We start from the raw sequence: 57003 nt of genomic DNA, 5'->3' as shown, positions 1-57003 counted from the left end.
TTCTACGGTGCCCGCACCAATCAGGACCTGTACGACATCGACACGATGCTCAGGCTCCAGCAGTCCCACCCGTGGCTGGAGGTCCGCCCCGTGGTGGACCAGCACGGACTGCTCCAGCTTCCGCACGCCATACGGGAGTTCGGGCCCTGGATCGAGTACGACGTCTATGTCTCCGGACCGCCCGGCATGATCCGCAGCGGGGTGGACGCGCTGAGGGACATCGGCATCCCGACCGATCGCATACGCCATGACTCGGTGGAGGAACTCGCCCCCACCGGGAGCTGACGAGCTCTTGCCGCAGCCGCAGCCGCAGCCGCAGCCGCAGCCGCAGCCGCAGCCGCAGCCGCAGCCGCAGCCGCAGCCGCAGCCGACCGGCGGTATCAGCCCAGGTCGGGGGCGTGCATGGCGCGGACGCCCTCGATGTTCCCGTCCAGGTAGTGCCGTAGCGACAGCGGGACGAGATGGACAGAGGCGATCCCGACCCGGGTGAACGGCACCCGCACGATCTCGTACTCGCCGATGGGCTCGTCCACCTCGGGTCCGTGCCGCAAGGACGGGTCCATCGACTCCAGTCTGCAGACGAAGAAGTGCTGTACCTTCACCCCGGTCGCCCCACCGTCCTCGCCGATGTGCTCGACGGTGTCGACGAAGCAGGGCACCACATCGATGATCTTGGCACCGAGCTCCTCGTACACCTCACGGTGCAGGGCGTCGACGACAGTCGTGTCCGTCGGCTCGACCCCGCCACCGGGTGTGAGCCAGTAGGGATCCATGCCGGGCTTGGTGCGCTTGATCAGGACCAGGTCGTCGCCGTCCAGCAGAACGGCGCGGGCGGTGCGCTTGACCACGGGTCGGACGGTCATGGGAGAAATGTGGCCCGGCTGGTTCCACGTGAAACATCGCGAAGCGTCACCGGTCGAGCCCATGGCGTGACGGCCACGAAATCCCTGCTCAAGCCCAGTGGGAGGCGGGACTCAAGTCAGCTGGAAATCGCAGCTCAAGCCCAGTCCGAAGCCGCCCGCAACAGCCACTCGTGGGCACGCGCGATGTGCGACATCGCCAGCGTGCCGGTGCGGACCACCAGGAAGTACGTCCGCAGGGGCGGCACCGGCGGTTCGTGCAGGGCGATGACATGGCCGCGCTCCAGGGCGGTCGAGCACAGATAGCGGGGCAACACCGCGAGCCCGGCCCCCGCGGTCGTACAGGCGAGGACCGCGCGCAGGTCGGGGACGATCACAGTGCCTGGAGCGGCGGGACGGGAGTCGTAGACCGAAGCCCAGTAACGGGAGACGAAGGGCAGGGACTCGTGCACCTCCACCACCGGGATGTCCTCCAGTGCGTGCGCGCCCTTGCTGTGCAGCACGCCCGCGCCGATCCCGTCGGCCCAACGGGGAGCGGCGATCAGGACGTGTTCCTCGTCGCAGAGCGGAGTCGCGGTGAGCAGAGCGCCGCGTGGACGGGCCGTACTGATGGCCAGATCATGATGCCCGGCGGCGAGTCCTTCGAGTATCTCCTCGGCGTTGCCGAAGGATGCGCGCAACGCGAAGCCCTGGCCGTCCTCGCTGGTCAGCGCGGTGAGCGCGGGCAGCGCCCGCTCGGCGGTGAACTCAGGTGGGCCGGCGAGGTGCAGGGACCGTAAGGAGGACTCGTCGTCGAGGCCGGTCTCGGCGATCTCCACCAGGGCGTCAAGGTGCGGGGCTGCCTTGTGGGCGAGCTCGTCGCCGATGGTCGTCGGTGTCACCCCGCGGGCCTGCCGCAGAAACAGCGGGCGGCCCAACTGCCGTTCCAGGGTGCGGATCTGTGACGTCACGGCCGGTTGTGACAGGCCGAGCAGCGCGGCGGCGCGGGTGAAGGAGCCGGCCCGGTGCACGGTCACAAAGGTGCGCAACAAGGCCAGATCCATGCGACGCCCTCCCTGTCCCCGCCCTTCTCCCCGCCCTCAGGGAAGGGCCCAACTATAAATAAGTCGATAGGTCGCTGTCGCTACTGTGATTGGACACTGACAGAGAGTCAACTAGCCTTGTTCGCGCGGTTCTTCGCGCGCAGAACCGAGGGCGGTCCGAGCCACGAGGGGGGAGGCTCGGACCGTCCGTTCTACGTAGCCGGACAGCGGCGGACGCGGGGGCACCCCGGGTCAGTGCCCCGATTCGTCCAGTGCATGCAGCACATCCGCCACCAGGTCCTCGGGATCCTCCGCGCCGACCGACATTCGGACGAAGCCGTCCGGTACGGCGTCGCCGCCCCAGCGTCCGCGCCGCTCGGCCGTGGACCGCACCCCGCCGAAGCTGGTCGCGTCGTCGACGAGCTTCAGGGCGTTCAGGAAACGCTCGGCACGCGCGCGCGTGGGCAGCGTGAAGGAGACCACGCAGCCGTAGCGCCGCATCTGCTGCGAGGCGATCGGGTGCGAGGCATCGCCGGGCAGCCCCGGATAGCGCACCCCGAGCTCCTCCGGCCAGTCCCGCAGCGCCTCGGCGACCGCCAGGGCATTGGCGTTCTGCCGCTCCACACGCAGATGGAGGGTGGCGAGGGAACGGTGCGCGAGCCAGGCCTCCATGGGCCCCGGAATCGCCCCGACGATCTTGCGCCAGCGCCGTACGGCGGTCATGGCGTCGGCGTCGCGTCCGGTGACGTATCCCAGCAGCAGGTCGCCGTGTCCGGTCAGCTGCTTGGTGCCGCTGGCCACCGAGAAGTCGGCACCGAGCTCCAGCGGACGCTGCCCGAGCGGCGTCGCAAGCGTGTTGTCGACGGCGACGAGGGCGCCACGCGCGTGTGCCTCCGAGACCAGGTGTCGGATGTCGCACACGTCGAGACCGGGGTTGGACGGCGTCTCGATCCACAGCAGCTTCGCGCCGTCCAGGACGCCGAGCTGGGCGTTCCCGCCGGTCGGCGCCGTGCGCACCTCGATGCCGTACGCCTCCAACTGCCCGCGCACCAGGGGCAGCGCCTGATAGCCGTCGCTGGGCAGGACGACCGCGTCCCCGGCGCGCAGCTGGGAGAAGAGCACCGACGAGATGGCGGCCATGCCCGACGCGAAGACCAGCGTCTCGACGCCGTCCTCCCCCGACGCCTCCAACTCGCCGATGGCGCGCTCCAGATGGGTCCAGGTCGGGTTGTCGTCGCGGCCGTAGGTGTACGGTCCCGTGGGCTCGCCAGGCAGGTGGTAGTGGGCGGCGAACACCGGGCCCGGCAGAGTGGGCTCGTACTTGGCCGGCTCCGGTAGCCCGGCCCGCACCGCGCGCGTGCCGTCTCCGTCGCCGTAGGGCGGCCCCTGCGCCCGTGTGCCGCTCATGCCGCCCGTCCCTCCACCTGCTCGCGAACCGCCGCGAGCAGGTCCGTGCTTGCCGCCTCCACCATCTCCAGGCACTCCTCGAAGCCGTCCCGGCCGCCGTAGTACGGGTCCGGCACGTCCAGGTCGTCGCCGGCCGCGGGGTCGTAGGAACGCAGCAGGCGCACCTTCGCCGCGTCCTCCGGGGAGGGCGCGAGGCGGCGCAGGGCCTTGAGGTGGCCGGCGTCGAGCGCGATGACGAGGTCGAGGCGGGCGAACCAGGACTGCTGGAACTGCCGGGCCGCGTGGCCGCTGTCGTAGCCGTGCTCTTCGAGGACGGAGGCGGTACGCGGGTCGGCCGGGTCGCCCTCGTGCCAGCCGCCTGTGCCGGCGCTGTCGACCTCGACGAGTCCGCCGAGCCCGGCCTCTTCGACACGGGCGCGGAAGACGGACTCGGCCATCGGGGAGCGGCAGATGTTGCCGGTGCAGACGAAGCAGACGCGGTAGGTCATCGGATGCTCAGTCCCCGTCGGGCAGGGCGAGGTTGAGCGCCCAGGAGACGATCGAGATGATCAGGCCGCCGACCACGGCCGTCCAGAAGCCCTCGACATGGAAGCTCAGGTCGAGCTTGTCGGCGAACCACGAGGTCAGCAGCAGCATCAGCGCGTTGACGATCAGGGTGAACAGGCCGAGCGTCAGGATGAGCAGTGGCAGGCTCAGGAGCTTGACTATTGGCTTCACCAGGAAGTTCACCACGCCGAAGATCAGCGCGACGAGGACCAGGGTGCCGACCTTCTTGCCCGTGCTGTCACCGGTGAGGGTGATCTTGTCGAGCAGCCAGACGGCGACCGCCAGGGCGCCCGCGTTGGCGATCGTCTTGACTACGAAATTCTTCATGTGTCTGATCGTGGCAGACGAAATCGGCCATGAGCACGGGGATGAGGGCGGACGACTGCGATGAAGGCATTCCGGCTGGATGAACTGGAGGCGGAGCGCGCCGCCAACGAGGGCGCCTACCTGCAGTTTCTGCGGGAGCGGAACATGTCGGTCGGTCTGTACGCGCTCAACGCCGGCGAGCACGATCCACAGAAGCCGCACAATCAGGACGAGGTCTACTTCGTTGTGAGCGGCCGCGCGCAGATCACCGTCGGCATGGAGACCACGCAGGTGGCGCGGGGCAGCGTGGTGTACGTGCCGGCCGGGGTCGCCCACAAGTTCCACCACATCAGCGAGGATCTGAGGGTGCTCGTGGTGTTCTCTCCGCCTGAGAGCTGACCCTCGGTCTCGGGGTTCCCTAGGGGATCGATCAGGGGAGGACAAGGGCTGCGAGGCCCCCGCCGGGGCACCTGCCCGCCCTAGCATCGAGTGCAGGGAATCAGCAGATTCGCAGAATCAGGACCCGGCTCAGGACGGGCGGAGAGGTAAGGACGAGGGCGATGCGTGAGATCTTCGCAGGACTGCCGTGGTGGGTGAAGTGGATCGCGGTGCCGGTCATCGCTCTGGTTGTGTTCGGCGGGCTGATAGCCAGCGTCGTCGGGTTCGTCATCGGACTGCTTTTCAAGGTGCTGGTGTTCGTGGCCCTGGTCGGTGGACTGATCTACGTCGTACGGAAGTTCACGTCGAGCTCCTCGTCGCGCAGCGACTGGTGAGGGCTGTGAGGGCCGTGGGAACCGGGAGGCGGTAACAGGAATCACCGGTTCCCTCGGGCGAGGGAAGTTTCCCGAGCAGGGCGTCAGCGCGCGGTGACGGACGAATAGAGTCCGGAAATCGACGCGGGGGACGACCCCGCGAGCGGCGTGCACCCCTCCCGTGTTTCCCAGCACGGGTTCCCCCCTCGCGCTTCGGGAGTAACCCTTGGCCACGGTTGACACCGCACTCTCAGGACCCCACGCACCCCTACGACGACCGCCGTCCTCAGTACCCCAGGTACCGCGGCAGGCGTCCCCGACACCCCCACCGACACCCCCCGAGCAGCCGCACTCCGCGACGCTCATCGGGTCCGTCCAGCGCGCGATGCGCCTGCTGGAATGCGTCGCCGGGCACGAGTACGGCGCTCCCGCCAAGCAACTCGCCCGCGAGACGGGCCTGGCGCTGCCCACCGCGTACCACCTGTTGCGCACCCTGGTGCACGAGGGCTATCTGCGCCGCGACAAAGGGCTGTTCTTCCTCGGCGAAGCCGCTGTGCGGCTGAGCAGCAGCGGAGCCCAGCAGAAACGTCGCAGCACGGTCGCCGACGCGCTCGCCCAGTGCCGTGACGCCATCGGCGTCCCCGTGTACTACGCCCTCTACCGCGACGGCGAGATCGAGGTCATGTGCGTCTCCGACAGCCCGAGCACTCCGGCGGTCGAGGAGTGGGCCGACTTCCGTGAGACGGGCCATGCGCACGCCATCGGCCAGTGTCTGCTGTCCCAGCTGGACGAGGACGCCCGCCGGGACCACCTCGCCCGCCATCCTGTGCAGGCCATCACGCCGTACACGGTGCGCGACAGCCGCACCCTGCTGCGACGCCTGGAACGGATCCGGCGAATGGAGACGGTGACCGAGCGCCAGGAGTACGCGCTGGGCACGGTGTGCGCAGCGATCCCGATCACCGTGGGCACCACGGCCGCGACGATGGCCATTTCCCTGCCGGCCCATCAGGGCGACCGACTGCTGTCGGCGGCGCGGCAGCTGCAGGACGAGGTCGGGCGGCTCCTGGGGTCACTCTCGATCTCTATCAGTATGTGAAAACTCACTCCTTGTGATCTCTCGTGTACGTTCAGCAAGATTCCACCAGTGTCGGGTTCCGTTCCCGGCCAGTCGAAGGCAAACGACGGGGTAGGCGATGCGCGAGTCCGTACAGGCAGAGGTCATGATGAGCTTTCTCGTCTCGGAGGAGCTTTCCTTCCGCATCCCGGTGGAGCTGCGCTACGAGACCTGCGATCCCTATGCCGTACGTCTGACCTTCCATCTGCCCGGCGATGCCCCGGTGACCTGGGCATTCGGCCGCGAGCTGCTGGTCGACGGGGTGGGTCGGCCGTGCGGGGAGGGCGATGTACGGGTCTCCCCGGCGGGTTCCGAGACGCTGGGTGACGTTCTGATCCGCCTTCAGGTCGGTGCCGACCAGGCGCTGTTCCGCTCCTCGGTGGCCCCGCTCGTGGCCTTCCTGGACCGCACGGACAAGCTGGTGCCGCTCGGGCAGGAGGGTACGCTCGCCGACTTCGACGCCCACCTCGACGAGGCCCTGGACCGCATCCTGGCGGAGGAGCAGAGCGCCGGCTGAAGCGGCGCACCGGAGAGGGTGGTGGCGTAACGCTTCAGCGGCGCACAAGGGGCGCGTGGGAGCGCTTCCTCAACGCCGGGTGTGCTTCGCGCTCCGCCGGACGGGCGGCACCGACTGACCCGGCTCGGAGGCCGTATGCGCCACCGCTCCGCTGTCGTCACCGTCGTCACCGCTTCGTCGCGCCGCCGCCGTCATCGCCTGGCCGCTGCGACTGGCGTCTCGTCACCGCTTCCGCCGGCGCCCACGCCCCCCGCCGCGTCCCGAGGCCGCCTGCGCACCCGCCGAGGCCGGCTGGGAGCCCGTCGGCGCCGTCGCCTTCTCCGGCCGGTCGGCCGAGACCACGAGGGCCGCGAGGGCCGTGGTGACCGGCACCGAGGCGACCAGGCCGATGGAGCCGACCAGCGTGCGCACGATCTCCTCGGCCACCAGCTCACTGTTGGCGACCGTGCCGACGCCGCTCTGCGCGATCGAGAAGAGCAGCAGCAACGGCAGCGCGGCGCCCGCGTAGGCGAGGACGAGCGTGTTGACCACGGACGCGATGTGGTCGCGGCCGATCCGGATGGCTGAGCGGTATAGCCCACGCCAGCCCATCGTCGGGTTGGCCTCGTGCAACTCCCAGACCGCGGAGGTCTGGGTGACCGTCACATCGTCGAGGACACCGAGGGAACCGATGATGACGCCGGCCAGCAGCAGACCGCTCATGTCGATCGACGGGTACAGCCCGTGGATCAGCCCGGTGTTGTCGTCCGTGTTGCCGGTGAGTGCGGCCCAGTCGATGAACCCCGAGCCCAGGAGGCCGATCAGGAGCAGCGAGAGCAGCGTGCCGAGCACCGCCACGGACGTACGGGCGGACAGGCCGTGGCACATGTAGAGGGCGATCAGCATGATCGCACTCGCCCCGACCACCGCCACCACCAGCGGGTTCGAGCCCTGGAGGATCGCCGGCAGGATGAAGAAGGTCAGCACCATGAAGCTGATGGCCAGCGCGACCAGCGCCATGACACCGCGCATCCGGCCCACCACCACGACGGCGAGCGCGAAGATGCCGGCGAGCAGCATCATCGGGAACCCACGGTTCACATCGGTGACCGAGTACTGCAGGTCCTTGGGCGCGGAGGGCTCGTACGCGACCACGACCTCCTGGCCCTCGTGCAACTGCCGTGACTGGTCGGGCTGCACGATCTCGGTGAACGTACGGCCCTTGTCCTTGCCCGTGTCGACGCGGATCGTCGCCTTCTTGCAGGTGCCCTTCTCCTGCTGCACGGCGGAGGAACCCTCGGCGGTGGAGGTGTCACCGGTCGGCGGCACTCCAGAGGCCCCCACGTCCTTGCAGCTCAGCTCGACCACCTTGGTGACCGTGGCCTGCTGGGTCTGCCGGTCGAAGCCGACCCCCGTGCGCTCGTGCGGCGGGGCACCACCCGGCCACAGCACCGCGAGCCCCACCACCACCGCCGCGGCGAACGGGATCAGGATCGCCGCGATGACCTTGCGCAGATGCCGGGAGACGGGCGCCGCAGGACCGTGGGCGTGACTGTGCCCATGCCCATGCCCGTTACCTTGACCGTGATCGTCCCCGCCACCGTCACCGCCGCCGCGCGGGCCGCCGTGTCCGACACCGTGCCCTTGACCAGCACCGACACCGTGATTGTGCTCGTCACCCGGGCCGAACCCGCGCCCTGGTGAGCCGCTGGATCCCGGACCGTGCTCATGTTGGCCACCGGCCCTGGGGCCGTGCTCGTGCCAGCCGCCGGCCCCAGTCATGTGATTGCCAGTCGTCTGATCGCCGGCCGACTGGCCTTCGTGACCGCCGCCCACAGGGCCCCGGCCGTATCCACCGTCGTATCTCCCTCCGGTGACCCCTGAACCCCGGCCGTCTGTACGGTCGTTGCCCCGCACGGGGCCGTTTCCGGCGCCGGATCCACGGGGCCGCTCGGGCGGTGGGTACGGAGGTTCATGCGTCGAGGTCACCGCCCGATCATCGCAAGAACGACTGGGGCCCTCTGTTCACCGCGCCCGAATTGACGCTAGCGTGGTGCCACCTTTGTACACGCGGGAGCTCGGAGCACCGGGCTGAGAGGGCGCTGACCTCCGTCCCAGCGATGTTTCACATGAAACATCACTCACCACGAGTGATGTTTCACACGAAACGTCGGCAGACGGATACCGCTGCGTCGACCGCCGAACCTGTTACCGGGTAATGCCGGCGTAGGGAGTAGGTCTCATGACCATCAAGGACGCGCGCACGCCTGCCTCCAGCCAGGACGAACAGCCCATTCAGGGTGAAACGTCCCCGGAGGCCGGGAAGTCCATCGGCTGGCACAAGGCGTATGTCGAGGGTTCACGCCCTGACCTGCGGGTGCCGGTCCGCCAGGTGCACCTCACCAACGGGCAGTCGGTCACGCTGTACGACACGTCGGGCCCGTACACCGATCCACTGACCGATACCGACGTCCGCAGGGGGCTGCCCCCGCTACGGGAGAACTGGATCATCGCCCGGGGCGACACCGAGGAGTACGCGGGGCGCCCCGTTCGTCCCGAGGACGACGGGATCAAGCACACCTCGCCGCGCGGTGGCCTGCGCAACCTCGACGCCGTCTTCCCCGGACGGCCGCGCCAGCCTCGTCGCGGCCGCGACGGCACGGCGGTCACCCAGCTCGCCTACGCGCGACGCGGCGAGATCACGCCCGAGATGGAGTACGTGGCCATCCGGGAGAACGTCTCCCCCGAAGTGGTCCGCGACGAGATCGCCGCGGGCCGGGCTGTGCTGCCCGCCAACGTCAACCACCCGGAGATCGAGCCGATGATCATCGGCAAGCGGTTCCTGGTGAAGGTCAACGCCAACATCGGCAACTCCGCGGTCACCTCCTCCATCGAGGAAGAGGTCGAGAAGATGACCTGGGCGACCCGCTGGGGCGCCGACACGGTCATGGACCTGTCGACCGGCCGCAACATCCACACCACCCGCGAGTGGGTGTTGCGCAACTCCCCCGTGCCCATCGGCACCGTGCCGCTCTACCAGGCGCTGGAGAAGGTCGACGGCCGCGCCGAGGAGCTGACCTGGGAGATCTACAAGGACACGGTCATCGAGCAGGCCGAGCAGGGCGTGGACTACATGACGGTCCACGCGGGTGTGCGCCTGCCGTACGTGCCGCTCACCGCCAACCGCAAGACCGGCATCGTCTCGCGCGGCGGCTCGATCATGGCCGCGTGGTGCCTGGCGCACCACAGGGAGTCGTTCCTGTACGAGAACTTCGAGGAACTCTGCGAGATCCTCGCGGCGTACGACGTCACGTACTCGCTGGGCGACGGCCTCAGGCCGGGCTCGATCGCGGACGCCAACGACGAGGCGCAGTTCGCTGAGCTGCGCACGCTCGGGGAACTCAACCGGATCGCGAAGCGCTTCAATGTTCAGACCATGATCGAGGGCCCGGGACATGTCCCGATGCACAAGATCAAGGAGAACATCGACCTTCAGCAGGAGATCTGCGATGAAGCTCCGTTCTATACGCTCGGCCCGCTGACCACGGACGTCGCTCCGGCGTACGACCACATCACCTCCGGCATCGGTGCCGCGATGATCGCCTGGTGGGGCACGGCCATGCTCTGCTACGTGACGCCCAAGGAGCACCTGGGCCTGCCCAACCGTGACGACGTCAAGACGGGCGTGATCACCTACAAGATCGCCGCCCACGCGGCCGACCTCGCCAAGGGACACCCCGGCGCGCAGGAGTGGGACGACGCGTTGTCCGACGCCCGCTTCGAGTTCCGGTGGGAGGACCAGTTCAACCTGGCTCTCGACCCGGACACGGCACGGGAGTTCCACGACGAGACACTGCCGGCCGAGCCCGCCAAGACGGCCCACTTCTGCTCCATGTGCGGGCCGAAGTTCTGCTCGATGAAGATTAGCCAAAGCATCACAAAGCAGTTCGGTGGTGCGGCTGAGGGGGCGTCGCCCGACGAGGTCGCCGAGGGCATGCTCCAGAAGTCGAAGGAGTTCGCGGCCAGCGGGAACCGGGTGTACCTGCCGATCGCCGACTGAACCTGACCTGCGAGTAGTCCGCGTTCCCGGCCTGGCCATGGCCGAGTTGGGGATGCGGGCCCCTCGTCTGGAATCCGGTTCCCCACTGGCCGCATATGTTGGCGGCCGTCGCCGGGCGTCGGCGACGGCCGCCGGCGCGCGGACCTCGTCCCCCCTGTCGTGAGCGAGGTCCTCGCGCGCGGATCGTCCTCACGGCTGATCGGGGCGACGCGGGAGTGTGCCCCAATTCGAGAACAGGCCGGGAGAACGAGGGGCGGAGTCCGTTCATGTCCATTGCGGGACTGGGGCTCCGGCCTCCTGACGAGTGTGTCTTTCCTGACCCGGGGGCACGGGGTCGGCGATGGCCCGTTGCACAGGCCGGTGCTGCTGCTTCGATGAGCAGTACGTCTCCCGTGACAGCCTAGAGCGAGCGGCACGGAGGGCAAGAGTCCGATCCAGCCTCTGGGGGAACACATCCGCCCTGGCGCGCGTCCGTTCTCAGTCCGCGGATGTACCGCTGTCGAGTGCCTCGTCCAGCGTGCCTGTCAGTGCGAAGACCTGGCTGAGTCCGACGATCCGGAGCAGCTTGCGGATGACGGGGTGGGGGCAGACGAGGGTCAGGTGTCCGCCCCGTTCCTCGACGCGTCGTCGTGCGCGGCACAGCAGCCTCAGCCCAGAGCAGTCCAAGAACTCGACAGGACTCAGATCGATCACGAGCAAGGTTTCCGGGCGGCCCGTCGTCGCGTCCAGCTGTGCGGAGATGCGGAGGGCGACGGCGATGTCGATGTCACCGAGCAGCTCGATGATCGTTCGTCCTGCCGTCTCGTAAGTGCGAACGTTCTGGGTGGGAGGAGCGGCGTTCCCGGGCATGGCGACATCACCGTGGGTTCAGGGAGCTGCCCGCGTCAGTACCGAAGCGGGCGACGACGAAGGTCCACAGTCACCGGGAGCACGGGTGACGACAACGCGACCCTAGGACGATGCACACCTGAGGCGGGCCGAGATTCAAACAGAAACGCTTCACCCGCAAGAGCGTTCCTTCTTTGGAAGGAAATATCTTCGGATTCCATTGACAAGCGCCCAGGGGGTAGGTCTGAAGCGCCGCCCGCCGCTGTGCCTGCTGTGTCGGCTGCTTGCACGTCTCACCGGTCGGCCCAGATTTCGATAGGCTCATGGTGTGACGGCCGACCAGCCATCCACGGATCACTACGGCATCGTTGCCGTCGCGTCCTCCGCGGGCGGTATCCAAGGGCTGAGTGTGCTGCTCGGGGCACTGGGCCCAGATCTGCCGGTGCCGGTGCTGGTCGTCCAACACCTCGATCCCCGGCACCGGACGGTGCTTGCCGAGGTCCTTGCCCGCCGTACCGTGCTTCGGGTCAAGCTCGCCGAGGCGGAGGAGCGTGCGCTGCCCGGCACCGTCTACATTGCCCCGCCCGACCGGCACCTCCTCGTCGGCTCCGAGGGCGTCATGACCCTGACCAGCACCGAGCTCGTCCACTTCGTACGTCCCTCCGCTGACCTCCTTTTCGAGTCGGTCGCCGGTGCCTACGGGGCGGAGGCGATCGCCTGCGTGCTTACCGGGACCGGCAGAGACGGCGCCATGGGGGTCGAGGCCGTGAAGTCGCGCGGCGGCACCGTGATCGTCCAGGATCCGCAGTCCGCGGATTTTCCGGGTATGCCGCAGGCGGCGATGGACACAGGAGGGGTGGACTTCGTGCTACCTCTTGAGGAGATCGCCGCGGTCGTGCGCGGACTTGTCGGGGCTAAGAGGCAGTGATGGGTTGATGGGCGAACCACGGGACGCCGGGGACAAAGAGGTGCTGGAGGAACTGCTCGGGTTCATCCGGGAGGCCCGCGGCTTCGACTTCACCGGATACAAGCGCTCCACGCTGGCCCGGCGCATCCACAAGCGGATGACCGACGTCGGCATCGGCTCCTACCTGGATTACCAGGATCTCCTGGAGACCAATTCGGACGAGTTCGATGCCCTCTTCAACACGATCTTGATCAACGTCACCTCCTTCTTCCGCGACCCGGAGGCATGGACCTTTCTCCAGAACAAGGTCGTCTCCGAGCTCCTCGTGTCCCTCGCACCGGACTATGAGATCCGGGTATGGAGCGCGGGCTGCTCCAGCGGTGAGGAGCCGTACTCGCTGGCGATCATGTTCGCGGAGGCACTCGGTCTCGACGAGTGCCTGCGCCGGGTCAAGATCTACGCCACGGATGTCGACGAGGAGGCGTTGCGCGAGGCCCGGTCGGGGCTGTACCCGGCGAAGTCCCTGGAACCGCTCTCCGCGGATCTGCGGGAGAAGTACTTCGAGCAGAGCGGTACGCAGTTCACCTTCCGACCCGATCTACGGCGGCGTGTGATCTTCGGGCGCCACGACATCACCCGGGACGCCCCGATCTCCCGGCTCGATCTGCTGGTCTGCCGCAACACCCTGATGTATTTCAACGTCGAGGCCCAGACGCAGATCGTCGACCGATTCCACTTCGCCCTGCGCCCGAACGGTTGCCTCTTCCTGGGCAAGGCGGAGATGCTGCTCAACGACGCCGAGCGGTTCGAGGTCGTGAACATGCGCCAGCGCGTCTTCCGACGCCGGGCCGGCGACACCGCGCTGCCGTACCACCCGACACCCTTGAAGATCAGATCGGGCGTGGGCGTCGAACTGCACTCTGTCGCGCACGCCCGTCAGCTGCGTGGCCTCGTCCTCGATGCCGGACCGGTCCCGTCGATCGCCCTCGACAGCGACGGAACCGTCGTGGTGATCAACAGTCAGGCGAGGATCCAATTCGGCCTGAGCACCACCGACATCGGCCGTCCCGTTCAGGACCTGGAAATCTCCTACCGCCCGGTCGAACTCCGCTCCCTGATCGACCAGTCCACGCACGAGCGCCGGACCCTGCGGGTCAACGGGGTCGAGCGCAGGATGGGCGAGGACGTCCAGTACTTCGACATCCTCATCCAGCCGCTTTCCGGGCCCAGCGGCGTGCACGTCGCCACCACGATCTCCTTCACCGATGTCACCGTCGCCACGCAGTTGAAGGCCGAGGTCAAGAGGATCCGGGAGGACCTGGAGACGGCGTACGAGGAACTGCAGTCCACCAACGAGGAGTTGGAAACCACCAACGAGGAACTCCAGTCCAGTATCGAAGAGCTGGAGACGACCAACGAGGAACTGCAGTCCACCAACGAGGAGTTGGAAACCACCAACGAAGAGCTCCAGTCGGGCAACGAGGAGCTGGAGACGATGAACGAGGAAATGCGCATCCGCACCGACGAACTGGACGAGGCCAGGGCGTTTCTGGAAGCGGTTCTGACGAGCATCGCGGCGGGAGTGGTGGTCCTGGACAAGGATCTGAAGGTCAGGAGCTGGAACCGGGGTGCTGTCGACCTGTGGGGACTGCGCGCCGACGAGGTGATGGAAGAGCCCTTCTTCGAGCTGGACTTCGGGTTGCCCACAGATGAGCTGCTTCCCGTCGTGCAGCGGTGCCTGGAGACCCGCCAGCGCTCCGGCCCGGTCGCTGTGGAGGCCCTGAGCCGCATCGGCCGACCCATCACCTGCGATGTTTTCTTCTCCCCGTTCGGCGTACACAACGGCGGTGTCGTCCTGATGATGGAAGAGAGCCGGAGTGGTACCCCCGCCTGACTCCGCGGCGTAATGTGAGCCGCATGGACCCGCAGGGGCACGAGGAGCACCTCGGCCTGGCAGCAGTGGCACGACGTCGGGCCGCGCTGGCCCGCGAGCGCGCGGAGCGGGCGGAGGCGGCCGCCCAGCGGCATGAACTCCTGGCAAAGGAACCCGGACGGGACTTCCACGCCCAGATCGCTCAGACGCACCGCAGAACAGCCGCGTGTCACCGTGCGTCGCAGCGGCTCCAGGAGGACTTCGCCCTCCGCGCGGCGCAATGGGACCGGGGGTACGGCACCCGACCGCGGTTCATGACCGGTGTCGCCGAGGCATGCGGCATGAGCAGCGCGGCAGTCACGCTGGTCGACGCCGGCCAGAACCAGCTCGCCATCGCGGTGTCTGACGAACAGTCCCGGGCAGCCCAGGAACTGGAGTACGTGCTCGGCGACGGGCCGACTCGTGACGCGGCGTCGGCACGCCGTCCGCTCCATGTGTCCGGGCGGGCGATCGAGGCACGCTGGCCCGGCTACGGTGTCGGCCTCGCTTCCCTGGGTCTAGCCTCGGTGGCAGCCCTACCGCTCCCGTCGCAGGACCGATGTATGGGGGTGCTGACGGTCTTCGATCCACGGCTCGCACCCGTGAGACGCGCCGACCTCACAGAAGTCGCCGCCGCCCTCACCCGCATCGTGCTCCTCGGCCCCGACGCCGACGCGGGCCTCTATGGCGAAATTGACATCCGCGCCATCGTTCTCCAGGCGACGGGCATGCTTTCCGAGCAGCTCGGTCGCCCCGTCGCCGACGCGCTGGCGCTCATCAAGGCCCGGGCGTTCGCTGAGGACGTATCCATCGAGACAATCGCCCGGCAGATCGTGCACGGAGACCTGAAACTCAGCTGAAGAGGTGCCATGACGCCCGAACAGCGGCTGGCCGATGTATTCGTGGCCTTGGCCGGTAGCACAGCTGACGGTCCGTTGGACGTGCACGGAACCCTCTCCGTCCTGGCGAACCGTGCACCGCCCCTGCTCGGCGCCTGCGCCGCGACCGTGGTGTTCGCCCCCGACGGCTACGAGACGGCGCAGGTGACAGGCTCGCAGCCCGAACTGTTCCGTCTGGAACACGAAGCCGTCGGGTGGCGCGAAGGCCCCGGACACGACTGCCACCACGCCCGCAGACGTGAAAACCAGGCGTCGCTCGACAACCTCCCCGCCAGGCAACGCTGGCCGCACTACACTCCCCAGGCTCTGCGACTGGGGTACACGCGCGTGGCGGCTCTCCCCATGCGCGAACCCACCGGAACGAGCGGAGCCCTCGTCCTACTGTCCAGCGAACGGCGCCGCTTCGCCCCGGACGCACTCGCGCTTGGCCAGTCCATGGCGGACTTCACGGCCGTCATCCTGGAACGTGCTCGCGAAGCCGACCGCAGCCAGACACTTACCGCCCAACTTGAGCAGGCGCTCACCGGCCGAGTGATCATCGAACAGGCCAAGGGCATGCTCGCGTCCCGCAGAGGGGTGACCGTGGACGAGGCCTTCGACCTCTTGCGCAAACACGCCCGTTCACGTCAGCGTTTGGTGAGGGATGTGGCCCGCGAGGTGGTTGATGGTCATGGGGATACCGGTACGACCGATGCCTCGTTGTGACACCTGGTGACTACCTGGATCTGCTGGACGACCTCGCCAACACGGCGGGGCCCGGGCCGAGATCGAGGAGGGCATGGCTCAGAAGCCGAGGGAGTTCGCGGCGGCGGGCAACCGGGTGTACCTGCCGATCGTGGACTGACGTCGACGTCGTGACCCGGGGCGCAATGCCCCGGCGTCCGGCGTGCTGCCCGGCTGTCGGGTGCGCTGTCCTGTTGCCGGGCGTGCTGTCCCGTTCGGGCGTGCTGCCAGGCGTTGGCTTGCGCCTCCCCGAGGAGGTTTCCCCGGGGCTCCGTCGAGGCGGAGGGTCCCCTGACAGAGGGCTCTCCTACGGCGGGGGCGCAAGCCGAGGGGCTACTCCGGCTGGTGATCCGGCCCTCCGAAGTCCGGGCTCGTGTAGTCCGGACTGGAGAAGCTCGGTCGCGGGCCGGAGGTGGGTCCGTCGCCCGGGCTGCTGAAACCCGGGCGGTCGTATCCGAGAGCCGGGATGCGGCCGGCCGGCGTCGACGGTGGCATGCGGTGCAGGGCCGATGCCGTGCCGGGGTCGGCGAGTGCCTCTCGCAGGAAGGGCAGGATGCCGCGCTCCAGCAGGGCCTCGCGCCAGGCTTCCCTGGCCCGGGACACCTCCTCGCTCAGTTCGCCGTAGGGTCCGCCGACGAACGCGGGCTGGTTGCGCAGGGCGGTGAGCAGAAGTCCGACCGCGGCGACCAGGATCGCGGCCGCTGCGACGGCGCCGAAGACCCATCCGGTGGTGAGCATCGTCTGGGCGAACGCCGGCTCGGGGTTGAGCATCCTCAGGATGTAACCCACGAGCAGGAAGATCGCCGCTGCGGTGCCGGCGAGGACAGGGGCCAGGACGGCGACCACGGCTATGACACCGGGGCCGGCGGTCTCGGCGACCTCTCCCATGGTGGCGGCGAGCCCCATCGCGCCCGTGCCCGACTCGGCGGAGCCGGACTCGCTGGTGGGCGACGGGGTGGACGGCGCCGGCCGGCGCAGTTCCTCGCGGACCTTCACATAATGCTGGTACTCGGTCGCCGCGGCCGCCGTGATGAGTGCGGTGGCGTTGAGCGCCATGGTGCGCAGCTGTTCGGGGTTGAGCCGCTGTCCGACAGCGGTCAGTTCCGGGCGGTGTGGTGCGGAGCGCAGCGCCTCGTCGAGGATCCGCTCGTAATCCTGGCGGTCCTCGCTGAGCAGGTGCTGCGGAACGCTGTTCATGTGCATCCCCCGATGCTCCGTAGGGCTTGGGGCTCGCATGGCAACGAGCCGTCGGGCAGAAACGGAGGGGAGCCTGCTACGGATAAGCCGATGGTAGAGCGGTGACGGCACACGGTGACAGGGGGTTTGCCAAAATTGGGCCCTGGCCTGCGCCGTCCTCCGCCGCTGTGTGATGGAGATGGAGGGACGTCTGCCCGATGAACGTTCAGATATCCAGGGGGAGTTGCTGGACCAGCAGCTTTCCGGCCATGGTCACGCCGCCGTCCATCGCGATGGCGAGGCCTTCGGCGTAGACGTGCGGTCCCTCGATGAGGGGCCCGGTGCTGTCCTCGGTCTCCTCGGAGCCGACCTCGCCCAGCAGGTACGGAATAGGGCTGTGGCCGTGAACGATGCGGGTGCCGCCGTACGTATCGAGCAGGGAACGCACATGGTCGGCGCCGCCCTGGTCGCGGAAGGAGAAGCGCTTGGTGAACTTGCGGAAGAGATCCCAGACTTCGTCGGCGTCGTTGCGGGTGAGCGTCTCGCGGACGGTGTCGTTGACCGCCTCGATCGAGTCGCCGTAGTCGAGATAGGCGGTGGTGTCCGAGTGCACGAGCAGATGCCCGTCGACCTCCTCCATGGCGTCCAGCCGCGCCATCCACTGCATGTGGTGGTCCTGGAGACGGTCCATGTCGGTCTTCTGGCCGCCGTTGAGCAGCCAGGCCGCCTGGAAGGTGGCGGTGCCCGCGCCGGAGTTGACGGGGGTGTCGCCGTACCGCTTGGCACCGATCAGCAACAGCTCGTGGTTGCCCATGAGGGCCTTGCAGTAGCCGCCTGCCGCGGCGGCCTCCGCGGACAGCCGCATCACGAGGTCGATGACGCCGATGCCGTCCGGGCCGCGGTCGGTGAAGTCGCCGAGGAACCACAGCCGGGCGGTGCCCGCGCACCAGTTCCCCGCCGAGTCGATCAGGCCCTTCTCCTGGAGAGCGGCCACCAACTCGTCGAGGTAGCCGTGCACGTCGCCGACCACGAACAGCGGGCCGGGAGCGTCCGTCGACTGCGGGACCGGCAGGGCGGCGGGGTCGACATGCACCTGAACCGTGTCACCGCGGTTGATGACGGGCAGGTCGCGCTGCGTCGGTGTGTACTCCTCCGGATACGTCTCGGCGAGGGCCGGGGCGACCTCGCCCGGGAGCATGCTGTGGGCGTACGGACCGGTCTCGTGGACGTACGCGGGCACCCGGAAGTCGCGCAACGTCGCCGTCCGCTCCACCTCGGGTCCCTGACCGGCCCCCTGAGTCATCAGACCCCTCCACCATCGCGCCGCAGCTGCACCGCATCGGACTGCCTGGTCGCAGCGGCCCGTGGGTGTCGTGGGCCCATCATAGGAATGCCGATCGCGCCATGTGATGACCCAGGGGTGGTGAATCGGAGCAGGACTCCTGTCCACCGCGGCTTTCGCCCCGATTGAGCCGGGCTTAGGCCGTCCGACGACCGTGCTCCTCGTCGCCCCTCGACCTGTTCTCGACGCTCCCGGAGCTGCTCTCAGCCCTCCGCCGACCTGCCGCTGCCATCTCCCCCGACCTGCTTCTAACGGTCCTCGGGAGACCGGGGCGGGCTGACTGTCGTACGCGGCGGTCGTCGCTGGGACGAGGTACGCACGATCAGCTCGGTCGGTATCACCTGCTGCAGCGGCTCGTCCGACTCCAGCCCTTCGATCGCGTCGATGAGGAGCTGGACCACGGCCGTGCCGATGCGGCGCGGCTTCAGGGAGAGCGTGGTGATGGGCGGCTCGGTGTTGGCGTACACGGTGGACTCGCTGCAGCAGACCAGAAGCAGGTCGTCCGGTACGCGCAGGCCGTAGCGACGGGCGGCGGCGAGCAGGTCGGTGCCGTTCGGGTCGAACAGGCCGTAGACGGCGTCGGGCCGGTCGGGGCGGGCGAGCAGCCGGTCCGCGGCGACGGCGCCGGCGCACGGGTCGTGCGCCGGGTAGGCCTCGTACACCGGGTCCTGGCCGACCCGCTCGCACCAGCGCAGATACGCGGTGGTCGACAGATGGGTGTACGTGTCCGTCGTGGTGCCCGTCAGCAGACCGATCCGGCGGGCTCCCGCGTCGGCCAGATGGTCGAGGATGCCGAGTACGGCGGCCTCGTGGTCGTTGTCGACCCAGGCGGTGACCGGGAGCGAGCCGGCCGGGCGTCCGTCGGAGACGACCGGCAGGCCCTGTTTGACCAGCTCGCTTACGACCGGGTCGTGGTCGGACGGGTCGATGACGACCGTGCCGTCGAGGGCGACGTTCGACCAGACATCGTGGCGCGACGTCGCGGGGAGGATCACGAGGGCGTAGCCGCGGGCGAGCGCGGCCGACGTGGCCGCGCGGGCCATCTCGGCGAAGTACGCGAACTCGGTGAAGGTGAAAGGTTCATCCCCGTACGTCGTCACGGTCAGGCCGATCAGGCCCGATTTGCCGGTACGGAGCGTGCGAGCGGCGGCCGAGGGCCGGTAGCCCAGCCGGTCGGCGACCTCTCGGACATGGCGTCGGGTGGCGTCGGGGAGCCTGCCCTTGCCGTTGAGGGCGTCGGAGACGGTAGTGATGGAGACTCCGGCAGCGGCGGCCACATCTCTGATCCCCGCCCGTCCGGGCCGACTGCCTCGGCGTGAGGTTTCCGCGCGGCTCACCTGGTGCTTCCCTGCTGCTGTCATGGCGAGCCGATAGTAGGGCTCATGCGGTGGGGTAGTGCGGACGCATATGCACCCGTTGACAGGCACGTTTCTGCAAGGTCATCAGGCATCAAATTCCTTGGAAATCAAGGGAGTTGAACGATCCAATGGCAAGACCTGACTTGTCGGCACGCATGGGCCTGCCAAGTGCACGATGTTTCGAAGAGGTCTCAACTCACCTTCACGAGGGATGCGCGCCACGGCGCGAGCCACCGGCGCGTAGATATATGTGTGGCGCGCCCCTCGATTCGTACGCCTTCGTACGGTGATGCCCCTGATGCAGGTGTGACGGAAGAGGTCTGCAGTCGAGGGCGCCGCACCTGTACGCATCGGCGCGGAATCCTCATAAGGTGAGAAGTATTGGAGCCGGCGGTGATGATGGGCCGCCGGTGGTCGCGAGGAGGACTGCGGTGAGCGAGACGAGCCCCAAGCTGCGCGCCGAGCTGGAGGGTATCCCTACCTACAAGCCGGGCAAGCCTGCCGCGGTCGGTGGCCCGGTGGCCTACAAGCTCTCCTCCAACGAGAACCCCTATCCGCCGCTGCCCGGCGTGATGGAGTCCGTGACGGTCGCCGCTTCGTCCTTCAACCGCTACCCGGACATGATGTGCACGGGGCTGATGAACGAGCTGTCCGAGCGCTTCGGCGTCCCGGCCTCCCATCTGGCCACAGGCACCGGCTCGGTCGGCGTCGCCCAGCAGCTGCTGCAGGCCACCTCCGGCCCGGGGGACGAGGTCATCTACGCCTGGCGCTCCTTCGAGGCGTACCCGATCATCACGCAGATCAGCGGCGCCACCTCGGTGCGGGTGCCGCTGACGGCGGGGGATGTGCACGACCTGGACGCGATGGCCGCCGCCATCACCGAGCGGACCAGGCTGATCTTCGTATGCAACCCCAACAACCCGACGGGCACGGTGGTGAAGAGGGCCGAGCTGGAGCGGTTCCTCGACCGGGTGCCGAACGACGTCCTGGTGGTGCTGGACGAGGCGTACCGCGAGTTCATCCGCGATGCCGAGGTGCCGGACGGTGTGGAGATCTACCGTGAGCGGCCGAACGTCTGTGTCCTGCGGACCTTCTCCAAGGCGTACGGCCTGGCCGGTCTCCGGGTCGGTTTCGCGATCGCCCATGAGCCGGTCGCGGCGGCGCTGCGCAAGACGGCCGTGCCCTTCGGCGTGAGCCAGCTCGCGCAGGAAGCGGCCATCGCCTCGCTGCGTGCCGAGGACGAACTGCTCGGCCGGGTCGGCTCGTTGGTGTGCGAGCGCGCCCGTGTGGTCGACGGGCTGCGCGCCCAGGGCTGGACGGTGCCGGAGACCCAGGCCAACTTCGTGTGGCTGCGGCTGGGGGAGCGCACGGTCGCCTTCGCGCAGGCGTGTGAGCAGGCCGGCGTGGTGGTCCGACCGTTCCCGGGCGAGGGTGTGCGCGTGACGGTCGGAGAGGCCGAGGCGAACGACATCTTCCTGAAGGTGGCGGAAGGGTTCCGGAAGGAGCTGTAGGGCTCCGCAGGCACGCTCAAGTGGCAAGCGCCTCAGCGCTCAAGTGTGCTCAGGCGTCCACGAGTTCCACGCGTACGGGGTCGCCGTCGCGGACCGTGGACAGCAGGCGGGGGTCGCCGTCGATGCGGCCCAGGACATTGCACGGGCTCGCGAGGCGGCACTCGTCGCCTCGCGAGATCGGCGTGGGTCCGTAGGGGAGCGCAAGTGCGTCTCCGTCGGTCCAGAAGGCGACCGTGCCCGGCTCCACGACCTGCCGGGCATCCGTTTCACGTGAAACGGACACTCCCGTGTCGAAGTACACCTCCTCGCCCCAGGTGTGGGCGGTTGAGGCGAGTGGCAGGGCCTTGGCGAGGGCTTGTGCGGTCGGGGTGTCGTCCAGGACAGCGGTGAGGTGTCCGGCGGGCCAGGAGATCAGTATGTGGAGCGATGTCTGAGTCTGCATGCAGGAGATTCAACAATGTGTTGAAGTTCGCGCCAAGGGGTTGAGCTGAATGAGGGACCCCCCTTCGTGGCTGGAAAGGTCCGTGCTGCATAATTGCTTGTGAATGTGAACGCTTTCACAAGCGTAGGTAAGGAGCGGCGACGTGGACCTGGCTTTGGCGCCGGAGACTCTGGCGCGCTGGCAGTTCGGTATCACCACCGTCTACCACTTTCTGTTCGTCCCCCTGACGATCTCGCTGGCCGCCCTCACGGCCGGGCTGCAGACCGCCTGGGTGCGCACGGAGAAGGAGAAGTACCTCAGAGCGACGAAGTTCTGGGGCAAGCTCTTCCTGATCAACATCGCGATGGGTGTGGTCACCGGCATCGTGCAGGAGTTCCAGTTCGGCATGAACTGGTCCGACTACTCGCGCTTCGTCGGTGACGTCTTCGGTGCCCCGCTCGCCTTCGAGGCGCTGATCGCCTTCTTCTTCGAGTCCACCTTCATCGGGCTGTGGATCTTCGGCTGGGACAAGCTGCCGAAGAAGATCCACCTGGCCTGTATGTGGATGGTCTCCATCGGCACGATCCTGTCGGCGTACTTCATCCTCGCGGCCAACTCGTGGATGCAGCACCCCGTCGGCTACCGGATCAACGAGGCGAAGGGGCGCGCCGAGCTCACGGACTTCTGGCTCGTGCTGACCCAGAACACCGCCCTGGCCCAGGCCTTCCACACCCTCTCCGCGGCCTTCCTCACCGGTGGCGCGTTCATGGTCGGCATCTCCGCCTTCCACCTGCTGCGCAAGAAGCACATCCGCGAGATGAAGACCTCGCTGCGGCTCGGCCTGGTCACCGTCGTCATCGGCGGCATGCTCACCGCGATCAGCGGCGACGTACTCGGCAAGATCATGTACGAGCAGCAGCCGATGAAGATGGCCGCGGCCGAGGCGCTGTGGGACGGCGAGGAGCCGGCGCCCTTCTCGGTCTTCGCCGTAGGTGACGTCGACAAGGGCCACAACAAGGTCGCCATAGAGATCCCGGGCCTGCTGTCCTTCCTGGCCAAGGACGACTTCACCTCGTACGTCCCCGGCATCAACGACATCAACAAGGCCGAGCAGGAGAAGTACGGTCCCGGTGACTACCGGCCCAACATCCCCGTCGCCTACTGGGGCTTCCGCTGGATGATCGGCTTCGGCATGGCGTCGTTCACCATCGGCCTGATCGGACTCTGGCTGACCCGCAAGAAGTTCATGCTGCCGCAGCACCTCAGGGTCGGTGACGACGAGGTACCGCATCTGGTGCTGCTCCCGAAGAAGGCACTCGGCCCGAAGCTGACCAAGTGGTACTGGCGGATCGCCATCTGGACCCTCGCCTTCCCGCTGATCGCCAACTCCTGGGGCTGGATCTTCACCGAGATGGGCCGCCAGCCCTGGGTCGTCTACGGCGTCCTGCGCACCCGTGACGCGGTCTCCCCCGGCGTCTCTCAGGGCGAGGTCCTCACCTCGATGATCGTCTTCACGGCGCTCTACGCCATCCTCGCCGTCGTCGAGGTCAAGCTCCTCGCGAAGTACGTCAAGGCCGGCCCGCCCGAGCTGACCGAGGCCGACCTGAACCCGCCCACGAAGATCGGCGGCGACTCCCCAGACGCCGACAAGCCGATGGCCTTCTCGTACTAGGCCGAGGGAGCTGCACAGTCATGGAACTTCACGACGTCTGGTTCGTCCTGATCGCCGTCCTGTGGATCGGCTACTTCTTCCTGGAGGGCTTCGACTTCGGGGTCGGCGTCCTCACCAAGCTGCTCGCCCGCAACCGGCCCGAGCGGCGGGTGCTGATCAACACCATCGGCCCTGTCTGGGACGGCAACGAGGTGTGGCTGCTCTCGGCGGGCGGTGCCACCTTCGCCGCCTTCCCCGAGTGGTACGCCACGCTCTTCTCCGGCTTCTATCTGCCGCTGCTGCTCATCCTGGTCTGCCTGATCGTCCGGGGTGTCGCCTTCGAGTACCGGGCGAAGCGGCCCGAGGAGAACTGGCAGCGCAACTGGGAGCACGCCATCTTCTGGTGCTCGCTGCTCCCGGCGTTCCTGTGGGGTGTGGCCTTCGCCAACATCGTGCGGGGCGTGAAGCTCGACCGGAGCCATGAGTACGTCGGCACCGTCCTGGACCTGCTCAACCCGTACGCGCTCCTCGGCGGCCTGGTGACGCTGACGCTGTTCACGTTCCACGGTGCGGTGTTCACCGCGCTGAAGACCGTGGGGGAGATCCGGGAGCGGGCGCGGCGGCTGGCGCTGTGGGTCGGCCTCGCGACGGCCGTCCTGGCCGTGATCTTCCTGCTCTGGACGCAGGTCGAGAACGGCGACGGACAGAGCCTGGTTGCCCTCATCGTGGCCGTTGCGGCGCTGGTCGCGGCTCTGGCGGCGAACCAGGCCGGGCGTGAAGGATGGTCGTTCGCCTTCTCCGGTGTCACCATCGTGGCGGCCGTGGCGATGCTCTTCCTGGCGCTCTTCCCGAACGTCATGCCGTCATCGCTCAATGAGGACTGGAGCCTCACGGTCACCAATGCCTCGTCGAGCCCTTACACCCTGAAGATCATGACCTGGTGCGCGGTCATCGCCACACCGATCGTCATGCTCTACCAGGGCTGGACATACTGGGTCTTCCGCAAGCGGATCGGTACGCAGCACATCGCTGAAACCGTGCACTGAGGGTGTGTTTCACGTGAAACCAATCGACCCGCGTCTCCTCCGATACGCCCGCGCCACGCGCCTCTTCCTGATCGCGGTCGTGGGTCTGGGCGCGGTCGGCGCGGGGCTGGTCATCGCGCAGGCGATGCTCATCGCCGAGGCGGTCGTGGGTGCGTTCCAGCACGGGATGTCCGCCGCTGAACTGCGCACTCCCCTGCTGCTGTTGGCGGCTGTCGCGGTCGGCCGCGCGGTGGTCGCCTGGCTCACCGAACTCGCCGCGCACCGTGCCAGCGCGGCGGTGAAGGCGGAGCTGCGGGGGCGGCTGCTGGAGCGGGCGGCCGAGCTGGGTCCCGGTTGGCTGAGCGGACAGCGGACCGGATCGCTCGTCGCCCTCGCCACACGAGGCGTTGACGCCCTCGACGACTACTTCTCGCGCTATCTGCCGCAGCTGGGACTCGCGGTCGTCGTGCCGGTGGCGGTGCTGGCGCGGATCGTGACCGAGGACTGGGTCTCGGCGGCCATCATCGTCGGCACCCTGCCGCTCATCCCGATCTTCATGATGCTGATCGGCTGGGCCACGCAGTCCCGGATGGACCGTCAGTGGCAGCTGCTGTCCCGGCTGTCCGGGCACTTCCTGGACGTCGTCGCAGGGCTGCCGACCCTGAAGGTGTTCGGGCGCGCCAAGGCGCAGGCCGAGTCCATCCGGCGGATCACCGGCGAGTACCGCAGGGCGACCATGCGAACCCTGCGGATCGCCTTCATCTCGTCCTTCGCGCTGGAGCTGCTCTCGACGCTCTCGGTGGCACTGGTCGCCGTCACGATCGGCATGCGGCTCGTCCACGGCGAGATGCATCTGTACGACGGCCTGGTCATCCTCGTGCTGGCGCCCGAGGCCTATCTGCCGCTGCGCCAGGTCGGCGCGCAGTACCACGCTGCGGCCGAGGGACTGTCCGCGGCCGAGGAGATCTTCGAGGTGCTGGAGACTCCGGTGCCGGTCTCCGGGACCGCGGCGATGCCGACGGGGACGGTGTCGTTCGAGTTCGAGGGAGTCTCGGTCCGCTACCCCGGACGGACCGCCGACGCCGTGACGGGTGTGTCCTTCGCCGTCGAACCCGGGGAGACGGTCGCCCTCGTCGGGCCGAGCGGCGCGGGCAAGTCGACGCTGCTGAGCGTGCTGCTGGGGTTCGTGCGGCCCGCCGAGGGGCGGGTGCTCGTCCGCGGAGCCGATCTCGCCGAGCTGGACCTGGAGGAGTGGCGCTCGCGGATCGCCTGGGTGCCGCAGCGGCCGCACCTGTACGCCGGGACGATCGCCGGGAACGTACGGCTGGCGCGTCCCGACGCGGACGACGCCGCCGTACGACGGGCGTTGGGGGACGCCGGGGCGCTGGAGTTCGTGGACGCGCTGCCGCGGGGCGTCGACACCGAGCTCGGTGAGGACGGGGCCGGGCTGTCGGCGGGGCAGCGGCAACGGCTCGCACTGGCCCGGGCGTTCCTCGCGGACCGGCCCGTGCTGCTGTTGGACGAGCCGACGGCCGCGCTCGACGGGGCCACCGAGGCCGAGGTCGTGGCGGCCGTGCGGAGGCTGTCGGCGGGGCGGACGGTACTGCTGGTCGTGCACCGGCCGGCGCTGCTGGGAGTGGCGGACCGGGTGGTGCGGCTCGCCGAGGCCGTGGCGCCTGATGGGGCGGCGGCCCTGCCCAAGGAGTCTGTCGAGGCTTCTGCCGAGGCGTCGGCCGGGAAGTCGGCCGAGGCGTCCGTCGCCCGTCCGAACGAGGGCGGCGAAGCGTCCGGAGGGGAGGCTCCCGCCGAGGCGGAGGCTGTGCCGCGTGCGGCGGACGCGCGGGGTGTTCTCGCCCGCGTCCGTGCCATGTCCGGCCCGCGACGTGGCCGCCTCGCCCTCGCGCTGCTGCTCGGGAGTCTCGCGCTCGGCAGCGCGGTGGGGCTCATGGCCACGTCCGGGTGGCTCATCTCACGGGCCTCGCAGCAGCCGCCCGTGCTGTATCTGATGGTGGCCGTGACGGCGACGCGGGCCTTCGGTATCGGGCGGGCCGTGTTCCGCTACGCCGAGCGGCTGGTGTCGCACGACGCGGTGCTGCGGATGCTGGCCGACACCCGGGTCGCCGTCTACCGGCGGCTGGAGCGGCTGGCCCCCGCCGGGCTGTGCCGCACGCGCCGGGGCGACCTGCTGTCGAGGCTCGTCGCGGATGTGGACGCGCTGCAGGACTACTGGCTGCGGTGGCTGTTGCCCGCGGCTGCCGCGGGCCTGGTGTCCGCCGGGGCCGTCGGCTTCACCACCTGGCTGCTGCCCGAGGCCGGTGCCGTGCTCGCCGTCGGGCTCCTCGCGGCCGGCGCCGGGGTCCCGCTCGTCACGGGTGCCGTCGCCCGCCGCGCCGAGCGCAGGCTGGCCCCCGCCCGGGGCGTGCTCGCGACGCGGGTCACCGATCTGCTCACCGGCACCGCCGAGCTGACCGTCGCCGGCGCCCTGCCCGGCCGTACGGCCGAGGCGCGGCGGGCCGACAGGGCGCTCACCCGGATCGCCTCGCGGGCCGCCACCGCCACCGCGCTCGGCGACGGACTCACCGCGTTGGTCTCCGGGCTCACCGTCGCCGCCACCGCCCTCGTGGGCGCCCAGGCGGTCGCCGACGGCAGGCTGGGCGGCGTGACGATGGCCGTCGTCGTCCTGGCCCCGCTGGCAGCCTTCGAGGCCGTCCTGGGGCTGCCGCTGGCCGTGCAGTACCGGCAGCGGGTGCGCAAGAGCGCCGAGCGCGTCCACGAGGTGCTGGACGCCCCCGAACCCGTACGGGAACCGGAGCGGCCCAGGCAGGCGCCCGCGTCGCCGTTCCCGGTCGCCGTCAGGGGCCTGACCGCCCGCCACGCAGGGCAGGACCGCGATGCGCTCGCCGGTTTCGACCTGAGTCTGGAGGAGGGCCGCCGGATCGCGGTGGTCGGGCCCTCCGGGTCCGGCAAGACCACACTGGCGCAGGTGCTGCTGCGCTTCCTGGACCCGGCGGCCGGCTCGTACACGCTGGGCGGAGTGGACGCGTACGCGCTGGACGGCGACGACGTACGACGCCTGGTCGGGTTGTGCGCGCAGGACGCGCACCTCTTCGACAGCTCCGTGCGCGAGAACCTGCTCCTCGCCAAGAAGGACGCCACCGAGGACGAACTGCGCGACGCCCTGAAGCGCGCCCGACTGCTCGACTGGGCCGACGGGCTGCCCGACGGTCTCGACACGCTCGTGGGCGAGCATGGGGCGCGGCTGTCCGGCGGGCAGCGCCAGCGGCTCGCGCTGGCCCGCGCACTGCTCGCCGACTTCCCCGTCCTCGTCCTCGACGAGCCCGCCGAGCACCTGGACCTGCCCACCGCCGACGCCCTCACCGCCGATCTGCTGGCCGCCACCGAGGGCCGTACGACCCTGCTGATCACCCACCGGCTGGCCGGTCTGGAGGCCGTGGACGAGGTGGTCGTCCTGGACCAGGGACGCGTGGTGCAGCGGGGCGCGTTCGCGGAGCTGGCCGCTGCGGAGGGGCCGCTGCGGGAGATGGTGGCGCGGGAGGAAGCGGCGGACCTGCTGGTGGGGACGCGGTAGCGCCCGGGCTCCCAGCTCCAAGGGGGGCTATCGGGGGTGGACGAACGATACCGGGACGGTCCTGTCGGCGCTCGCGTCAACATCAGTACTGACCCGTCCGCAGCAACACGTCCCCCGGGCGTACGACTTGAACAGGGCCATTCCCCGGTCCGCAGGTCACGATCGCTGACATGCGCTCATACCGTCGCCGTCTCCTGCTCGTTCCGGCGCTGCTGTGCGCGCTCGCCGCACTGGCGGCCGGGCCCGCCGCCTCCGGCGACGGGAAGGGCACCGGGCGCAATGGCACCGGAACCGGCGGAGACTCCGTTCTCAGTGCGCAGGTGGTGCAGCTGTACGCGGATGCGGCCCTGGCGACGCAGCGGTACGAGGCGGGACGGCGGGAGGCCGACGTACAGCGGGCCAAGGCACAGCGGATGGAGGCGCTGCTGGAGCGTGAGCGGCGGGAGATCGGTGTCCTGCGCGAGGATCTGGGCCGGATCGCGCGTGCCCAGTACCGCACGAGCGGCGGGATGCCGCTGACCGCGCAGATCATCCTCGCGAAGAGCCCGGACCAGCTGATGCGAGGTCAGCGCGTCTTCTCACAGACGAACCTGGTCGTCGGCAACGCCATCGAGAAGAGCCGACGCGCCGAGGCCCGGCTCAGCAGGGACGAGGCCAAGGCCGCGGCGTCCTGGCAGAGCCTGGAGAAACGCAACGCCGAACTCGCCGAACTGAAGAAGGGCATCGAGCAGAAGCTCGAAGAGGCGCGCTGGCAGCTGCAGGGGCAGGCCGACGCCTCCGTGGCCGCCGGCGCCTGCCGCGGTGCCGTCCGGCTCGACCAGCCGAAGACCGACGGCACGACCGAGTGGGTCACGCCGGTGGAGTCGTACGAACTGTCCGCGGCGTTCGGCAGCGGCGGCCTGCGGTGGGCGAACCTGCACACCGGGCAGGACTTCGCGGTGCCGATCGGCACGCCGGTGCGCGCGGTCGGGGACGGGAGAGTGGTCAGGGTGTCGTGCGGGGGCGCCTTCGGCATGGAGGTCGTCCTCCGGCACGCGGACGGCTACTACACGCAGTACGCCCATCTCGCCGCCGTCGCTGTCGACCAGGGCGAGCGGGTCGAGGCCGGGCAGTGGATCGGTCAGACGGGCACGTCCGGCAACTCCACCGGCCCTCATCTGCACTTCGAGGTGCGGATCACCCCGGAGATGGGCTCGGCGCTGGACCCGGTGCCGTGGTTGACGGCGCGGGGAGTGCGACTCGGGTAGGGCTACTCCCGCTCCGCCAGCAGCTGTTCGATCACGACCGCCACACCGTCCTCGTTGTTGGCGACGGTCCGCCCCGACGCGGCGGCGATGACATCCGGGTGCGCGTTGCCCATCGCGTACGACCGGCCCGCCCAGGTCAGCATCTCGACGTCGTTGGGCATGTCCCCGAAGGCCACGACCTCCTCGTGCGAGATACCGCGCTCGGCGCAGCACAGGGCGAGTGTGCTGGCCTTGGATACACCGGGGCCGCTGATCTCCAGCAGGGCGCTGGGGCTGGAGCGGGTGACATTGGCGCGGTCGCCGATGCTGAGGCGGGCGAGGGTGAGGAAGGCGTCGGGGTCGAGGGTGGGGTGGTAGGCGAGGATCTTGATCACCGGTTCGTCGGCACCGGGGCCGTCCGGCGCCAGGAGGGCCTCGGCCGGCGCGAGCTCGTCCGGTATCTCCATGTGCAGCTTGGGATAGTCCGGCTCCTGGTGGAAGCCGTACGTCTGCTCCACCGCGTACACCGTGCCCGGCGCCGCGTCCCGCAGCAGTCGCACGGCGTCCAGCGCGTTCTCCCGCGCCAGCTCGCGCACCTTCACGAACCGGTGGGCGCCGGGGCCGCCGTGCAGGTCGACCACCGCGGCGCCGTTGCCGCAGATCGCCAGGCCGTGACCGTGGACGTGGTCGCTGACGACGTCCATCCAGCGGGCCGGGCGGCCGGTGACGAAGAACACCTCGATGCCCGCCTCCTCGGCGGCGGCCAGCGCGGCGACCGTGCGGGGGGAGACCGACTTGTCGTCCCGCAGCAGTGTGCCGTCCAGGTCGGTGGCGATGAGCCGCGGGCGGACGGCGGGTGTACCGCCCTGTCCGAGCGCGGCCGAGAACTCGGGGGAAGCCGGGGTCTGGGGCTGTCGAGTCGCTGAGGTCACTGGCCCATTCTCCCGCATATGCCTGCACGACCGTGCGCGTGTGCGCACATCTGAGGCGGCACCTGAGGAGAAACCGTCCCTGCCGACGCCGCCGACAGCCGCCTCACCAGCACTGTTGTGCGTGCCGATCTCATCGGAGCTGAGCGGCCGCGTCCATGGCGATCTGCTCGAAGGTCTTTTCGTCGGCTGCGAAGTCCGAGTCGGGGATCGGCCAGTGGACCACGATCTCGGTGAAACCCAGTTCCTGGTGGCGCCCGGCGAAGTCCACGAAGGCGTTCAGCGACTCCAGCGGACGGCTGCGGTCCGGGGTGAAACCGGTGAGCAGGATCTTGTCGATCCCGGACACGTCCCGACCGATCTCGGCGCAGGCGTCGGCCAGCTTCTCGGCCTGTCCGCGAATGGCTTGAACCGACTGTTCAGGAGTGCCGTTCTCGTACAGCTTGGGGTCACCCGTGGTCACCCATGCCTGCCCGAAGCGAGCCGCGAGCCGCAGGCCGCGCGGCCCGGTCGCGGCGACCGCGAACGGCAGCCGGGGGCGCTGTACACACCCGGGGATGTTGCGCGCCTCGTGCGCCGAGTAGAAGTCGCCCTCGTACGACACCGAGTCCTCGGTCAGCAGCCCGTCCAGGAGCTGGACGAACTCGGCGAAGCGGTCGGCGCGCTCGCGCGGCGTCCACGGGTCCTGGCCGAGCACCGTGGCGTCGAACCCGGAGCCACCGGCACCGACACCGAGGGTGAAACGGCCACCGGAGACATCGTCGAGGGAGATCAGCTCCTTGGCGAAAGGCACCGGGTGCCGGAAGTTCGGCGAGGTCACCAGGGTGCCCAGGCGCAGATCGTCGGTGACGGCCGCGGCGGCGGTCAGTGTCGGCACGGCACCGAACCAGGGGCCGTCCCGGAAGGTGCGCCAGGACAGGTGGTCGTAGGTGTAGGCGGCGTGGAAGCCGAGCTGCTCCGCGCGCTGCCATGTCTCACGACCCCCCTCTGACCAGCGGCGGTACGGGAGGATCACGGTGCTCAGGCGCAGACTCATGTTTCGAGCCTATGCGGCCGAACGGGTTTCACGTGAAACAGTCACCGCACGCGGCTGCCCAGCCACGGAGTGAGGCTGATGCGGATCAAGACTGACGTTCACGCCGGGGTTCGGATCACGCCGGAAGGCGGGTCAACGGGACTCGGGAAAGCGCAGGTACTCCGGCGGTACCGCCTTCGCCAGCCACACCCCGTTCGCGCTGAGGTGGAAGACATGGCCGTCGCGGTGCATGGCGCCGGCGTCCACGGAGAGCACAACCGGGCGGCCGCGTCGGGAGCCGACCCGTGTCGCGGTCTCACGGTTGGCTGAGAGGTGCACGTCGTGCCTGTTCATGGGCCTGAGGCCCTCGCGGCGGATCGCTTCCAGATGGGGCGCCACGGTGCCGTGGTAGAGATACTGCGGTGGCGTGGCCGGGGGCAGTCCGAGGTCGACGTCGATGCTGTGGCCCTGGCTGGCGCGGATACGCGTGCCCTCGATCGCGAAGCGCTTCTTGTCGTTCGAGGCGACCACGTGGTCCAGCTCTTCCCGGGTGAACCGGAATCCGTGCGCGGCCGCGGCGGTGATCAGTGTGTCGATCTCGACCCAGCCGCCCTCGTCGAGGATCAGTCCGATGCGCTCCGGCTGATGGCGCAGGTGCTTCGAGAGGTACTTCGACACCTTCACGGTGCGTCTTTCGTCCATGCCACCAGACTGCCGGGAGCGAGGTGAATCACGCGAATGATTTCGCTCTCGATGTTTGGTCCACAACCAAGTGCGGTTATCCACAGGGGAATTGGCGATTCTGTGGACAACGAGCCGTCGTTTCAAAGGGTTTCGTCAAGTTCAGCTGATGAGCTGTGATTTGCGGCCAGCCGGTCCAAAGCCCGTGCCCGCACCTCTCGTTCGGCGGCCAGTGTGATGAACTCGGCGGCTTGCTCCGGGCCAACCAGGGCCTCCACGGCCTGCATTGCCTTCACCGGAATCGCAACATTTCGAGTGGTTTTGCGGAGATCCGGCTCCTCGTTCCCGCCCAGCCGCTGCCGCAGGTGCCGGACCGCCAACAGCCGCATCGCCCGAGCGAGTTCAGCGTCCACCGTCTGCTGCGCCAGCGGACGCAGTCGACGTACGAGTGAGGCCGCCTCGGACGCGTCGGAGTCCGTCGGACGGTGCGGTCCGTCGAGGTAGCGGGCGAAGACGTGCTCGGTGGTGAACTCCAGGAAACGGGCGGCGATGTGCTCGACCTGCCCCCTCAACTCCCGTAGGTGGCCCGAGATCGCGGACAGCGGCACCCCCGCCGCGTGCAACTCGACTGCCACGGCCAGCTCTTGAGGACTCGGCACGACGAAGGTGTCCGCGTCGCCGGAGACGGGTTCCAGCACACCGAGTTCCACGGCGTCGGCCACCGCCGCGTCGTCCGGGGCTCCGCCGAAGCGCTCGTCCAGCTCGGCGCGCGAGATCCGGACCGCCTCCTCGTCGGTCCACGGCCCGTCCACCTCGGCGGCCAGCCCGAGCACCCCGCCGAGGCCACGACCGGCGTCCCAGGCCTCCAGGAGCTCCTTTATGGAGGCCAGGGTGTAGCCGCGGTCGAGGAGGTCGGCGATCTGCCGCAGGCGGACGAGGTGGGCGTCGGAGTAGACGTTGGCACGGCCCCGGCGCTCGGGGCGGGGGAGCAGGCCGCGGTCCTGGTAGGCGCGGATGGTGCGAACGGTGGCGCCGCTGAGGTGCGCGAGATCCTCGATCCGGTAGCCGGGCGAGGCCGGCCCGTCGGCCACATGGCCGACCTCACCGCGCCGGTCGGTTGAGCGTCTGACCTCGCTCATAGCGGCGGCTCCCAACTCGCGGAGGTGACTCTCAACTCACTGCAGTGGACCCGAACTCCCAGCAGGGGCCTTGAATTCAAAGCCGGGGCTCCGAACTCACAGCAGAGCCTCGAACTCAGCACTTTGGCCTCGAACTCACAGCAGGGTCCTCGAACTCACAGCGGTGGCTCCATCCGCGCGACCCTGCGCAGCGCCTTCGGTGTGAAGCGCGCCATGAGATACGCCCCGCGCGCCTCCGGCGTCACCGGAACGACGGCCTCACCGCGCACCACCGCCCGCAGGATGGCGTCGGCGACCTTCTCCGGCGGATAGTTCCGCAGCCCGTACAGCCGCGCGGACTTCTTCTGGCGCCGTTTCTGCTCCTCGGCGTCGACCCCGGCGAAGTGCGCGGTCGAGGTGATGTTGGTGTTGACGATGCCCGGGCAAATCGCGGTGACGCCGATGCCCTGGCCTGCCAGCTCCGCGCGCAGGCACTCGCTCAGCATCAGTACGGCCGCCTTGGAGGTGCTGTACGCGGGCAGCGCCTTGGAGGGCTGGTACGCCGCCGCCGACGCGGTGTTGACGATGTGGCCGCCCTGTCCGCGCTCGGCCATCTGCTTGCCGAAGAGCCGGCAGCCGTGGATGACGCCCCACAGATTGACGTCGAGGACCTTCTTCCAGTCCTCGGGCGTGGTGTCGAAGAAGGAGCCCGACAGGCCGATCCCGGCGTTGTTCACCAGGATGTCCACCACGCCGTACTCGGCGGCGACCCTCGCGGCGAGCTTCTCCATGGCCTGCTCGTCGGAGACGTCGACCGTCTCCGCCCAGGCCTCGGGCGCGCCGATCAGCCGGGACATCTCGGCGGTGCGGGACGCGGCCTCGCCGTCCCGGTCGACGGCCACCACGCGCGCGCCGGCCTCGGCGAACGCGTACGCCGTCGCCCGTCCGATGCCGCTGCCGGCACCGGTCACGAGGACGAGCTGCCCGCCGAAGCGGTCGGCGTACTTCCCGGTCGCCGTCACCCCTTCCGGGCGCCCGCCCTCGACGGAGGTGATGAACTCGGTGATCCAGGAGGCCAGTTGATCGGGACGGCTGCGCGGTATCCAGTGCTTCGCCGGAAGGGTGCGCCGGGTCAACTGCGGAACCCACAGCTCCAGTTCGTCGTAGAGCTTCTCCGACAGAAACGCGTCCCCCAGGGGGGTGATGAGCTGCACGGGCGCGTGTGCGTACGCGTCGGCGCGCGGACGGGTCAGCCGGGCCCTGATGTTGTCGCGGTACAGCCATGCGCCGTGTGCCGCGTCCGTCGGCAGTGACGAGGTCGGGTAACCATTGCTGGGCACCTTCTCGAAGCGCTCCAGCAGCCTCGGCCAGCGCTTGCCGAGGGGGCCGCGCCAGGCCAGTTCGGGCAGCACGGGCGTGTGCAGCGCGTAGACGTACCAGGACTTGGCGCCCTGGCCGAGGAGCTGGCCGACGCGCCGCGGGGTGGGGCGCTTGACGCGCTGGTTGATCCAGTGGCCGAAGTGGTCCAGGGACGGTCCGGACATCGAGGTGAAGGAGGCGATCCGCCCCTCGGTGCGCTTGACCGTGGCGAACTCCCAGGCCTGCACCGAGCCCCAGTCGTGTCCCACCAGATGCACGGGCCGGTCCGGGCTCACCGCCTCCGCCACGGCCAGGAAGTCGTCCGTCAGCTTCTCCAGAGTGAACCCGCCCCGCAGCGGCTTCGGCGCCGTCGACCGGCCATGGCCCCGGACGTCGTACAGCACGACATGGAAGCGTCCGGCGAGCCGAGGCGCGACCTCGGACCACACCTCCTTGCTGTCCGGATAGCCGTGCACCAGGATCACCGTGGGCTGCCCGGGGTCGCCCAGCTCGGCGACGCACAGCTCGACGCCGCCGGTCCGTACGAGGCGCTCGCGCGCGCCCTGAAGAGTCACCGGCACCGTCACTTCTCCTCCGCCCAGCGCCGCACGTGCGGCAGATCGTCGTCCAGCCAGAAGGCGCTCTGCTCGGGGTCCGCGGAGTCGGTGACGACCAGGATCTCCTCGAACTTGGCGCCCGTGCCCCGGAAACCCAGGTGGGGTTCGACCGCCCACAGGCCCGGCTGCGGCGGGTGGTCGGAGAAGCGGTACGGCGACCACAGCGGGGACCAGCCCTCGCGGTGACCGTGCAGCGCGTCGCTCGCCAGGCCCTTCAGGGACTGGGTGCCGAACCCGAAGACATGCGCTGACCAGCGGCGTTGCTGCACCCGGTCGACCTTGTGCGCGATCACGCCGAAGGGGTAGGCGCGGTGCCGGTTGGCGTAGCCCTGGCGGACCATGAGGCGGTCAACGTCCTCGTAGATCTCCCGCAGTGGCCGTCGCTCGCGCACTTCGCGCAGGATCAGCTCCCGGTGCGCCTCCAGGTCGGCCATCAGTTTGTCCTGCACCGGGTTGATGCCGAGCGAGCCCGAGTAGCCGATGTCGGCCGTGTAGCCGTCGTACACCGGAGCCATGTCCAGGATGAACGGCATCCCGGGCTCCAGCCGGCGGTTGGTGGGGAAGAACTGCAGCGGGATGCGGAAGTCCACGAACGCGGTGCGGTCCCCGAACCAGGCGAACGGCAGGTGGAACCAGTCCCGTACCCCGCGCTCACGCAGCCACTGGCGCTGCATGCGCGCCGCCTCGCGCTCGGTGATGCCCGGCTCCAACTGGGCCGCGACGGCCTCCGCACACTCGTACGCCAGCCGCTGGACCCTTCTGAACCCCTGCAGTTCCACGGATTCGGTACGGAGTTCGCCTGTCGCCGCCGTAGTCATGCCACCGCCCCACTTTGTCCACGCTGACTGCGGTACGTGCCCGTAACTTGACACTGGTGAATGTGACAGTTGTTAGAGGCTGCGTCAATAGGGCTGTCGAGAGCTGTGGAAAACCTCGCCGATGTGGAAACCGAGGCCCCGTTGTTCGACTTCAGGGTGACCCCTAGGGTCCCGTAGTCCTGGAGTCTGACCCCAAGACAGCTCTGCGGGGTGACGACCGGCGTGGTCCGCGTCACTACCTTCGTGGTGTGACTGTGATCGCGACCGAAAGCCTGAGCAAGCGGTTCCCCAGGGTGACCGCGCTTGACCGGCTGACCATGGACATCGGGCCCGGGGTGACCGGACTCGTCGGAGCCAATGGAGCCGGCAAGTCCACCATGATCAAGATCCTTCTGGGTCTGTCCCCTGCTACCGAGGGCCGTGCCGAAGTGCTCGGACTCGACGTCGCCACCAAGGGCGCCGCCATCCGTGAGCGCGTCGGGTACATGCCGGAGCACGACTGCCTGCCGCCCGACGTCTCGGCCACCGAGTTCGTCGTGCACATGGCCCGCATGTCCGGCCTCCCGCCCGCCGCCGCGCGCGAGCGCACCGCGGACACCCTGCGCCACGTCGGCCTGTACGAGGAGCGCTACCGCCCCATCGGCGGCTACTCGACCGGCATGAAGCAGCGCGTGAAGCTGGCGCAGGCCCTCGTCCACGACCCGCAGCTGGTCTTCCTGGACGAGCCGACCAATGGCCTCGACCCGGTCGGCCGCGACGACATGCTCGGCCTGATCCGCCGTATCCACACCGACTTCGGCATCTCGGTCCTGGTCACCTCCCACCTGCTGGGCGAGCTGGAGCGCACCTGCGACCACGTCGTCGTCATCGACGGCGGCAAACTGCTGCGCTCCAGCTCCACCACCGACTTCACCCAGACCACGACGACCCTCGCCATCGAGGTCACCGACACCGACGACCACCCGGACGGCACCCGCGCGGTGCGCGACGCGCTCCACGCGCGCGGGGTGGACGTTCTCGACGGCAGCGGCGGCCTCCCGGGCGCCGGACACATCCTGCTGCTCACCGCACAGGGCGAGGAGACCTACGACCTGGTGCGCGACGTGGTCGCCGACCTCGGCCTCGGCCTGGTGCGCATGGAACAGCGCCGGCACCACATCTCCGAGGTCTTCACCGACGACGAGCAGAGCGCCGACGCACAGCGGAAGGAGGCGGTCGGCCATGGCGGTTGAGCAGCCCATGGGGGCACCAGCCTCGCAGTCGGGTGACCAGACCCGTATCCACAACATCGGCTACCGCGCGTACGACGGCCCCCGCCTCGGCCGCTCCTACGCGACCCGGTCGCTGTACTCGCAGTCCCTGCGCGGCGCCTACGGCCTCGGCCGCTCGGTGAAGTCCAAGGTGCTGCCGATGCTGCTGTTCGTGGTGATGTGCGTGCCCGCCGCCATCATGGTCGCCGTCGCGGTCGCCACCAAGGCCAACGACCTGCCCGTCGACTACACGCGCTACGCGATCATCATGCAGGCCGTGATCAGCCTGTACGTCGCCTCGCAGGCACCGCAGTCGGTCTCGCGCGACCTGCGCTTCAAGACCGTGCCGCTGTATTTCTCGCGGCCGATCGAGACCGCCGACTACGTCCGCGCGAAGTTCGCGGCGCTGGCCTCCGCGCTGTTCATCCTCACCGCGGCCCCGCTGCTGGTGCTCTATGTGGGCGCGCTGCTGGCCAAGCTCGACTTCGCCGACCAGACCAAGGGATTCGCGCAGGGACTCGTGTCCGTGACACTGCTCTCACTGCTGTTCGCAGGCATCGGCCTGGTCATCGCGTCGATCACCCCCCGCCGCGGCTTCGGCATCGCGGCCGTGATCGCCGTACTGACCATCTCCTACGGCGCGGTGTCCACACTCCAGGCCATCGCCGACGCGCAGTCCCTCGGCGACGGCGGGGGCAGCAGCGGCGCCATCGCCTGGATCGGCCTCTTCTCGCCCGTCACACTCATCGACGGGGTGCAGTCCGCCTTCCTGGGCGCGAGCTCCGCGTTCCCCGGTGGAGTGGGCCCGAGCAACGGCGTGGGCGTGGTCTACGTCCTCGTCACCCTGGGCCTGATCGCCGCCGGCTACGGCCTCCTGATGCGCCGCTACAAGAAGGTGGGACTGTGACCACGCTCCAGATCGACCACGTCTCCCGCTGGTTCGGCAACGTGGTCGCCGTCAACGACATCACCATGACGATCGGCCCCGGCGTCACCGGCCTCCTCGGCCCCAACGGCGCCGGAAAGTCCACCCTCATCAACATGATGGCCGGCTTCCTGGCCCCCTCCACCGGCACCGTCACCCTCGACGGCCAGCAGGTCTGGCGCAACGAGTCGATCTACAAGCACATCGGCATCGTCCCCGAGCGCGAGGCGATGTACGACTTCCTCACCGGCCGCGAATTCGTCGTCGCCAACGCCGAGTTGCACGGGCTGGGAGCCAAGGCCGCCCAGAAGGCGCTGGCCACGGTCGAGATGGAGTACGCCCAGGACCGCAAGATCTCCACGTACTCCAAGGGCATGCGGCAGCGCGTGAAGATGGCGAGCGCCCTGGTGCACGACCCGTCCCTCCTGCTGCTCGACGAGCCCTTCAACGGCATGGATCCGCGTCAGCGCATGCAGCTCATGGACCTGCTGCGACGCATGGGCGACGAGGGACGCACGGTGCTGTTCTCGTCCCACATCCTCGAAGAGGTCGAGCAACTCGCCTGGCACATCGAGGTCGTGGTCGCCGGACGGCACGCGGCCAGCGGTGACTTCCGCAAGATCCGCCGCCTGATGACCGACCGCCCGCACCGCTACCTGGTGCGCTCCAGCGACGACCGCACCCTCGCGGCCGCGCTGATCGCCGACCCGTCGACGTCCGGCATCGAGGTCGACCTGACCGAGGGCGCGCTGCACATCCAGGCCGTCGACTTCGGCCGCTTCACCGCCCTGCTGCCGAGGGTGGCGCGCGACCACGGCATCCGCCTGTTCACGGTCTCGCCGTCCGACGAGTCCCTTGAGTCCGTCTTCTCGTATCTGGTCGCGGCGTAGGAGGCCGAAGATGTACGACCCCACAGTCGCCCGGCTCACATACCGGGCTCTGCTCGGCCGCCGTCGGGCCCTCATCCTGGGCGCGTTGCCGCTGCTGCTCATCGTGATCGCCGCGCTGGTGCGCGGTCTCGCCGGAGCCGACGACCAGACCGCGTCGGACCTGCTCGGCGGGCTCGCCCTCGCCACCATGGTGCCGATCATCGGCGTCATCGCCGGCACGGGCGCGATCGGGCCGGAGATCGACGACGGCTCGGTGGTGTATCTGCTGTCCAAGCCGGTGAAACGGCCGACGATCATCTTCACCAAGCTGATCGTGGCGATCGCCGTGACGATGGTCTTCTCGGCGCTGCCCACCTTCATCGCGGGCCTCATCCTCAACGGCAACGGCCAGCAGATCGCCGTCGCCTACACGGTGGCCGCACTCGTCGCCTCCATCGCCTACGCCGCGATCTTCCTGCTGCTGGGCACGGTGTCCCGGCACGCGGTGGTCTTCGGGCTCGTCTACGCGCTCGTCTGGGAGGCCCTGTTCGGCTCCCTGGTGTCCGGCGCGCGCACGCTGAGCGTCCAGCAGTGGGCGCTGGCGGTGGCGCAGAAGGTCGCCGGCGGGGACATGGTGACGTCCGACGTCGCCCTGCCCACGGCGACGGTGCTGCTGGCGGTGGTCACCGTCCTGGCGACCTGGTACGCGGGACAGAAGCTGCGGTCGCTGACGCTTGCCGGCGAGGAGTAGGACGGCGCCGGCGAGGAGTAAAGGAGCGGGCCCCTGAGCGGGCCCGCTCCTGACGAAGGCTTCACCTCTGTCCGGGCACACTGGGCAAACAGGACGCACTGCACGAACTGGAGGACGGGGATGGCAGACGACTGGGACGACCTCGTCCTGGACGAGGACTTCATACGGTCCGCCGAGACGTCCGAGCCGTCCGCCCGGGCCCGGATGCTGGCCGAGCGCTGGCGCCGTGAGGAGCCCGAGCCGCAGCCGTGGCGCTCGGACGAGCCGCCTGCCGGGTGGTTCTTCAGCAAGGGGCGCCGACGCAAGTGGCGGCGCCGTTAGCGGGCGTTCAGGGCCATTCCCGGGCGTTTTAATCAGTGGCGCCCAACTCGCCGTACAGGCACAGTGGTTGTGTCCACATCGCCGGACGGTGAGTTCGGCGCCACGTTCTGGGAGAGGAGTTGGGCGATGTCCATGCACGGCAGTACGTCCAGCTCCCGACAGGGCAGTCCGCGGCGGGTTACGGTGTAGTTACCCCACCGTCGACCCCGCTCCGCACACGGAGCTGCCCGGGGCGGCCGCTTCGAGCACGCGATGTCGCTCTCGCGTGGGCCGCCCACCCGGAGGATTGGCCGAGTGGTAAGGCACTGGCTTGCTAAGCCATGGTCGGGCTGGAAAGCCCGCGCACGTTCGATCCGTGCATCCTCCGCAAGACGTCGCCACTTCGGCTCGGCCGAGGGCAGGAGGGGCGAGGTGCGTCGGGGAGACACCCGGCACCCCGGACCTCAGCCGAGCAACCGCTCCAGCACCACCGCGATGCCGTCCTCCTCGTTGGAGGCGGTCACCTCGTCCGCCACCGCCTTCAGCTCCTCGTGGGCGTTGGCCATGGCCACACCCCTCGCTGCCCAGGCGAACATCGGGATGTCGTTGGGCATGTCGCCGAAGGCGATCGTGTCCGCGGCCTTCATGCCCAGGCGGCGGGCCGCCAGGGACAGGCCCGTGGCCTTGGACAGGCCGAGGGGGAGGAGTTCCACGATGCCCTCGCCCGCCATGGCCACCGTGACGAAGCCGCCGGCGGCCTGGCGGGCGGCCTCTGCCAGTTCGTCGTCCGACAGCGCCGGGTGCTGTATGTAGATCTTGTTCAGCGGGGCGGCCCACAGATCCGACACGTCCGTGAACGGCGTCGCCGGGAGCGTGCCCGTGACCGCGTAGCCGGGGCCGACCAGGACGTCACCGTCCAGGCCGGCGCGGCTCGCCGCCAGGAAGAGGGGGCCGACCTCCGCCTCGATCTTGGCCAGGGCCACGCCCGCCAGCTGCCGGTCCAGGGTCACCGCGGTCAGCAGGCGGTGCTCGCCGGCGTCGTAGACCTGCGCGCCCTGGCCGCACACCGCGAGGCCCTGATAGCCGAGGTCGTCGAGGATGTGGCGGGTCCATGGCACCGCGCGGCCGGTCACCACGATGTGCGCGGCACCGGCCTCAGTGGCCGCGACGAGGGCGTCACGGGTGCGCTGCGCGACCGACTCGTCGGAGCGCAGGAGCGTTCCGTCGAGGTCGGTCGCGATCAGCCTGTAGGGGAACCCTTCAGCGGGAGACGTGGAGCTCACTTCGCGACCGGCTCCAGGACCTCCCGGCCGCCCAGGTACGGGCGCAGCACCTCGGGGACCCGGACGGAGCCGTCGGCCTGCTGGTGGTTCTCCAGGATCGCCACGATGGTGCGCGGTACGGCGCACAGGGTGCCGTTGAGCGTGGCCAGCGGCTTGACCTGCTTGCCGTCACGGACGCGGATCGACAGGCGGCGGGACTGGAACTCGGTGCAGTCCGAGGTCGACGTCAGCTCGCGGTACTTGCCCTGCGTCGGGATCCACGCCTCGCAGTCGAACTTGCGGGAGGCCGAGGAGCCCAGGTCGCCCGAGGCCACGTCGATCACGCGGAACGGCAGCTCCAGCGACGTCAGCCACTGCTTCTCCCACTCCAGCAGGCGCTGGTGCTCGGCCTGCGAGTCCTCGGGAGCGACGTAGGAGAACATCTCGACCTTGTCGAACTGGTGCACGCGGAAGATGCCGCGGGTGTCCTTGCCGTGCGAGCCGGCCTCGCGGCGGAAGCAGGGCGAGAAGCCCGCGTAGCGCAGCGGCAGCTTGTCGGCGTCGAGGATCTCGTCCATGTGGTACGCGGCGAGGGCGACCTCGGAGGTGCCGACCAGGTAGAGGTCGTCCTTGTCGAGGTGGTAGACGTCCTGCGCGGCCTGGCCGAGGAAGCCGGTGCCCGCCATCGACTGGGGGCGGACCAGCGCCGGGGTCAGCATCGGGGTGAAGCCGGCCGCCGTGGCCTGCGCCATCGCGGCGTTGACCAGGGCCAGCTCCAGCAGGGCGCCGACGCCGGTGAGGAAGTAGAAGCGGGAACCGGAGACCTTCGCGCCGCGCTCGACGTCGATGGCGCCGAGGAGGCTGCCGAGCTCCAGGTGGTCCTTCGGCTCGAAGCCCTCGGCCGTGAAGTCGCGGATCTCGCCGTGCGTCTCCAGCGTGACGAAGTCCTCCTCGCCGCCGACCGGGACGTCCGGGTGCACGAGGTTGCCGAGCTGGACCAGCAGCTCCTGGGTCTCGGCAGCGGCGGCGTCGCGCTCGGCGTCGGCAGCCTTGACGTCGGCGGCCAACTGGCTCGCCTTCTTCAGGAGCTCGGCCTTCTCGTCCCCGGAGGCCTTGGGGATGAGCTTGCCGAGCTGCCTCTGCTCGGCACGAAGCTCGTCGAAGCGGACGCCCGACGACCTGCGCCGCTCGTCGGCAGACAGGAGGGAGTCGACGAGCGCGACGTCCTCTCCACGGGCGCGCTGCGAGGCGCGCACTCGGTCGGGGTCCTCACGGAGCAGGCGAAGGTCAATCACGCGCTCAAGGCTACCGGGGTGGGGTGACAGCCCACGACTCACTATTCCGAGCCGCGGCTTACGTTCCGCTATGGGGTAATTGCGAGCCGTGTCAATAAAAGGCGTCCCACTCCCTGGAACGGGGCAGGCGCGAGGCGGCCGGTTGACTCGATTCCCTTGTGGAGAACGGGACTTGGGTCACGGTTGTCCACAGGTATCCCCAGGCTCCGAAGAGTTATCCACAGGCTGTGTGGATGGACTGTGGATGTCGGAATTGATCACTCCGTAATGCGGTGATCAAGTTGAGAATTCCCAGGACAAACCGCCTCCGTCCCTGCTTTCGGGTGGAAAGTGGTCGCCCCAAAGGATTGCTCAAAGGAAAAGAGTGGACGAAGGGTGACTTGCGCGATGGTGGAGGCCGGAAGGGCCTGGAGGGCGATTTGTCGACAGACTCATGCTTCTCTGTCGACTTGTCCCCAGGTCGAGATGAGGACCTGTGGATAACCCCTGTGGATAACGATAATCGGCTGGTAGTACCGGCTGAAACCCGCACCGGATCCGCTGACCCGCACCGGATCCGCTCAGAACCGCCCGTCCTGGCACCGCGCCACCCAGTCCGCCGCCGACACGAACTCCTCGTCCGACGTCCCCGAGCGAGGGGGCCGCATATCCCCCGGCTTCATGTCCGCGCGCGGATACGAGCCCAGGAACCGCACCTCAAGGCAGATCCGCTTCAGCCCCATCAGCGCCTCGGCCACCCGGCGATCGGAGATATGCCCCTCGGCGTCGATGCAGAAGCAGTAATTGCCGATGCCCGCGCCGGTCGGCCGGGACTGCAGCAGCATCAGGTTGATGCCGCGGGTGGCGAACTCACCCAGGAGGTCACGCAGCCCGCCGGGATGGTCGTCGCGCTGCCACAGCACGACGGACGTCTTGTCGGCACCGGACGGAGCGGCGGGCCGTGCGGGCCGGCCCACCAGGACGAACCGGGTCTGGGCGTTCTCCGCGTCGTGGATCCCGGTCTCCAGGGCCTCCAGGCCGTACAGCGCGGCGGCGAACTCGCCCGCGAAGGCCGCGTCGTACTGGCCCTCCTGCACCAGACGGGCGGCGTCCGCGTTCGACGCGGCCGACTCCCAGTGGGCGTCGGGGAGGTTGTTCTTGAGCCAGTTGCGCACCTGCGGCTGGGCGGCCGGGTGTGCGGAGACCGTCTTGATGTCCGACAGCTTCGTGCCCGGCCTGACCAGCAGCGCGAAGGTGATCGACAGCAACACCTCGCGGTAGATCATCAACGGCGCGCCCGCGACCAGCTCGTCGAGCGTGGTCGTGATGCCGCCCTCGACGGAGTTCTCGATCGGCACGAACGCGGCCTCGGCCTCGCCGACGCGCACCGCGTCCAGCGCGGACTGCACGGACACGTAGGGGATCAGCTCCCGGGTCGCGGCCTCGGGAAGTGTGCGCAGGGCGGCCTCGGTGAAGGTGCCCTCGGGGCCGAGATAGGCATAGCTCGCTGGCATGACCTCACCCTAATGGGCCTTGCGAAACGGCGGGCACGCATCTCACCCGGTCACCGCAAGGGAGGATGCCCCGGCACCCAGGGCCCGTCGTTTGGATCACGCCGGTGTCGCGGGCCCTGGCACGCGCTCACCCCTCCAGCAACCGCTGCCCCACGTACTCCCCCTCCGCCGCGCCACCCGGCACGGCGAACAACCCGCTCGCCTCGTGCCGGATGTACTTCGACAGGGCGTCGCCCCGGTCGAGCTTGCGTTGCACGGTGACGAAGCCGAGCAGGGGGTCGGCCTGCCAGCAGATGAAGAGGAGACCCGCGTCGGGCACGCCGTCCGTGTCGATGCCGTCGTGGTACGAGAACGGGCGTCGCAGCATGGCCGCCCCGCCGTTCTGGTCGGGGCGGGTGATGCGGGCGTGGGCGTTGATGGGGACGACCAGATTCCCTGCCTTGTCGGTCTTCTCCAGGTCCATCGCGGTCGTCTCGGTGCCCCCGGACAGCGGCGCCCCGTCGGACTTGCGGCGCCCGATGACGTCCTCCTGCTCCTTGACCGAGAGCTGCTCCCAGTCGTCGAGGAGCATCCGGATGCGGCGTACGACGGCGTAGGAGCCGTTCGCCATCCAGGCCGGGTCCTTCGAGCCGGACTCGGGCACGAAGATCCGCTGGTCGAAGTCGTTGTCCGTCGGCTTCGGGTTGCGGGTGCCGTCCATCTGGCCCATCAGGTTGCGGGCCGTCATGCGGTGCGCGGTGGCGCCCGGCGAGCGGTTGAAGCCGTTCATCTGCCAGCGCACCTTGGCCGCCTGGCCCGCGTCCTTCTGGATCGCGCGCAGGGCGTGGAAGGCGACCAGGGCGTCGTCGGCGCCGATCTGCACCCACAGATCGCCGTTGCTGCGTGCCTTGTCGAGCTGGTCGGAGGAGAAGTCGGGCAGGGGGTCCAGGGAGACCGGGCGCTGCTTCTCCAGACCGGTCCGTGCGAAGAAGCTGTGCCCGAAGCCGAAGGTGATCGTCAGCGAGGACGGACCGGCGTCACGGGCGACATCCGTGTCGTCCTGCTTGGCCGCCGCGCCGGCCATCAGCCGCCCAGCCGTCTCCGACCAGCGACGCAGCAACGCCGCCGCCTCCTTGCGGCCCGCGCCCGCCGCCAGGTCGAAGGCGACGACGTGGCCGCGGGCCTGGAGCCCTTGGAGGATGCCGGGCTGATGTTTCCCGTGAAACATCACCTGACCGGCGCCCAGCGAGGTGAGCGGCGTCGCTTCGGCCGGCCGCGCGGCGTATCCCACCGCCCCGCCCGCCGCTCCGAGCACCAGCCCGGTGGCACCAGCAGTCCCGAGCAGACTGCGCCGCGAAATGCCCTCATTAACAGCGGCCTTTTCAGCAGCGCCCTCTACGGCGTTTTCGGAAACGCCGTCATTAAGTGCCGTTTCGGAAGACCCGGAGGTTCCGGAAGCCTGGGACGTCCCGGAGGTCTTGGAGGTCCCGGGAGTCCTAGGAGTAGGAGCCTCCGGAATGGACTGGTCAGCCATGGTGAGGTTCAGCCGATCTGCGCGTTCTTGGAGACGGTGGCCTGGTCGATGTCGGAGGTCCGCACGGTCACGGCGATCTTCCACTCGCCCGCCACGGGGATCTGTACTCCGCTCGCCGACCAGTGTCCGGTGGAGATGTGGTCCGGGACGACGGGCAGTGGCCCGATGTCCTGGGACTCCAGGGTGAAGGCGACCTTCACCTCGGGGATGTCAAAGGCGCGGCCATTGGGTCGCTGTACGTAGACGTGCATTTCGTTGCCGCCCACGCGCGCGGGATCGAGGTCGATCCGTACGACCCCCTTGCCGTCCTCGCCGCCGGTGTCGAAGGACATGTCCAGGGTCAGCGCCCCGGACGACGAGGCATCGGCAGTGGCGGAGGACGATGCCGCCGCCCTGGCCTGCTCCTCCGTACGCCCCGGCTCGGTCGACGTCAGCATGGTGGTGACGGCGAGCAGGACGACCGCGACGCCCGCCTCGGCGAGCACAGAGCGGCGCAGTCCGAACCGGTTCGGGTCGGCGTCCCGCTGCTGCTTCTGCCGTGCCGTGTCGATCGCGGCCTGCTGCCGGGCGAGCTGGGCGGCGCGCTCGGAGTCGTCCTTGCCGGACGCGGCGGCCGAGGCGCCGTTCTTGCCGAAGGCGGAGGCGGTGACAGAGGCGGAGGTGGCGGGGGAGTCGGCCTTCCTGCCGGAAGCGGAGGCGGCGGAGGTACCCGCCCGGGCAGCGGCGTGCGCCTTCTCGCCCTCACCCTCGACCGCCTCCTCGCCGACCGCTTCCTCGCCGACCGCTTCCTCGCCGACCGCTTCCCCGCCGACCGCCTCCTCGACTGCCGCTTGCTCCCTGTCCTCCCTGCCTTCGCCGTCCTCCCCGTCCTCGCCGGCCCGCGTCCCCTCCCGCGAAGTCACCGCAGCCGTGTCCGTCAGTCGCGCCGTCCACCGCCGTGAGATCCACGCGATCCCGACCAGCAGCATCACGAGCGCGATCTTGACCAGCAGCAGCTGCCCGTACCGCGTCCCGGTGAACGCCGGCCACGACCCGAGCTGCCGCCACGACTGGTAGACGCCGGTCGCGACCAGTGCCAGCACGCTGCCGAAGGCGAGGCGTGAGAACCGGCGTACGGCGGAGGCGTCGAGCGGGGTCTCCGCGGGCGCCCGGTACAGGGCGAAGAGCAGTGCGGTGAGGCCGCCGAGCCAGCCCGCGACGGCCAGCAGATGCAGGACGTCGACCGGCATCGCGATGCCGGCCTGGAGTCCGGTCGAGGCGTGCTCGGACATCGCCCAGCTCGCGGCGAGGCCCGCGGCCACCACGGTGCCGCCGATGGCGAGCCCGAAGGTGAGGTCCCGCTTCTCCTCGTCCTCCCGCTTGTCATACGCCCCGAACAGCACCGCGATGAACAGCGCCGCCGCGGCGAGCAGCAGCAGCCGGGACACCAGCGCCGCACCCGTCTTGGTCTGCAGGACCTGGCCGAGCAGCTCCAGGTCGAAGATGTCGCCGACCTTCCCGGTGCTGGTGTACGAGCCGCGCAGGAGGAGCAGGGCGAGTGTCGCGGCAGTCAGGGCCAGCCAGCCGGAGACGACGAGCCGTTGCAGCGCCCGTACGCCGGCCCCGCGCTGCCAGCAGGCGAGCACGAATGCGGCGCCGCCGACCAGGACGATGAACCCGGCGTACGACGCATACCGCCCGAACCCGTAGAGCCAGCCGACGACCCCGCCGCCGACTTCCTGGCCGGAGACCGAGACGGTGGTCTGGGAGGGGGCGCCGATGGAGAAGGTGTAGGCGCCGGCGACGGGATGGCTGTCCTCGGACACCACCTGGTAGGTGACGGTGTACGTGCCGTCGGGCAGGCCGCTGTGGAGTTTCACGGCGTACGTCGTGCCGTTCACGTTGGCCGGGTCGCCGCGGTCGATGCGCTTGCCCTTGGGGTCGAGTACCCGCACGGAGTCGTCGGACAGGGCGACCTTCTCGGAGAAGGTCAGCGAGACCTGCGTCGGGGCCTTGTCCACCACCGCCCCCTGCTGGGGGTCGCTGCCGGTCAGCGCGGCGTGCGCGGAGACCGTCCCGGCACCGGCGAGAAGCAGACCGGTGACGGCCAGGAGCAGCAGCACCAGGTTCCGAACGCGCAGCGGCACACGCGTCCGGATGCGCGGCGGCACCACGTTCCGGACCCGCAGCGGCACCCGAGGCCGGATGCCGGGCCGGACGCGGGGGGCGATGGGCTGGGTCAAGGCGATCTCTCCCTCAGTGTCCGGTCTTCGGGTTGTACGTCGCGGACTTCACCGGCATCTCAACCGTGACCGTGCCGGACTCGGCGAAGTGGAGCCGCACGGTCACCTTCTCGCCCTGCTTCGGCTTTCGCTTCAGCTTCTCGAACATCAGATGGCTGCCGCCGCTCTTGAACACGAGTTGACCGTGGGCGGGGACGGCGAGCTCCTTGGCCTCCTGCATCGACGAGTTCACGGTCTCGTGGGCGGTGACCTCGCCGACGTCGCTGGTGACGGAGGTCAACTCGTCCTTCGTACCGCCCTTGTTGGTGACCGTCAGGAAACCGGCCGCCATCGAGTCGGACACCGGCTGCGGCATATAGGCGCCGCTGACGGACACCTCCGCCTTGGAGTCCTCGGAACCGCAGCCCGCCAGGACGAGTGCGCCGGCCATCACCACGGTCACCGGGGTGAACCGCCTCACGGCTTCTCCCCCTTGATCAGCTTGGGGAGGTCCTTGGTGTAGTCGGCGACCTCGGCGTCCTCGGTGTAGAGGACGTACCCCTTGTCGGTCTTCGGCGAGAACGCGACGACCTGGGTGCCATGGGTGGAGACCATCTTGCCGTTCTTGTCCTTGTGTGGCGGCTCGATGGAGATGCCGAGGGTGCGTGCGCCGGCCTGGATGGTGTCGAATGCGCCGGTCAGGCCGACGACCTGCGGGTCGATGCCTTTCAGCCACTTGCCGAGCGCGGGCGCCGTGTCGCGCTCCGGGTCGGTGGTGACGAACACGACGCGCAGCTCGTCCTGCTCCGCCTTGGACAGCTGCTTCTTGGCGACGGCGAGGTTGTTCATCGTCAGCGGGCAGACGTCGGGGCAGTTGGTGTAGCCGAAGTAGATCAGCGTCGGCTTGCCCTGGGTCTCCTTGCGGAGGTCGTACTTCTTGCCGTTCGTGTCGCTGAGGACCAGGTCCGGCTTCTCGAACGGCTTGTCGAGGACGATGGCCGCCTTGTCCGACCCGGCCTCCTCGGAGACCACGGTGACGGGCTGGGCGCTGTCGTCACCGTTACCGCAGGCGGAGAGGGTGAGGGTGGCGGCGGCGAGCAGGGCGGCCGCGGCGAAGGTCTTCTTACGCATGGCAAGTCTTCTTACACATAGAAAAATGTCCCAGTTGTTCCGGCTGTGCTGTTCCGGCCGTGCTGTTCCGGCTGTGTCGTTCCGGCTGTCTCAGTGGTGAGGATCCGGCGCGCACCGGAGGCGTGCCCCCGGCGCGCGCCGTGAACCGAAGAGGCCGTCAGGCCTCGGTGCGCCGACGGCCGGCGAGTACGCCGTACGCCACACCCAGCGCGCCTACGACGATGCCGACCACGCCCAGGACGCGGGCGGTGGTGTCGCTGCTGTCGGCGGGCTCGTCGGCGGCGGTCTTGGCGGAGGCCGCCTCGGTGTTGTCGGAGTCGGAGGCCTTGCCGGCGGAGGACGAGCCGTGGTGGCCCTCCTCGGCGGCGGACAGCGCGAGCACCGGCGCCGGGTTCTCGGGCTCCTCCTGGCCCTCCTGCGGCACCTCGATCCAGCGCACGACCTCGTCGTTGGAGTACGTCTGGAGCGCCTTGAAGACGAGTTCGTCGGTGTCCTCGGGGAGCTGGCCGATGGAGACGGGGAACTTCTGGAAGAAGCCCGCCCTGATGCCGTCGCCGGTGGCGGTCCAGGTGATCTTGGAGACGGCCTGGGTGATCTTCTCGCCGTGCATCTCAAGAGGCTTGTCGAGCTCGGACTTGGTGACCTTGATGTCCCAGCCGTTGACCGGCTCCGGCATCGCGGAGGCCAGCGGGTGGTCGGTCGGGAAGGTCACCTCCAGCTTGGTGGTCGACGCGTCGTCGCGCTCATTGGGCACCTTGAAGTCGACGACCGCGTAGCCGCCCTTGGCTGCCGTGCCCTCGGGCTGCACGCTGACGTGGGCGAACGCGGGGGCGGACAGAGCGAGCACGGCCGTGCCGGCGAGGGCGCCAGCGGCGGCGAAACGAGAGACCTTCATGCGAAGCACTCCACTGTGAGTGAGATTCGGGATTCCGGTGGTGAAGAGGAGTACGCGCGCAGGGGTGCCCGATCAGCGGGAAAGCCCGCGAGGCCGCGACCGGTTGGCGAAGCCTGCGAGTCGGCGAAGGCCGGCAGAGTCGGCGAAGCCGGACAAGGGAGATCCCGTGATCGGAGAACTCGCGCACGCACGCGTGCCGCACGACGGCGGCCCCTCAGTCCCACGCAGTGGAGTGATGGCGGTCGCGTCGTGTCAGGCGGCGAGGACGAGTACGGCACCGGCCGGCGGGCCCCGCCTGACCACCGTGTGCTGGAGCGCGAGAGTGCGTGGCTCGGCCGGACCGAACCCCCCGACGCACAGGACAAGCGGGCCCGCCTCGGGTGCGCCCGGCAGTCCGGCACGCAGGGCGCGCACCAGAGCGAGCGCCCCGCGCAGGGATCGTACGAAAGCCCCCTCGGCGACCGAATGCGCCGACAGGGCCGACATCTCGACGATGCGCAGCAGGGCCAGGTCCCCGCGCCGCAGCAGCCACCCCGCGGCGACCGCCGCTAGGACGTGGGCGAGCAGCATGGGCAGGGAAGGCAGAAGCGACACGGAGGCATCCGTGGCGGAGTTCGCGACGGTGGACATCGTGTCCGCCGACCGGTGCGAGGCGTGCGCCCCCATGGCCGGGTGCAGTCGTGCCTCGGTGAGGATCCGCTGGGCCTGGGCGGGGCTGATCGCCGCCGTGGCGGTTCCGCAGACGAGCCGCGCGGCCAGCTCGACGAGCGCGGCGTCGGACGCGGAGGACGTGGCTGCGGCGGAGGTCCCGGTGGCGGCGGCCGCCCCGGCGCTCACCCCGTGCTGCCCGAGCCCGAACAGCGTGTGCAGGACGGTCTGGCCGACCGCGAGCAGCACCGCGATCCCGGGCAGCGAACGCTCCCGCCCCGCGAACGGCACCGCGACCAGGAAAACCCCCAGGAACCCGCCTCCCAGCGTCCACAGCGGAATCGTCGCGCAGGAGCCCAGCGCGTGGCCGACCCCGGCCAGCACGACGCAGACCGCGGCGAACACCGCGGCCCGCAGTATCCGGAGATCACTCCCGGAGCGCGCTGTGCGCGGGTGGGGGGCAGGCATGGCGGGCTCATCATCGCACTGGCCTTATGACCGCCATACGGCAGGTCCGCAAGATGAGGAACGGGCGATTCAGGACGTACGGGGAGAAGAAGACTGTACGACCGGAAGATCACCTTCTGATGTGGGCCGCCCCCACATACACCGATTACCGTGTGGGCGCATCGACCATATGGGCGGCATCACGTCAATGATGTGCTTACAGGTGGGCACTCGCGGCAATACGTAACGGTATGTCGAGCCGCGGCCAGGAGGCTGGAGCATGAGCATCTGGTGGTCACTCCATCTGCGGCGGGAAGCCGCGAGCGTGCCGCTCGCCCGGCGGTTGCTGATCGGCACGATGGAGACGGCGGGCGTCGACCCGGACGTGTCCTACGACCTCTCCGTCGCCCTCAGCGAGGCCTGCGCGAACGCCGTCGAGCACGGCGGCGCCGGCGCGTCCGGCGACTCCCCGCAGGCGTATCGCGTGACGGCGTATCTGGACGGCGAGAAGTGCCACATCGAGGTCACCGACTCGGGCCCCGGCTTCACCACCCCACCCCGCACGCCCCGCCCGGCGTCCACCGACGCCGAACACGGCCGGGGTCTCTGCCTGATCCAGGAACTCGCCGACCATGTCCAGATCGGCAACACACCGGGGCGGGCCGGGGCGGTGGTGAGCTTCGACAAGATCTTGAAGTGGCGCAAGGACACACCGTTGATGGCCGTGTAAGGGCCGGCCGCACGCCTCCCGGCCGCCACCGGGAGGCGTCGGCGTCAACCACCGCAGGCGGACCGAACCGCGTAGAACGTGCTCAGGTACCGCGCGTGATACGCCCCGCTGGTGATCCGCACGACCGCCTCGTCCGCCGACCGCAGCGACGACCCGGTCAGGTTGGCGCTTCCCGTGTACACGCGTGGCGTCAGGTCGCCGTTGTAGTCGCCGTCGACGAGGATCTGCTTGTTGTGCGGGCGGACGTCGATTCCGGGGCCGTTGGGGATCCGGCATCTGCGGTGCTGGATGCCGGCGGCGTTCAGGCGGCCGGTGATCGCGGCGTCGCTGTCGGCGTAGATGACGTCGACCCAGCAGCCCCGGCCGCGCAGCTGGGCCAGCTTGTCGGCGACCTGGCGGCGGGAGCCGAAGAAGCTGTGCGTCAGGACGCGGATGTCGGTCTGGTGCCGTAGCCCGTCCGCGCCGGTGTAGGCGCAGCTGATCTCGTTCAGCGCGTTGACGATGGTGTCGGTGGCCGGGTTGTTGTACGACGCGTCACCTCGCGGGAAGAAGTAGCCGCGGTACGTCGAACCGGTCGGGGTGGAGAAGTACGCGTTGTTGTTGCCGCCTACGAGGGTGCGGCCCTGGCGGAGCTGCGCGTGGTACGAGACGTAGCCGTTGTAGACCGTGCTGTTCGTGAAGGTGACCGCGTCGTTGAAGGACTCGACCTTGTACCAGTCGGTGAGGTTCGAGGAGGTCTGGAAGACGACGTTCGAATAGCTCGTGCCGTCGTCGAAGGGCCCGATCCTGGAGAAGAGGAAGAACTTGTTGTGGTTGTACGCCGGTTGGGGCGGAGCCACGGCAAGGCAGCCGCGCTGGACGTCGTCCACACCGTCGGCGTCCTCGAACCTGTCGTCGCAGACGACGATCCAGGAGCGGGCGGCTGTGCTGGTGCCGAGCGCGGACCTGAGCGACAGAAAGGCCGGGTTGTTGAACTCGGCGCCGCCGGGGCCCACATAGGTCGAGTCGTCGACGATGAGTCTGACGTCGACACCGCGCGCGTGGGCGGCGATCAGCGCGTTCGCGACCTCCTGGTCGAGGAACTCGTACATCGAGCCGCGGATCTGCGCCCCGGCCGGCGTCGCGTCGATCAGCCGTACGAGCTGGGTGAAGATCGCCTTCTGCTGGGCCGGGGTGCCCAGCGGGTTGTTGAAGACGGGCCCGTTGACGACCGGTTTGGTCAGCGCGGCGGCCGGTGTCGCACCGCCGACGAGGAGTGCGGTCACCAAGGACAGGACGGTGGCGACGGCGGGCAGCACGGAACGGAGGGACCGGGACGGGTGTGCGCGTACGGGTGAACCGGGCGTCCTCCGTACGCGGGTCGTCGTCCGTGCGTGGGTCGTCGTCCGTGCAGGGGGCATCGTCTGCGCTCGGGTCATCGTCTCGCTCTCCGGGGCTGGGCAGATCGGGAAGTGCCCAGTTCTCTTTGCCCGAGAGAGTCCGCAAAGCCATCGGAACCTTGGCATTTGGGGGAATATGCTGCGCTTTACGGGTGACCGGTGCATCAATGGACCACAAGGGCAGTCGACTTCAGCTTCCTCATGACTCACAGCCACCGCACAGCGCCACCTCAAGCTGCTGACGGGTGGCGTCCCTAACTTCCCGGGCATGACGGGAAACCACAGGGACAAGTCGATCACCCGGCGTCGCGCCATCTCGGTGACCGGAGGCACGGTTGCGGCGGGCGGGCTCGCCGTCGCCGGTTACCAGACGGCCTTCGCCGACACCGCCACGACCACGACCGACGCGGCGGCGTCGACGACCTCCGCGACCGCATCGGAGGGATCCGGCTGCATGACGCTGATGTCCAGCGTCACCGAAGGCCCCTACTACCTCGACAACGCCCTGGTGAGAAAGGACATCACCGAGGGCAAGAGCGGAGTCCCGCTGACGCTGCGCCTCACCGTCGTGGACGCCACCGACAGCTGCACCCCGGTCTCCGGCGCCGCCGTGGGGATCTGGCACTGCGACGCCTGGGGCTACTACTCCGGCTACACCACGGCCAACCCCGGCGGCTCCGCGCCCGCCGAGAGCGAGGACGGCTCGACCGCCAACGACAACACCTATCTGCGCGGCTACCAGATCGCCAACGCCAACGGGGTCGTCAAGTTCGAGACGATCTTCCCGGGCTGGTACACCCCGCGCACCTGCCACATCCACCTCAAGGTGCACACGGGCGGCCAGAAGGAGGACGGCATCTACGAGGGCGGCAAGGTCAACTACACCGGCCAGCTGTTCTTCGCCGACGAGGTCGCCCAGGAGATCTTCACGCTGGAGCCCTACTCGAAGCACTCCGGCAGCTACACCACCCTCGACAACGACATGGTCTACGACGGCGGCGGCGCCGCCAGCGACCTGCTGACCCTGAAGGCCGCGCACAAGAAGGATCCGTCCAAGGGCTACAAGGGCTTCCTCACCATCGGCGTCGACCCCGACGCCGAGAACACCGGCGCGGGCAGCGGCGGTGGCGGCGAGGGCGGCACGCCGCCGGGCGACGCCCCGACGGGCACCCCACCCAGCGACGCCCCGACGGGCTCCCCACCCAGCGACGCCCCGACGGGCTCCCCACCCAGCGACGCCCCGACGGGCACCCCGCCCAGCGACGCCCCGACGGCCTCGGCGTCCTCGGCCTCCTCATAGGGGGACGCCATGAGCAGCCGCGGGGACGAGGCGCTGGCCTACGCCGCCGTGACCGCGCTCACCGGGCAGCTGGCCCTGGCACCCAAGCCGGGCCTCCCGACCCGCGCGACCTCGGCGCCCGCATCAGCCGCCGGGACCACTGCATGCTGCGCTGGTCGGCCAAGGCCCTCGCGCCGGGCCTCGTGGCGGTGGCCGCGGCAGCCCGGCGCACGGGTGAGCCGACGCCCGGGCTCCGTACGGAACTCGGCGCGATCGGCAGGTGCACCGAGCACTCGGTGGGCCTCGCGGGCGGCGGCCACCGGGGCGCCCTCTGGGCACTCGGCCTGCTGGTCGCCGCGGCAGCGCTCGACCCCCGGGCCGAGGCGCGGGACGTCGCCGCGACCGCCAAGCGCATCGCCGCGCACACCGACATGGGCGCCCCCCGCAGGCCCTCCCGGGGCTCCTCGGTGTCCGCGAAGTACGGCGCCGCCGGAGCGCGCGGCGAGGCACGGGCCGGATTCCCGCACGTACGGCGGGCGTTGGACGCCCTTACCGACGCCCGCTCGGCCGGCGCCACGGAGGAGCAGGCCCGCCTGGACGCCCTGCTCACCGTGATGTCCACCCTCCAGGACACCGAACTCCTCTACACCGCGGGCCCGATCGGCCTCCGCCACGTCCAGGCCGGCGCCCGCACGGTCCTGGAGGCGGGCGGCACGGCCACGAAGGCGGGCGCGGAGGCCCTGACCACCCTCGACGCCGACCTCCCCGCACGCGCGTGGAGCCCACGGGGGAGTGCGGGACTGCTGGCGGGGGCACTGTTCCTGGACGCACTGCCGGTCGGGGTGGGAGCGAGGGCGGCTTGAGCTGCCGGATTAACCGAGAGCTGCTTGAGCCGACGCATTAACCGAGGGCCACTGAGCTCACGAAATGAGCCCGGGCGCGCGAACTCACGGCACGAGCGCAGGCCCGCCCGACTTCACGGCGCGACCAAGGCGGGCCTGCCCTCCCGCCCCGCCCGGGCGCCGGCGGCCCGCCTCCCCGCCGGCCCCATCGCATACGACGCGCCCAGCGTCACGACCCCCAGCAGCAGCCACCCCGCGGTCCCCCACCCCACCAGCAGCGAGGTCAGCACAAGCGGCCCCAGAGTCCGCGCCACCGTCACGCCCGTACCGAAGAACCCTTGGTACTCACCCACCCGATCGGCGGGCGCCAACTCGAAGGACAGCTGCCACGACCCCGCCGACTGCCCCATCTCGGCGACGACCTGCAGCACCGCCCCGACGACCAGCACACCGGCGGCCACCCACGGCGAGGCTCCCGCCGACAGCGCGAGGACCACGCACGCCGCCAGCATCACCCACCCCGACCGCCGCACCGCGCGCGTGGCCGACGCAAGCCCGGTCACGCCGTGCGCCATCCGTACCTGGAAGACCATCACGGCCCCGGTGTTGAGCACGAACAGCACCGAGACCAGCCAGGCCGGCGCCTCCGTCCGCTCGGCGATCCACAACGGCAGCCCGAGGCTGAGCAGCGGCATCCGCAGCAGCAGGACGGTGTTGAGGAGCGTGACCAGGGCGTACGGCCGATCCCGCAGCACACCGAGCGAGTCCCGCGTCCGTACGGCGACGGGCGCCACCGCCGGCAGCTTCACCAGCACACCCGCACACACCACGAAGCTCACCGCGTCCAACGCGAACACGGCCAGATACGCCTCCCGCGTCCCGGAGTTCAACGCCAGCCCGCCCAGTCCGGCTCCCACCGCCAGCCCGGCGTTGAGCGTGGACTGCAGATGCGCGAGCAGCCCGGTCCGGTCCCCGGCGGACACCAGCCCGGCCAGGAGCGCCTGCCGGGCCGCCGCCAGCCCCGATTGCGCGGTCGCGTACGCGCACGCGGCCACGACGAACGGCACGAAGCCACGGACGACGAGGAAGGACCCCACCGCCAGCGCCGTCGCCAGCGCGAGCAGCACCGCCGTGCCACGCGCCCCGCGCCGGTCGGCGAGTCGCCCGAGCGGCACCCCCGCCAGCGAACCGACGGCCCACGCGACGGTCAGCCCCAGCCCCACGCGCGCGGGCGCGAGGCCGACGACATGGGTGAAGTACAACGCCGACGTCACGTAGTAGGCGCCGTCGCCGACCGAGTTGGCCAACTGGGCGGAGGCCAGGACGCGTTGCGGTCCCGCGGGCGGGAGGAGACGGGTTGTCATGCCAACGACGTTATGGACCCGGTGGGCCCTTCGGCAGGCCCAATACCGATGCATATCAGTGGCCCAATAGCATTCAGCGGCCCGCCCGAAGGGCCGACCACCCCCTCAGCCGCCCTCCAGGACCTTCCCCAACACCTCCAACGCCTCCGGATACACCCGCTCCCGAGGCGTCCCGTACCCCACGACCAGCCCCTGCGGCCGCCCCTCGCCGCGGCCCCCGGCACCGCCGCTGCCGCCACCGCCGCCGCGCGCCGTGTGCCAGTGCTCCCCCAGACACCCCACCGCGAGCCCCGCCGCCTCGGCCCGCGCCAGCACCTCCGCCTCGTCCTCGACCTCCACCAGCGCATGCAGCCCGGCCGCGATCCCACGCACGCGCCGCCGCGCCCCCAGCCGGTCCAGGAGCTGGTCCCGGCGCCGCCGGTACCGCAGCCGGCAGGCCCGCACATGACGGTCGTACGCATGGCTCTCGATCAGTTCGGTGAGCGCCAACTGACCGATGGACTCGGTGTGATGATCGCTGTGCAGCTTGGCGTCGGCCACGGCGTCGACCAGGCGCGGCGGCAGCACCATCCAGCCGAGCCGCAGCGCCGGCCCGAGGGTCTTCGAGGCCGTCCCCAGATACACGACCTGCCCAGGCGCCATGCCCTGCAGCGCGCCGACGGGCTGGCGGTCGTACCGGAACTCCCCGTCATAGTCGTCCTCGACGATCAGCCCGCCACGCACGCGTGCCCAGTCGGTGAGCGCCCGCCGCCGTTCGG

Annotated in this window: 51 protein-coding genes, 1 tRNA gene and 2 pseudogenes (2 of these 54 running past the window's edge); 25 read left to right on the top strand and 29 right to left on the bottom strand. The window is 69.5% G+C overall.

Annotated elements, in window-relative coordinates; genetic code table 11:
- Positions 1 to 285, top strand: partial view of a globin domain-containing protein gene (locus POF73_RS16280; protein WP_272115592.1) — the final stretch only. Its footprint begins 1464 nt before the window's first position; the window shows 285 of its 1749 coding nt (coding positions 1465-1749); its start codon lies beyond the left edge, outside the window; the stop codon is at positions 283 to 285.
- Between the two features lie 95 nt (positions 286 to 380).
- Here POF73_RS16280 and POF73_RS16275 read toward each other — a convergent pair whose 3' ends face one another.
- The 5 genes from POF73_RS16275 to POF73_RS16255 all read right to left on the bottom strand — a co-directional run bounded on the left by POF73_RS16275 (position 381) and on the right by POF73_RS16255 (position 4162).
- A complete protein-coding gene (locus POF73_RS16275) occupies positions 381 to 863 on the bottom strand; it encodes an NUDIX domain-containing protein (protein ID WP_272115590.1) in 483 nt (160 codons plus the stop codon).
- A gap of 134 nt (positions 864 to 997) precedes the next feature.
- Entirely contained in the window at positions 998 to 1903 is a 906-nt protein-coding gene (locus tag POF73_RS16270) for a LysR family transcriptional regulator (RefSeq protein ID WP_272115588.1), read from the bottom strand.
- Positions 1904 to 2134: 231 nt separating this feature from the next.
- Entirely contained in the window at positions 2135 to 3289 is a 1155-nt protein-coding gene (locus tag POF73_RS16265) for a cystathionine gamma-lyase (protein ID WP_272115586.1), read from the bottom strand.
- Entirely contained in the window at positions 3286 to 3777 is a 492-nt protein-coding gene (locus POF73_RS16260) for a low molecular weight protein-tyrosine-phosphatase (protein WP_272115584.1), read from the bottom strand. Before POF73_RS16260 ends, POF73_RS16265 begins: the two co-directional genes overlap by 4 nt.
- A 7-nt stretch (positions 3778 to 3784) precedes the next feature.
- Complete coding sequence (locus POF73_RS16255; protein ID WP_272115582.1) at positions 3785 to 4162, bottom strand: phage holin family protein; 378 nt, start codon at positions 4160 to 4162, stop codon at positions 3785 to 3787.
- Between the two features lie 60 nt (positions 4163 to 4222).
- On the opposite strand from POF73_RS16255, the gene POF73_RS16250 reads away from it, so the two are divergent.
- The 4 genes from POF73_RS16250 (at position 4223) to POF73_RS16235 (ending at position 6527) form a co-directional block, all read left to right on the top strand.
- A complete protein-coding gene (locus tag POF73_RS16250) occupies positions 4223 to 4540 on the top strand; it encodes a cupin domain-containing protein (protein WP_019755167.1) in 318 nt (105 codons plus the stop codon).
- A 161-nt stretch (positions 4541 to 4701) separates the two neighbouring features.
- Entirely contained in the window at positions 4702 to 4914 is a 213-nt protein-coding gene (locus POF73_RS16245; protein WP_030048440.1) for a DUF5326 family protein, read from the top strand.
- Positions 4915 to 5119: 205 nt separating this feature from the next.
- Positions 5120 to 5992: an IclR family transcriptional regulator gene (locus POF73_RS16240; protein WP_443049526.1), complete on the top strand. Its 873-nt coding sequence runs from the start codon at positions 5120 to 5122 to the stop codon at positions 5990 to 5992.
- 97 nt (positions 5993 to 6089) lie between these two features.
- Entirely contained in the window at positions 6090 to 6527 is a 438-nt protein-coding gene (locus tag POF73_RS16235; RefSeq protein WP_272115571.1) for an SsgA family sporulation/cell division regulator, read from the top strand.
- Between the two features lie 222 nt (positions 6528 to 6749).
- On the opposite strand, the gene POF73_RS16230 is transcribed toward POF73_RS16235, so the two are convergent.
- On the bottom strand, positions 6750 to 8288 hold the full coding sequence (locus POF73_RS16230) for a YibE/F family protein (protein ID WP_272115569.1): 1539 nt from the start codon (positions 8286 to 8288) through the stop codon (positions 6750 to 6752).
- A gap of 460 nt (positions 8289 to 8748) precedes the next feature.
- Here POF73_RS16230 and thiC point away from each other — a divergent pair, with 460 nt between their 5' ends.
- Entirely contained in the window at positions 8749 to 10566 is a 1818-nt protein-coding gene (thiC, locus tag POF73_RS16225; protein ID WP_272115567.1) for a phosphomethylpyrimidine synthase ThiC, read from the top strand.
- A gap of 477 nt (positions 10567 to 11043) precedes the next feature.
- On the opposite strand, the gene POF73_RS16220 is transcribed toward thiC, so the two are convergent.
- Positions 11044 to 11415 carry an STAS domain-containing protein gene (locus POF73_RS16220; RefSeq protein WP_272115565.1) on the bottom strand — a complete coding sequence of 124 codons (372 nt, stop codon included), beginning with the start codon at positions 11413 to 11415 and terminating at the stop codon, positions 11044 to 11046.
- 307 nt (positions 11416 to 11722) lie between these two features.
- Here POF73_RS16220 and POF73_RS16215 point away from each other — a divergent pair, with 307 nt between their 5' ends.
- The 5 genes and pseudogenes from POF73_RS16215 to POF73_RS16195 form a co-directional block, all read left to right on the top strand.
- On the top strand, positions 11723 to 12322 hold the full coding sequence (locus POF73_RS16215; protein WP_272115563.1) for a chemotaxis protein CheB: 600 nt from the start codon (positions 11723 to 11725) through the stop codon (positions 12320 to 12322).
- A gap of 7 nt (positions 12323 to 12329) precedes the next feature.
- Entirely contained in the window at positions 12330 to 14195 is a 1866-nt protein-coding gene (locus POF73_RS16210; protein ID WP_272115561.1) for a CheR family methyltransferase, read from the top strand.
- A 23-nt stretch (positions 14196 to 14218) separates the two neighbouring features.
- Positions 14219 to 15073 carry a GAF and ANTAR domain-containing protein gene (locus POF73_RS16205; protein WP_272115559.1) on the top strand — a complete coding sequence of 285 codons (855 nt, stop codon included), beginning with the start codon at positions 14219 to 14221 and terminating at the stop codon, positions 15071 to 15073.
- 9 nt (positions 15074 to 15082) lie between these two features.
- Positions 15083 to 15817 carry a GAF and ANTAR domain-containing protein gene (locus POF73_RS16200; RefSeq protein WP_272115557.1) on the top strand — a complete coding sequence of 245 codons (735 nt, stop codon included), beginning with the start codon at positions 15083 to 15085 and terminating at the stop codon, positions 15815 to 15817.
- Between the two features lie 34 nt (positions 15818 to 15851).
- Positions 15852 to 15956, top strand: a pseudogene (locus tag POF73_RS16195) (thiamine biosynthesis protein ThiC); the annotation flags it as partial.
- Between the two features lie 212 nt (positions 15957 to 16168).
- On the opposite strand, the gene POF73_RS16190 reads toward POF73_RS16195, so the two are convergent.
- The 3 genes from POF73_RS16190 to POF73_RS16180 form a co-directional block, all read right to left on the bottom strand.
- Positions 16169 to 17038, bottom strand: a complete 870-nt coding sequence (locus tag POF73_RS16190; protein WP_272115555.1) for a hypothetical protein — start codon at positions 17036 to 17038, stop codon at positions 16169 to 16171.
- A 199-nt stretch (positions 17039 to 17237) separates the two neighbouring features.
- On the bottom strand, positions 17238 to 18314 hold the full coding sequence (locus tag POF73_RS16185) for a metallophosphoesterase (protein WP_272115553.1): 1077 nt from the start codon (positions 18312 to 18314) through the stop codon (positions 17238 to 17240).
- A gap of 287 nt (positions 18315 to 18601) precedes the next feature.
- Positions 18602 to 19714, bottom strand: a complete 1113-nt coding sequence (locus tag POF73_RS16180; protein WP_272115551.1) for a LacI family DNA-binding transcriptional regulator — start codon at positions 19712 to 19714, stop codon at positions 18602 to 18604.
- A 428-nt stretch (positions 19715 to 20142) separates the two neighbouring features.
- Between POF73_RS16180 and hisC the strand changes: the two genes are divergently transcribed.
- Positions 20143 to 21222 carry a histidinol-phosphate transaminase gene (hisC, locus tag POF73_RS16175; protein ID WP_272115549.1) on the top strand — a complete coding sequence of 360 codons (1080 nt, stop codon included), beginning with the start codon at positions 20143 to 20145 and terminating at the stop codon, positions 21220 to 21222.
- Between the two features lie 49 nt (positions 21223 to 21271).
- On the opposite strand, the gene POF73_RS16170 is transcribed toward hisC, so the two are convergent.
- Positions 21272 to 21664, bottom strand: a complete 393-nt coding sequence (locus POF73_RS16170; protein WP_272115547.1) for a cyclophilin-like fold protein — start codon at positions 21662 to 21664, stop codon at positions 21272 to 21274.
- A gap of 142 nt (positions 21665 to 21806) precedes the next feature.
- Here POF73_RS16170 and POF73_RS16165 point away from each other — a divergent pair, with 142 nt between their 5' ends.
- The 4 genes from POF73_RS16165 (at position 21807) to POF73_RS16150 (ending at position 29155) form a co-directional block, all read left to right on the top strand.
- Positions 21807 to 23315, top strand: coding sequence for a cytochrome ubiquinol oxidase subunit I (locus tag POF73_RS16165; protein WP_272115545.1), 1509 nt, complete (start codon positions 21807 to 21809; stop codon positions 23313 to 23315).
- Positions 23316 to 23335: 20 nt separating this feature from the next.
- Positions 23336 to 24340, top strand: a complete 1005-nt coding sequence (gene cydB / locus POF73_RS16160; protein ID WP_272115543.1) for a cytochrome d ubiquinol oxidase subunit II — start codon at positions 23336 to 23338, stop codon at positions 24338 to 24340.
- Between the two features lie 13 nt (positions 24341 to 24353).
- Complete coding sequence (cydD, locus tag POF73_RS16155; protein WP_272115541.1) at positions 24354 to 27908, top strand: thiol reductant ABC exporter subunit CydD; 3555 nt, start codon at positions 24354 to 24356, stop codon at positions 27906 to 27908.
- Positions 27909 to 28078: 170 nt separating this feature from the next.
- Positions 28079 to 29155: a M23 family metallopeptidase gene (locus POF73_RS16150; RefSeq protein ID WP_272115540.1), complete on the top strand. Its 1077-nt coding sequence runs from the start codon at positions 28079 to 28081 to the stop codon at positions 29153 to 29155.
- Between the two features lie 2 nt (positions 29156 to 29157).
- Here the strand turns inward: POF73_RS16150 and POF73_RS16145 are convergent, their stop codons facing one another.
- The 6 genes from POF73_RS16145 to POF73_RS16120 all read right to left on the bottom strand — a co-directional run bounded on the left by POF73_RS16145 (position 29158) and on the right by POF73_RS16120 (position 35671).
- A complete protein-coding gene (locus POF73_RS16145; RefSeq protein ID WP_272115538.1) occupies positions 29158 to 30084 on the bottom strand; it encodes a Cof-type HAD-IIB family hydrolase in 927 nt (308 codons plus the stop codon).
- A gap of 112 nt (positions 30085 to 30196) precedes the next feature.
- On the bottom strand, positions 30197 to 31099 hold the full coding sequence (locus POF73_RS16140) for an LLM class flavin-dependent oxidoreductase (RefSeq protein ID WP_272115536.1): 903 nt from the start codon (positions 31097 to 31099) through the stop codon (positions 30197 to 30199).
- Between the two features lie 132 nt (positions 31100 to 31231).
- A complete protein-coding gene (locus tag POF73_RS16135; RefSeq protein ID WP_272115534.1) occupies positions 31232 to 31780 on the bottom strand; it encodes an RNA 2'-phosphotransferase in 549 nt (182 codons plus the stop codon).
- Positions 31781 to 31902: 122 nt separating this feature from the next.
- Entirely contained in the window at positions 31903 to 32898 is a 996-nt protein-coding gene (locus POF73_RS16130; RefSeq protein ID WP_272115532.1) for a MerR family transcriptional regulator, read from the bottom strand.
- 155 nt (positions 32899 to 33053) lie between these two features.
- The gene (locus tag POF73_RS16125; protein ID WP_272115848.1) at positions 33054 to 34811 is read right to left on the bottom strand and encodes an SDR family oxidoreductase; all 1758 of its coding nucleotides are present in this window, start codon (positions 34809 to 34811) and stop codon (positions 33054 to 33056) included.
- Positions 34812 to 34819: 8 nt separating this feature from the next.
- A complete protein-coding gene (locus POF73_RS16120; RefSeq protein ID WP_272115530.1) occupies positions 34820 to 35671 on the bottom strand; it encodes a M24 family metallopeptidase in 852 nt (283 codons plus the stop codon).
- A 254-nt stretch (positions 35672 to 35925) separates the two neighbouring features.
- On the opposite strand from POF73_RS16120, the gene POF73_RS16115 reads away from it, so the two are divergent.
- The 6 genes from POF73_RS16115 to POF73_RS16090 all read left to right on the top strand — a co-directional run bounded on the left by POF73_RS16115 (position 35926) and on the right by POF73_RS16090 (position 40154).
- Entirely contained in the window at positions 35926 to 36903 is a 978-nt protein-coding gene (locus POF73_RS16115; RefSeq protein WP_272115846.1) for an ABC transporter ATP-binding protein, read from the top strand.
- Positions 36893 to 37828, top strand: coding sequence for an ABC transporter permease (locus tag POF73_RS16110; protein ID WP_272115529.1), 936 nt, complete (start codon positions 36893 to 36895; stop codon positions 37826 to 37828). Before POF73_RS16115 ends, POF73_RS16110 begins: the two co-directional genes overlap by 11 nt.
- Positions 37825 to 38736 carry an ABC transporter ATP-binding protein gene (locus POF73_RS16105; protein ID WP_272115527.1) on the top strand — a complete coding sequence of 304 codons (912 nt, stop codon included), beginning with the start codon at positions 37825 to 37827 and terminating at the stop codon, positions 38734 to 38736. Before POF73_RS16110 ends, POF73_RS16105 begins: the two co-directional genes overlap by 4 nt.
- A 10-nt stretch (positions 38737 to 38746) precedes the next feature.
- On the top strand, positions 38747 to 39466 hold the full coding sequence (locus POF73_RS16100) for an ABC transporter permease subunit (protein ID WP_272115525.1): 720 nt from the start codon (positions 38747 to 38749) through the stop codon (positions 39464 to 39466).
- 120 nt (positions 39467 to 39586) lie between these two features.
- Positions 39587 to 39787, top strand: a complete 201-nt coding sequence (locus POF73_RS16095) for an SGM_3592 family protein (protein ID WP_272115523.1) — start codon at positions 39587 to 39589, stop codon at positions 39785 to 39787.
- A gap of 280 nt (positions 39788 to 40067) precedes the next feature.
- A tRNA-Ser gene (locus POF73_RS16090) sits at positions 40068 to 40154 on the top strand.
- Positions 40155 to 40230: 76 nt separating this feature from the next.
- On the opposite strand, the gene POF73_RS16085 is transcribed toward POF73_RS16090, so the two are convergent.
- The 9 genes from POF73_RS16085 to POF73_RS16045 all read right to left on the bottom strand — a co-directional run bounded on the left by POF73_RS16085 (position 40231) and on the right by POF73_RS16045 (position 50672).
- Positions 40231 to 41049: an HAD family hydrolase gene (locus POF73_RS16085; RefSeq protein WP_272115520.1), complete on the bottom strand. Its 819-nt coding sequence runs from the start codon at positions 41047 to 41049 to the stop codon at positions 40231 to 40233.
- Positions 41046 to 42323: a serine--tRNA ligase gene (gene serS / locus POF73_RS16080; protein ID WP_272115518.1), complete on the bottom strand. Its 1278-nt coding sequence runs from the start codon at positions 42321 to 42323 to the stop codon at positions 41046 to 41048. Before serS ends, POF73_RS16085 begins: the two co-directional genes overlap by 4 nt.
- Before the next feature lie 560 nt (positions 42324 to 42883).
- Entirely contained in the window at positions 42884 to 43816 is a 933-nt protein-coding gene (pheA, locus tag POF73_RS16075) for a prephenate dehydratase (RefSeq protein WP_272115516.1), read from the bottom strand.
- 127 nt (positions 43817 to 43943) lie between these two features.
- On the bottom strand, positions 43944 to 45329 hold the full coding sequence (gene efeB / locus POF73_RS16070; RefSeq protein ID WP_272115514.1) for an iron uptake transporter deferrochelatase/peroxidase subunit: 1386 nt from the start codon (positions 45327 to 45329) through the stop codon (positions 43944 to 43946).
- A gap of 8 nt (positions 45330 to 45337) precedes the next feature.
- A complete protein-coding gene (locus tag POF73_RS16065; protein ID WP_272115844.1) occupies positions 45338 to 47467 on the bottom strand; it encodes a copper resistance CopC/CopD family protein in 2130 nt (709 codons plus the stop codon).
- A 97-nt stretch (positions 47468 to 47564) separates the two neighbouring features.
- Positions 47565 to 47981, bottom strand: a complete 417-nt coding sequence (locus POF73_RS16060; RefSeq protein ID WP_272115842.1) for a copper chaperone PCu(A)C — start codon at positions 47979 to 47981, stop codon at positions 47565 to 47567.
- A 26-nt stretch (positions 47982 to 48007) separates the two neighbouring features.
- Positions 48008 to 48661 (bottom strand): SCO family protein, encoded by a 654-nt coding sequence (locus tag POF73_RS16055; RefSeq protein WP_272115512.1) that lies wholly within the window; start codon positions 48659 to 48661, stop codon positions 48008 to 48010.
- A 157-nt stretch (positions 48662 to 48818) separates the two neighbouring features.
- Entirely contained in the window at positions 48819 to 49556 is a 738-nt protein-coding gene (locus POF73_RS16050) for a YcnI family copper-binding membrane protein (RefSeq protein WP_272115510.1), read from the bottom strand.
- Between the two features lie 252 nt (positions 49557 to 49808).
- The gene (locus POF73_RS16045) at positions 49809 to 50672 is read right to left on the bottom strand and encodes a hypothetical protein (protein ID WP_272115508.1); all 864 of its coding nucleotides are present in this window, start codon (positions 50670 to 50672) and stop codon (positions 49809 to 49811) included.
- A gap of 259 nt (positions 50673 to 50931) precedes the next feature.
- Between POF73_RS16045 and POF73_RS16040 the strand changes: the two genes are divergently transcribed.
- A complete protein-coding gene (locus tag POF73_RS16040) occupies positions 50932 to 51381 on the top strand; it encodes an ATP-binding protein (RefSeq protein WP_272115505.1) in 450 nt (149 codons plus the stop codon).
- Positions 51382 to 51425: 44 nt separating this feature from the next.
- Here POF73_RS16040 and POF73_RS16035 read toward each other — a convergent pair whose 3' ends face one another.
- Positions 51426 to 52679 carry a phospholipase D-like domain-containing protein gene (locus POF73_RS16035; RefSeq protein WP_272115503.1) on the bottom strand — a complete coding sequence of 418 codons (1254 nt, stop codon included), beginning with the start codon at positions 52677 to 52679 and terminating at the stop codon, positions 51426 to 51428.
- A 349-nt stretch (positions 52680 to 53028) separates the two neighbouring features.
- Here POF73_RS16035 and POF73_RS16030 point away from each other — a divergent pair, with 349 nt between their 5' ends.
- Positions 53029 to 54060 carry an intradiol ring-cleavage dioxygenase gene (locus POF73_RS16030; protein WP_272115501.1) on the top strand — a complete coding sequence of 344 codons (1032 nt, stop codon included), beginning with the start codon at positions 53029 to 53031 and terminating at the stop codon, positions 54058 to 54060.
- A gap of 9 nt (positions 54061 to 54069) precedes the next feature.
- Positions 54070 to 54902 (top strand): annotated as a pseudogene (locus tag POF73_RS16025) (triphosphoribosyl-dephospho-CoA synthase).
- A 113-nt stretch (positions 54903 to 55015) separates the two neighbouring features.
- Here the strand turns inward: POF73_RS16025 and POF73_RS16020 are convergent.
- Positions 55016 to 56245, bottom strand: a complete 1230-nt coding sequence (locus POF73_RS16020) for an MFS transporter (protein WP_272115499.1) — start codon at positions 56243 to 56245, stop codon at positions 55016 to 55018.
- A 105-nt stretch (positions 56246 to 56350) separates the two neighbouring features.
- A protein-coding gene (gene pdxR / locus POF73_RS16015) for a MocR-like pyridoxine biosynthesis transcription factor PdxR (RefSeq protein WP_272115497.1) crosses the window boundary here: on the bottom strand, positions 56351 to 57003 show its final stretch. The gene runs 727 nt beyond the window's last position; 653 of the gene's 1380 nt are visible here — the last part of the coding sequence; its start codon lies off the right edge, out of view — the gene reads right to left on this strand; the stop codon is at positions 56351 to 56353.

This window comes from Streptomyces sp. HD (assembly GCF_028369295.1).
Taxonomy (GTDB): Bacteria; Actinomycetota; Actinomycetes; order Streptomycetales; family Streptomycetaceae; genus Streptomyces.
Note: the sequence above shows the minus strand (reverse complement) of the source record. Positions and strands in the feature narration are given on the sequence as shown.

What these genes read in the sequence shown, in the direction of transcription:
- POF73_RS16265 (WP_272115586.1), bottom strand. Translation starts at nt 3,289, where the DNA reads ATGAGCGGCACACGGGCGCAGGGGCCGCCCTACGGCGACGGAGACGGC.
- POF73_RS16185 (WP_272115553.1), bottom strand. Translation starts at nt 18,314, where the DNA reads ATGACTCAGGGGGCCGGTCAGGGACCCGAGGTGGAGCGGACGGCGACG.
- POF73_RS16060 (WP_272115842.1), bottom strand. Translation starts at nt 47,981, where the DNA reads ATGGCCGGCGCACTCGTCCTGGCGGGCTGCGGTTCCGAGGACTCCAAG.
- POF73_RS16045 (WP_272115508.1), bottom strand. Translation starts at nt 50,672, where the DNA reads ATGCCTGCCCCCCACCCGCGCACAGCGCGCTCCGGGAGTGATCTCCGG.
- POF73_RS16100 (WP_272115525.1), top strand. Translation starts at nt 38,747, where the DNA reads ATGTACGACCCCACAGTCGCCCGGCTCACATACCGGGCTCTGCTCGGC.
- POF73_RS16040 (WP_272115505.1), top strand. Translation starts at nt 50,932, where the DNA reads ATGAGCATCTGGTGGTCACTCCATCTGCGGCGGGAAGCCGCGAGCGTG.
- POF73_RS16110 (WP_272115529.1), top strand. Translation starts at nt 36,893, where the DNA reads ATGGCGGTTGAGCAGCCCATGGGGGCACCAGCCTCGCAGTCGGGTGAC.
- POF73_RS16200 (WP_272115557.1), top strand. Translation starts at nt 15,083, where the DNA reads ATGACGCCCGAACAGCGGCTGGCCGATGTATTCGTGGCCTTGGCCGGT.
- POF73_RS16145 (WP_272115538.1), bottom strand. Translation starts at nt 30,084, where the DNA reads ATGCGGGAGAATGGGCCAGTGACCTCAGCGACTCGACAGCCCCAGACC.
- POF73_RS16140 (WP_272115536.1), bottom strand. Translation starts at nt 31,099, where the DNA reads ATGAGTCTGCGCCTGAGCACCGTGATCCTCCCGTACCGCCGCTGGTCA.
- POF73_RS16180 (WP_272115551.1), bottom strand. Translation starts at nt 19,714, where the DNA reads ATGACAGCAGCAGGGAAGCACCAGGTGAGCCGCGCGGAAACCTCACGC.
- POF73_RS16245 (WP_030048440.1), top strand. Translation starts at nt 4,702, where the DNA reads ATGCGTGAGATCTTCGCAGGACTGCCGTGGTGGGTGAAGTGGATCGCG.
- thiC (WP_272115567.1), top strand. Translation starts at nt 8,749, where the DNA reads ATGACCATCAAGGACGCGCGCACGCCTGCCTCCAGCCAGGACGAACAG.
- POF73_RS16170 (WP_272115547.1), bottom strand. Translation starts at nt 21,664, where the DNA reads ATGCAGACTCAGACATCGCTCCACATACTGATCTCCTGGCCCGCCGGA.
- POF73_RS16220 (WP_272115565.1), bottom strand. Translation starts at nt 11,415, where the DNA reads ATGCCCGGGAACGCCGCTCCTCCCACCCAGAACGTTCGCACTTACGAG.
- POF73_RS16250 (WP_019755167.1), top strand. Translation starts at nt 4,223, where the DNA reads ATGAAGGCATTCCGGCTGGATGAACTGGAGGCGGAGCGCGCCGCCAAC.
- POF73_RS16020 (WP_272115499.1), bottom strand. Translation starts at nt 56,245, where the DNA reads ATGACAACCCGTCTCCTCCCGCCCGCGGGACCGCAACGCGTCCTGGCC.
- POF73_RS16135 (WP_272115534.1), bottom strand. Translation starts at nt 31,780, where the DNA reads ATGGACGAAAGACGCACCGTGAAGGTGTCGAAGTACCTCTCGAAGCAC.
- POF73_RS16190 (WP_272115555.1), bottom strand. Translation starts at nt 17,038, where the DNA reads ATGCACATGAACAGCGTTCCGCAGCACCTGCTCAGCGAGGACCGCCAG.
- POF73_RS16255 (WP_272115582.1), bottom strand. Translation starts at nt 4,162, where the DNA reads ATGAAGAATTTCGTAGTCAAGACGATCGCCAACGCGGGCGCCCTGGCG.
- POF73_RS16130 (WP_272115532.1), bottom strand. Translation starts at nt 32,898, where the DNA reads ATGAGCGAGGTCAGACGCTCAACCGACCGGCGCGGTGAGGTCGGCCAT.
- POF73_RS16095 (WP_272115523.1), top strand. Translation starts at nt 39,587, where the DNA reads ATGGCAGACGACTGGGACGACCTCGTCCTGGACGAGGACTTCATACGG.
- pheA (WP_272115516.1), bottom strand. Translation starts at nt 43,816, where the DNA reads ATGCCAGCGAGCTATGCCTATCTCGGCCCCGAGGGCACCTTCACCGAG.
- POF73_RS16260 (WP_272115584.1), bottom strand. Translation starts at nt 3,777, where the DNA reads ATGACCTACCGCGTCTGCTTCGTCTGCACCGGCAACATCTGCCGCTCC.
- POF73_RS16205 (WP_272115559.1), top strand. Translation starts at nt 14,219, where the DNA reads ATGGACCCGCAGGGGCACGAGGAGCACCTCGGCCTGGCAGCAGTGGCA.
- POF73_RS16210 (WP_272115561.1), top strand. Translation starts at nt 12,330, where the DNA reads ATGGGCGAACCACGGGACGCCGGGGACAAAGAGGTGCTGGAGGAACTG.
- POF73_RS16275 (WP_272115590.1), bottom strand. Translation starts at nt 863, where the DNA reads ATGACCGTCCGACCCGTGGTCAAGCGCACCGCCCGCGCCGTTCTGCTG.
- POF73_RS16030 (WP_272115501.1), top strand. Translation starts at nt 53,029, where the DNA reads ATGACGGGAAACCACAGGGACAAGTCGATCACCCGGCGTCGCGCCATC.
- POF73_RS16150 (WP_272115540.1), top strand. Translation starts at nt 28,079, where the DNA reads ATGCGCTCATACCGTCGCCGTCTCCTGCTCGTTCCGGCGCTGCTGTGC.
- POF73_RS16120 (WP_272115530.1), bottom strand. Translation starts at nt 35,671, where the DNA reads ATGACTACGGCGGCGACAGGCGAACTCCGTACCGAATCCGTGGAACTG.
- POF73_RS16270 (WP_272115588.1), bottom strand. Translation starts at nt 1,903, where the DNA reads ATGGATCTGGCCTTGTTGCGCACCTTTGTGACCGTGCACCGGGCCGGC.
- POF73_RS16055 (WP_272115512.1), bottom strand. Translation starts at nt 48,661, where the DNA reads ATGCGTAAGAAGACCTTCGCCGCGGCCGCCCTGCTCGCCGCCGCCACC.
- efeB (WP_272115514.1), bottom strand. Translation starts at nt 45,329, where the DNA reads ATGGCTGACCAGTCCATTCCGGAGGCTCCTACTCCTAGGACTCCCGGG.
- POF73_RS16235 (WP_272115571.1), top strand. Translation starts at nt 6,090, where the DNA reads ATGCGCGAGTCCGTACAGGCAGAGGTCATGATGAGCTTTCTCGTCTCG.
- POF73_RS16230 (WP_272115569.1), bottom strand. Translation starts at nt 8,288, where the DNA reads ATGACTGGGGCCGGCGGCTGGCACGAGCACGGCCCCAGGGCCGGTGGC.
- cydB (WP_272115543.1), top strand. Translation starts at nt 23,336, where the DNA reads ATGGAACTTCACGACGTCTGGTTCGTCCTGATCGCCGTCCTGTGGATC.
- POF73_RS16050 (WP_272115510.1), bottom strand. Translation starts at nt 49,556, where the DNA reads ATGAAGGTCTCTCGTTTCGCCGCCGCTGGCGCCCTCGCCGGCACGGCC.